The following is a 54,791-nucleotide window of genomic DNA, read 5'->3' on the forward strand; positions in this document are numbered from 1 at the left end:
GCGCTCGCGGACCTCGGAGGAAAACTTGTTCGATTTAGTCATGGCTCAATCCTCTCAGAGTATTGCGCCTCCACCAAATGCAGGGCGATTCACTGGGCCCTCGCATAATTCACACAGACGGATAATCGTTTGTCGCTAATTTATATAGTATAAAGCTACCTAAATAGCATACAGACTAAAACGATGAGCTCTCTCCCAAAAAACACCCCCGAAGCCTCCCCACTCGGCAAGGCCGTCGCCTATTGCAGCCACTACGCGCCTGGGCTGCTGCACCCGATCCCGCGCCAGGGCAAGCGTGACGAGATCGGCATCGCGGAAGGCGTACTGCCCTTCGTCGGCGAGGATCTGTGGAACGCCTACGAGCTGTCGTGGCTCAATGCGCGCGGCAAGCCGGTGGTGGCGATCGGCAGCCTTCGCGTGCCGGTGGATTCGCCGAACCTGATCGAGTCGAAATCGCTCAAGCTCTACCTGAACTCGTTCAACCAGACGCGCTTTGCCGACATCGAGGCGGTGCGCGCCACCATCGCACAGGATCTGGGCGCGGCGGCCGGTGCGCCGGTCACGGTGGCGATCGAATCGCTCGATCGGCGGCCGGCGCGCGAGGTCGGCTACCCGGCCGGCGAGCTGCTCGATACGCTCGATATCGACATCGACTGCTACCAGCCCACGCCGGGGCTGCTGCGTGCCGACATGCAGGCGGCGCCGGTCAGCGAGACGCTGGTATCGCACCTGCTCAAGTCCAACTGCCTGGTCACCGGCCAGCCGGACTGGGGCACCGTGGTGATCCGCTACGAAGGGGCCCCGATCGCGCGTGAGGGGCTGCTACGCTATATCGTGTCGTTCCGCGAGCACAATGAGTTCCACGAGCAGTGCGTGGAACGCATCTACACCGACATCCAGCGCCAGTGTGCGCCGGTGCGGCTCGCGGTGTGGGCGCGCTACACGCGCCGTGGCGGGCTCGACATCAACCCGTTCCGCACGAGCGAGGCGGGCTTCGCCGCCCCCGGCAATCTCGGCGAAGTGCGGCAGTAGGCGGACGCCGGCTCATCCGGGCCACGCCATTCCCGTTCGCACGGCACGGCCCCTCGCCGCTCGCGGCAAGGCGCCGTCTACGCCGGCAGTGGCGGGAGCGCTCGCCGTTTCTCGCGGCGACGGGCAACTGGTCGGCCTGAGGCCCAATCCCGGCGCGGCTCGCAGGCCAGCTGGAAGGCGCGCCGGGACTGGCCCCGCAGCCTACGGCCTGCGCCAGCCGGGCTTTGCCGGTACGCGGCGATTGCTTTACGCTAGGCGGCAGCCGGCGCACCCCTGCCGCCATCCCGCTACATCGCTCAGGAGAGCCCCATGCGCCTGCTTCTCGCCGCCCTGCTGTTGCCCGCGCTGGCCACGGCCCGCCCGCTGACCGTGTGCACCGACGCGAGCCCCGAGGGCTTCGACGTGGTGCAGTACAACTCGCTGGTCACCACCTCGGCCGCGGCCGACCCGCTGATGAGCCGGCTGGTCGAGTTCGATGCCGCCGCCGGGCGCGTGGTGCCGGGCCTGGCCGAGCGCTGGACGGTCAGCGACGACGGCCTGGCCGTCACCTTCACGCTGCGCCGCAATGTGGCCTTCCACCGCACCGACTATTTCAAGCCGACGCGCCCGCTCAACGCCGACGATGTGCTGTGGAGCTTCGAGCGCATGCTGAACCCCGACCACCCGTGGCGCAAGCTGGCGCCGAACGGCTTTCCGCACGCGCGCTCGATGCAGTTCGACAAGCTGATCAAGGCGGTGAAAAAGGTCGATGACGCCACGGTGCGCTTCGAGCTCAACTACCCCGAGGCAACCTTCGTCCCCGCGCTGACCATGGGTTTCGCCTCGATCTATTCGGCCGAATACGCGAGCCAGCTGCTCGCCGCCGGCACGCCCGAGCAGTTGAACCAGAAGCCGATCGGCACCGGCCCCTTCGTCTTCCGCAGTTACCAGAAGGATGCCGTGGTGCGCTACGACGCCAACCCGGCCTATTTCGGCGCCAGGGCGCGCGCCGACAGGCTGATCTACGCGATCACGCCCGATGCCGCGGTGCGGCTGCAGAAGGTGAAGGCCAATGAGTGCCAGATCGCGCTCTCGCCGAAGCCGCAGGATGTCGAGGCGGCGCGCGCCGACAAGTCGCTCGCGGTGGTCGAGGCGCCGGCCTTCATGACGGCCTTCGTCGCGCTCAACACCCAGCACCCGCCGCTGGACAAGCGCGCGGTGCGCCAGGCCATCAACCTCGCCTTCGACCGCAAGGCCTATCTGCAGGCCGTGTTCGGCAGCAGCGCGATCGGCGCCGACCGGCCCTACCCACCCAATACCTGGAGCTACACCCGCTCGCCCGGGCAATATGGCCACGACCCGGCCAGGGCGAAGCAACTGCTGGCCGACGCGGGCCTCGCCAACGGCTTCGACACGACCATCTGGGTGCGCCCCTCGGGCAGCGTGCTGAACCCGAACCCCAAGGCCGGCGCCGAGCTGCTGCAGGCCGACCTGGCCCGCGTCGGCATCCGCGCGCAGATCAAGACCATCGAATGGGGCGAGCTGATCAAGCGAGGCAAGGCCGGTGAGCACGACCTGCTGTTCATGGGCTGGGCCGGCGACAACGGCGACCCGGACAATTTCCTGACGCCGCAATTCAGCTGCGCGGCGGTCGAGTCAGGCACCAATTTCGCGCGCTATTGCGACGCCCGGCTCGACAGGCTGATCAGCGACGGCAAGCGCAGTGCCGACGTGAAGCTGCGGACCAAGCGCTACGCGGCGGCGCAGCAGATCATCCACGACGAAGCGCTGTGGCTGCCGCTGGCCTACCCGGTGGCTGCCGCGATCACGCGTGCCAATGTCGCCGGCTACCGCGTGAACCCGTTCGGCCGGCAGGATTTCTCGGGCGTCAGCGTGAAATAGCGCGAACGACCGCCTGTCACCGGCGCGGCATCAATCGAGATATATTCCGTGTGCATAATGCGTTTGTGATGCAGACCGTCTAGAATCCGGGGCTCTCATTCGCCACCGCGCCGACCCGATGCCCTACGAAGCCGTGATGCTGCACAAACTGCTGATCTCGATCGCGCTGCTGCCGCTGAACCTGTACCTGGCGTCGCAGCTGTTCGACCTGGTCGAGGCACGCCTGCTGCGCTTTGGCCATAGATACGAGCTGGCCGGCTTTGCGCTGCTCAATCTGCTGGTATTCGCGCTGATCTGGCAGGCACTGCCGGCAGGCGCTGAGGCCGACCCGCAGCAATCGCTGGTGGCGCTGGAGAAGGCTGCGCAGCCCGAGCGCCAGCAGGCAGGCAGCCGCTGGCGCGGCAGCGCCTCAATGACGGCCGGCATCCCGCAAATCGAGATCCGTTAGGCGCCGCCGGGGGGTCAGAAGAACTGCAGCAGCGCCCCGTCGCGGTCGAAGGCGAGAAAGCGGCTCAGATTCCCCTGGCGGATCGACTCGATCATCATGTTGAACGGCTGGTCCGCCGCGGCGCTGTCGGGCGCCACACCGCCCTTGCCCGACAGGCTGGCGGCAAACACCACGTCCCAGTGCTTGCCCATGTGCTGCGACTCGGCCACCAGCTCGGCAAAACCACCCAGCTCGCCGGGCAGCTTGTCGACGCACATCACCGGCGCCAGCGACCCGCCCTGGCCTGATGCGAAGCCGGCCTGCTGATCCGCATTGGCGTTTTCCGGCAGCTCGGCAGCGGCGAACACGAACAGCAGGCGCTGCGGCTCGGGCTGCTGGCGGGCGGCGTCGATAAAGTCGGTGTAGCTGGTGATGTCCACGAATGGCTCCAAATGAGTAAGAGGGCTGATAGGGCGTGACTGTAGCCGATTGGCGCCGCCACCGCCTTATTTCATATCCAGATTCGCCATTTTTTCAGCGGCACGACCTGCTCACGCCACCCCCGCCTCGCGCCAGGCCGCGCCGATGGCCCGGGCGGCGGCAAGCACCTGCTCGCGCGCGACATCGGGGCGCTTGCCCGGACGGTAGGCCATCATGACTTCCCAATGGGACGGCGGCAGGTCGACGATATCGAGCCGCTTGAGGCGGCCGGCCTGCAGCTCGCGCATCACCGCGACGGCCGGCATGAAGGTGAGGAAGCCATAGGCCAGCGCCAGCTCGCGCGCCGCGGCAGCGGGCTGGATGGCATGCAGTGGCTGCGCAACGGTGCGCCGGCTATGGATCATGCGGATCAGCTCGTCGCAATCGTCACCCCAGCCCTGCGGCGCCAGCCGGTAGTCGGCCACGTTGGCCAGCGTGAGCCGGCCGGCCTGGGCCAGCTCGTGCTCGGCAGCGACCACCGCGATGATCGGCGAGCGCCCCAGCTGCTCCATCTGGATGCCGGCCATAGGCGGGCATTTGAGCACGAAGCCGAGCTGCAGCCGCGCGGTCAGCAAACTCTCCATGAGCGCCGGCGAATGGTCGGTGTCGCAGCGGATCTCCAGCACGGCATCGGCCAGGGCGGCGATCAGCGGGCCGAAGATGGTCGAGGCCAGCGACGGCATGCAGCCCAGGCGCACCAGCGGCAGCGCCGGCGCCCCCTGCAGGCGGCGCTGGCCGTCGCGCAGAGCGGATAGCGCCTGCCGCACCGAGACGAGATAGTCTTCGCAGGCCGGTGTCGGGCTGGCGCCGCGCCGGTGGCGCTTGAACAGCACGACACCGAGCTCGGTCTCCATCAGTGCGACGCGGTTGCTGACCTGCGGCTGCGACCAGCCACGCAAGGCGGCTGCCTGGCTGAAGCTGCCGCGCTCGGCCACGTCGAGCAGCAGTTCGAGATCACTGAGTGCAAGAGACATAAGCAATCCGAATATGAAATATAGGCTGGAATCGGCTTCCATAATACCAAGCACGCCCCGAAAATGTGCATTCCAACAAGGAGATGCATATGAGCTCCGCGTCAAAAGCGCGCCGTCTCGGCAAATATTTCATCCTGCTCGACAACCTGCTGGTGATCTTCGGCTTCTTCGTCGTGTTCCCGCTGATCAGCATCCATTTCGTCGATCAGCTCGGCTGGGCTGCCAGCCTGGTGGGCGCGGCACTGGCCTTGCGCCAGCTGTCGCAGCAGGGGCTCGGCCTGTTCGGCGGGGCACTGGCCGACCACCTCGGCGCGCGGCCGATGATCGTCACCGGCATGCTGCTGCGCGCGGCGGGCTTCTTCGCCATGGCGGCCGCGCACACGCCCTGGCTGCTGTTTGCGTCGTGCGTGCTGTCCGGGCTTGGCGGCTCGCTGTTCGACCCGCCGCGCGCGGCGCTGATCGCCAAGCTCACCCGCCCGCGCGAGCGCAGCCGCTTCTATTCGATCCTGATGATGCAGGACAGCGCGGGCGCCGTGCTGGCCGCGCTGCTCGGCAGCTGGCTGCTGCGCTTCGACTTCCGCTGGGTGGGCTGGGTCGGCGGCACGATCTTCGTGGTCGCGGCGCTGATGAACCGCCTGCTGCTGCCGCCCTACCGCATTTCGACACGGCGCGCGCCGGTGTTCGAGGGCATCCGCCAGGTGCTCGCCGACAAGCCCTACCGCACGCTGATGCTGACGTTCAGCGGTTATCACGCGCTGGTGGTGCAGATCATGCTGATGCTGCCGATCGCCATCAAGCAGATGGCAAACGACCCACGCGCCGTGGGCTGGATGTACATGCTCGAATCCGCGCTATCGCTTGGCCTGCTTTATCCACTGGCGCGCTTTTGCGACCGGCGCTACACGCTGCAGGGGAGATTCATGGCCGGGCTCGCGCTGATGACGCTGAGCCTGGCGGCCATGGCGCTGGCCCACCATCTGGCGACGATGTTCCTGCTGCTGGCGAGCTTCTACCTCGGCAGCATTCTGGCCGAGCCCGCGCGCGAGAACCTGGTCGCCAACCTGGCCGATCCGGCCCGGCGCGGCAGCTACATGGGCTTTGGCCGCATCGGGCTGGCGCTCGGCGGAGCGGTCGGCTATCTCGCCGGCGGCTCCTTGTATGACCTGGGCCAGGCGCTGCACCGGCCGGCGCTGCCGTGGCTCGCGCTGGGCTGCATCGGCGCCGGCACGCTGTACTCGCTGCGGCGCCAGTTCTCCGCGCCGCACGGCCTGCGGCACGCAGCCTATGCCGTGGCCGACTGACGCGACACGCGCGCCGCGATCAGCAAGGCAGCGAACAGCAGCACGGCTGCCAGCAAAAAGGGCGCGCCGGGCTGGTGCCAGCGCTGCCACGGGCCAATGAAGGCGGCAAAGGTTTGGGTGAACAGCAACGGTGCCACCAGGCCGGCCAGCGCCATGATGCTGGCGTTAGCGCCCTGCAGCCGGCCCTGCTCATGCGGGCCGACACGGTGCGTCATCAGCCCCTGCAGCGAGGGGCCGAAAAAGCCCGACACCGCGAACACCGGCACCGCCAGCCAGAACCAGCCGCCCGTGGGCGCAAGCCCATACCACACCATGCCGACGACGGCGAAACCGAGGCTCGCCACCAGCATGCGGCGTTCGCCGAAGCGCGCCACGGTCGGCCGCACCAGGCCGGCCTGCACCGTGACATTGCAGATGCCGACCAGGGCCAGCGTAAGCCCCGTGGTCTGCGCATTCCAGCCGAAGCGGTAACCGCTGTAGAGCACGAACACGCTCGGGAACACATAGTGCGCGAGCTGGAACAACGCATTGACGCTGGCCAGCCCGGCGAGCTCGGGGTGCGAGCGCAGCAGCCGCAGCGAGCCGAGCGGATTGGCACGGCGCCAGTCAAACGCGGCCCGCTTGTCGCGCGGTAAGGACTCGGGCAGCACGAAATAGCCGTAAGCGGCATTGGCGAGCGCGAGCAGGCCCGCCACCCAGAATGGCAGGCGCGGCTCGACATGGCCGAGCAGCCCACCCAGCGCCGGCCCGAGCACGAAACCCACGCCCCACGCGGCACCGATCAGGCCGTAGCTGGCCGCGCGCCGCTCGGGCGGGGTGACATCGGCAATGTAGGCGCTCGCCGTCGAAAAGCTCGCGGCGGTGATGCCCGAAATCACACGGCCGACGAACAGCCAGGCCAGGTTCGGCGCCAGCGCCATCAGCAGGTAATCGAGCCCGAGCCCGAAACAGGACAGCAGGATCACCGGCCGCCGGCCAAAGCGGTCGGACAGTGCGCCGAGCACCGGCGAGAACACGAACTGCATCAACGCCCAGGCCGTGCCGAAGCCGCCGTAGATCTGCGCCGCGTGCGCCGTGTCGCCGGCCATGAACTGCTCGACCAAGCGCGGCAGCACCGGGATGATGATGCCGAGCGCCACCACGTCGAACAGCACGGTGATGAAGATGAAGACGACGGCGGCTTTGGGTGGGGAACCGGGCATGGTGGGTGTCGGCTACGGCGGGAACCGGCATCGTGCGATGGCCGGCAGCGGCGGTCAAGCCTGCAGGGGAGACCCATCCGCCCTGGCTTGGCGGCTGTCCGCGCAAGCGATGCGGGATACCGCCTGCACAACAGGTGGTCGATGCGTCCCACGCCGGTCACGTTCTGGCGGCGCGCGCCCGCTCGCAGCGGATGCGCAGCCAACCGCCGCGCCGAGTCAGACGTCGGGCCCCGCCGGCAGCAGATGCCCGCGCACCGATGAACTCAGGTCGAGCCGGGCCGGTTGCAGATGCAGGCGCAGCGCCTCGACCGCCCGCTCGGGCTCGGCCTCGCCGCACATGAACACGTCGATGGCGGCAAAGCCATGCTCGGGCCAGGTATGGATCGTCATGTGCGACTCGCACAGCAGCAGTACACCCGTCACGCCGAGCCCCTCGCCGAAATGGTGGAAATGCCCCGCCAGCGGCGTCGCACCGGCCTCTGCAGCCGCTTCGCGCAGCCGGGATTCGATCCATGCCGGGTCGCTCAGACGATGCGGCGCAACGCCATGCAGATCGGCCAGCAGATGGCGTCCCAGCCCCATTATTTGTGCCCCCCGCCGTAAGACCAGCCGCTGCCACCCGAGGAGTAGCCGCTGCCGCCCCAGCTGCGCGATGAGCCGCCGGACCCCGAGCTCATCGACAGGTTGATCATGGTGCTGGCTGCCAGCACCACCAGCGCGTACACGATATAGGTGAAGCGGTTCATCAGTCGTCGTCTCCGCCGTCGCCGCTACCGGCCTTGCCGTAGTTCCACACGGGCCACCACAGCGCGAGCAGCGCCAGGCCGAGCAGCACCAGCCCGCCCAGCCCCGAGCCGAAGATCATCGGCAGGTTGAGGATCAGCAATAGCCAGGTGAAGGCCTTGGCTGTGCCCTTGAGCGGCACGATGTCGGCCGCCGCGTCGGTGAAGTCCTGCCGGGCCGGCGGCGGCGTCTTGCCGAACCACTGGGCGATCTGCGCCGGCGTCACCTTGCCGGCACGCGACCAGGTGATCTCGTGCTCGTCGCGGCCCTGCGACAGCTTGACCTCGCCCTGGCGGTAATCGACGATCATCGTCCTGTCGCCGATCGACACGCGCCAGTTGAACGCACCGGCCGCGTAGACCACCTCCGAGCCGTATTCCCACAGCTTGGTGTAGCCGGCGCCATCGAAGCGCACGCCGGTCTGCGAGATCTCGTCAGGCCAGCTGTTGAGCACCTCGACGCGCTCCCAGCCCTCGTCACTCTCCACCAGCCAGAGAAAGCCCGCCTGCGTATTGAACAGCAGGTATTCGGTCCAGCTCGAATTGCCGTCGCTGGCGAACTCGCGGCAGCGCATCAGGCCGATCAGCGTCCATGCGCTGCCGTCGATCTTGGCCTCGTCGCCGAGCGCCAGCGTGGTCTTCACGGCTTCGAGCTCGTCGTGCTTCTTGAGCACGGTCGCGCGGTCCTCGCCGCAATCGACCTCGGCATGGCAGGACGGGCACAGCAGGTGCGTGGCCATGCCGGCCTGGTAGTTGAGCGGGCTGCCGCAGCTCGGGCAGTCGAGCGCCTGCGTCTTGCCACGGTAGCGGCCCGCCGTCTGCACGATCTGCTCGGGGCTGCGCAGTAGCTGGCATTGCAGGCCGACCAGCGTGACCGCCTCGCCGGCATAGACGATAGGCGTCTCGCTATCCGAATAATCGAGCGTCAGGAAGCGCTGCTGCGCCCGGAAATCGGCCACCCTGGCGGTATAGCCATCACCGACGCGGAACGGCAGCTCGCCTTCGCCCGCCACGCACCGGGCGCTGCGCACGTCGGCGGCGGTGAAGCGGGTGTTGTCGTAATTGAGCGTGGCGCCGGGCTTGATCTGCTCGAAGGCCGGCGCCTGTGGCGGGCTGCCGGCCGGCACGGTGAACACGTACTGGCCGGAGGCATCGGACAGCCAGCCCGCGCTGCCGTCGTCGAACAGCAGATACCATTCGTTCCACAGCCCCGCGTCGTAGCGCAGCTGGATACGGCCGACCACGCCGAAACGCTTGCCCTGCCAGCTGCCCGAGCTGGTGATCTGGATCGGCGAGAAGTCCTCGATGACCGATGACATCTTGCCGATGTCCTTCACCGAGTCGGCGTCCTTCAGCAGCGTGGAGCGGCAGTACTCGCACACCGCCATGACCGAGGCGGCCGAGCGGAACGCGACCTGCGCGCCGCAGGATGGGCAGGCTACCTGGTACATGCCTCACCCAGCTGCCGCAGCGCTGCCAGCATGGCCGCCGTTTCCGCCTGCTGGCCGGCGTCGAGCCGCTCATGGCAGGACTGGGCCTCGGCGACGGCAGCACGCAGCCCGGCGGCATCGCCAGCCTGTGCGCTGACCAGTGCCTGCACTTCCTGGGCGAAGAAGCATTCATATGCATCGGCGCCGTTTTCCCGGCAAATCGCCAGGCATTCCTCGGTGTGCCAGCGCGCCTGCTCGGTGTTGCCAACACGAAGCTGGACACGCGCCAGCCGGTATTCGGCGCGCTCGGCCTCGAGCCAGCCGCCGGCCAGCGCCCAGAACTGGCGCGCCGCCCCCGCTGCCGCGAGCATCGCGTCGCGCTCGGCGGCGGCAAGCCGGGGCCGGCTTTCCAGCGCGCAGGCGAGATTGTTGCTGGTCACCGCCAGCGTGCGCAGCGCCGGGTCGCCGGCCTCGAAGCCAAGCTGGGCCAGCGACAGCGCCTCGTCGAAACACGGCATGGCGGCCTCGATCAGCCCCTGCGCGGCCAGCGCCGAGGCGGCCCCGCACCAGGCGCGGGCTTGGTCCGACAGGCTCAGCTCGCCGACCTCGCGGCGCAGGCCTGCTGCCAGTTCGAGCGCCGCGCGCGAGCGTTGCAGCTCGGCCCCGGCCTGCCCCGCCGGCTGGGCGCGCAGCCTGTCCAGGCGCTCGATACCGGCCAGCCACTGGCCCAGGTGCTCGCCGTAGACGTGGGTGATCAGCCGCGCCAGCGCAGCGCCATCGTCGGCGCCGCCGAGCAGCGCGAAGCCCAGCTCGTCGATGCGCCGCGCGACGGCGAGCGGCGCCTCGGCGTGCTCGGCCCAGGCCTGCCGCACGAAATGGTCGAAATCCAGTACGGCGCCTTGTCCAGCCATGTCCTTACCAGTCTGCGATGCCATAGTTGTCCGTGATTTTCTTGAGTTCGCCCGACTGCCTGAGCTGCCGGATGCCTTGGTCGAGAATGACTGCAAGCCGCTTCGAGCGCTCCGGGTTCGCCTGCGACAGCCCGACGGCCAGCCTCTCGGCGCCGAGACAGCCGGCCTGGCGGAAGTTGTTGGCGATGATCCCGCTCTTGAGATTGAAGTGATAGACATCGGACGTGATGATCACGACATCGGTGCGCTTGCGCGCCAGAAACGTGAAGATACGCGAGGTGTAGCCCTTGCCGTCGGAAAACTGCTGGGTCGGGGTGCGCCGGGCGTTGCGCTCGAAGAAGGCTTCCAGCTCGCCCAGCCCCGAATCCTTGAGGAAGGCCACGCGCCGGCCGAGCAGGTCTTCCGGCCTGGCGTATTTCCATGGGTCGTCCTTGCGCACATACAGGCAGTATTCCTGGTAGCCGACCGCCTCGCGCGGGAACAGGAATTGCGGATACTCGGCGACCGTCGGCGTCAGCAGGCCATCGAACGAGCCCTGCTGCGTCTCCGCCAGCGCCCGCCCCCATGGGCGATATTCGATCACATAGGGGACTTTTTCGAGGCGCAGCGCACGCTCGACGATGTCGACGATGTAGCCCTTGTGCGGGGTGCCGCTTTCGCAATGCTGCGGGCACCAGTCATCGGCCACCAGCCGCACCGGCCGCTCGGAGAACGGCTCGCCGCCATCCAGGCCCGACGCGGCCTGACTCGCCAGCAGCAGGAATACCAGCGCCGCTGCCAGGCGCAACGGCCTCTTCTCAGCGCCGGGCATGGCATGCAACCGTTGTGTTGTACCCGCCACGCGCGCTGGCGGCGCCACGGGGAGGTCGGAAAAACAAGGCGAGGGAAAACGTTACCGGCATCGGCTCACCCGATCAGCTTCTTGAGGATCTCCGCCTTGGCCGTGTCGTAATCGGCCTGCGAGATCAGGCCCTTGTCGAGCATGCCCTTGAGCTTTTCCAGTCGCGCCTCCGGCGCATCGGCCGCCGGGGCCGCGCCCGTGGCGGCTTGCGGCGCTGCTGCGGCCGGTGCTGCGGCAGCCGGTGCTGCGGCTTGTGCCTGGCCCATCGCGTTGCCCATGGCCTGCGTCATCGCCTGGCCGATGTTGAGGCCGGCGCCCAAGCCCGCGCCGATGCCGGCCAGGCCGCCTTCGTTCTGCGCGGCGAGCGGGATGGCGTTGGCGGTCTGGTACTGGGTGTAGGTGCCCATATTGCCGATCATGCCCATCGAGATGCGCGTGTCGATCGCCTTCTGCAGCTCTTCGGGCAGCGAGATGTTCTCGACGGCGAAGTTGTCGAGCGCGAGGCCGTACTTGGTGAAGACGGGCGCCATCGCCTCCTTCATCTTGTCGCCGAGCAGCATCTGGTTGCCGGCCATGTCGAGGAAGGGCACACCACCGCCGCCGAGCGTGGCGGTCATCGTCGACACGACGAGGTTGCGCAGCTGCTCTTCGAGCTGGTCGCGGGTATAGCTGTCACGCGTGCCGCTGATCTCGGTGTAGAACAGCTTCGGGTCGACCAGCTTGTACGAGTACATGCCGAAGGCGCGCAGGCGCACCATGCCGAAATCCTGGTCACGGATCGTGATCGGCTGCGGCGTGCCCCATTTGCGGCTCAGCTGCACGCGCGTGCTGAAGAAGTAGAGGTCGCTCTTGAACGGGGATTCGAACAGCTTGTCCCAGTTTTTCAGGTAGGTCAGCACCGGCAACGTCTGCGTGGTGAGCTTGTACATGCCGGGGCCGAACACGTCGGCGATCTTGCCCTCGTTGACGAACACCGCCATCTGCGACTCGCGCACGGTCAGGCTGGCGCCGTTCTGGATCTCCATCTCCTGCATCGGAAAGCGCCAGGCCAGCACGCCGTCTTCGTCCTCGGTCCACTGCAGGATGTCGATAAACTGTTTCTTGATGAATGAGCCGAGTCCCATGGCGGCGCTCCTGGTCAGAGTTGGATTGGGTGGATTGGGGTCGGGCAGCTAGCCGCCCACGGCTAGCTGCGGTCGGTCAGGCGCCAGATCTTGCCATCCTGGATGCAGAATTCCGACTGGCCGCTGAACTTGATGTGGCTGCCGGCCTTGTGGCCATGCGGCATGTCGTGGCGCAGCACGCCTTCGTATTCGAGGTCGAGCACCAGCGTGACCTCGTCGATGGTCCAACGCAGGATTTTCTGGTGGCGCGACTCGAACATGTCGCGCGCCTGCTCGGCCAGCTCGCGGAAGGCCTCGATGCCGTCGGCCTCGGCCCCGACCTGCTGGCCGCTCATGTGGCAAAAGCGCACGCCTTCGTGCATCAGGGCCAGCATCGATTCGACATCGAAGTGGTTGTAGGCGTCGATGTACTGCTCCACGACCGCGACGCACAGGCTGGTTCTCATGTGTCCTCCATCAAGACAGGCAGGCGGCGTTGATCACGCCCACCGCAAGCGAAATGCCGCCGAGCAGTCCGCCGACGGCGACATTGTTGTCGTTCAACGCTTGCGGCAGATTCGGCAACACCCGCGCGATCAGCGCATACACCGCCAGTTGCACCACGGCGGCACTACCCGCCCAGGCGGCGAACAGGACGAAACTGTCGTTGTGCAGGATGCTGGAGGCCAGGGTCAGCGAGAAACCGAGCATCGCGCCGCTGAAGCTCAGCGTAGCGGCGACGACACCCTTGCGGATCAGCCCGAGTTCGTCGATCGGCGTGATCCACGAATACAGCGCGGAAAACACGGCGAGCAGCGCGAATGCGGAGAGCAGATAAGCCAGATAGTTGTACAGTTGTATCATGCGGAGTCCGGTGAGCAGAGGCATGTGCCAAAGTTAGCTACATTGTAGAACAGCCGCGAAACCGTTGCCGTTTGCTGCCAATGGCCTCCACAAACGCCGTATGGAGATAGCCTGCTCAATTGCTAGCGCGCTCGACGTATGATCGTGACGCCGGATGCGAATTCTTTGCCATCATCGTCGATTGGGATGCTCGAAAATGTAGTACTGATCGTTAGCTGCTGCAGCTTGTCAATGGCTTGGTGGTGATCATGCAATCGATCCGCTAATTCCTGTTGGCGCTCGCGCATTTGACCATTTGTTGCGTCCGTGAGGAAGGCGAGCATAGCAAACTTGAGCCTGTTGCTTTCGCCGCCGTACAACATTGCCTTGGATAATCGCCGGATATCCTTCGCCGCACCGGTGCTGTCTGCACCGTAGCGTACCCTGCGTTTCACCTCTACCACCGCCTCCGGGACTTTTCCCATGGAGTCTAGGATAGTAATATCGGCCCGACCGTCGATCCTGAGGTCCTTGGAGACCGGACCTCGCTGGATAGCTCCGGCCCCGCCCATTAGTTCGGCTACTGGGAATTCCATCCGGATGACGCGATTCTTCGCCAACTCACCGGACATCGCTTCAGCTAGGCGCACGGTGAAGAAGTATTCCGGGATCGAATTAAGGTTGGAAATCCTGGACATTACGAAGACTGACTGAACAGCGGCGTTCAGAGTCACATGGGTCAATGAGGAAAGCCCTGAAACAGTGAGTGAACTCATTTAGGATTTATTCCTCTTCTTCTCGCAAACACATGGCTCCGCAGGTGGCGGTCGAAAACAGAAGGCTACGTACGCTTTTGCGCTTCGTTCAGGGCCGCCGTGTCATAGAAGGTGGCGTAATAGATGTTGAAACCGTCGTACAGGCGCTCCAGTCCTTGGAAGAAAGGTAGGCAGGATGCTCTGAGCGGGTTTTCTTTCGGTTGCCACCGAGGGCACTCCAGGAGAAGCAGAGCAAAATCAATGCGCATGATTTCTAGCCTCCCTGGATGTGGCCCTACACATAAATTAGTATGTTAGAACATGCCGTATAACATTGTTTAGTTGGTTGGCGTAGTGGTCAAATGTCGGGCCGTCAAATCTATTTGCGATAGGCAATATAGGCCGCCGAGGAGATGACGGCGAAGAGAAGCAACTTACTGTGCGTCTGTTAAGAGCAGTGACATGCGTTTGGCGGCGAGACTGCTCTGGCACTACGCTATCTCAACAATTGCAGCACCTGCTGAGGCAACTGATTTGCCTGCGACAACATCGCCATGCCAGCTTGCTGCAGAATCTGGGCACGACTGAGATTGGCCGTTTCCGTGGCGAAATCGGCATCTCGGATTCGAGAGCGGGCCGCGTAAAGGTTTTCGGACGAGACCGACAGATTGTTAGTCGCAGCTTCGAATCGGCTCTGCAGCGCGCCCAGGTTGGCTCGCTGGCTATTTACGGCGGCCAACGCACTGTCGATGATCTCCAGCGCTTTGGCCCCACCGGCCGCGGTGCGGACATCTAGTGACGATACGGACTGAAGGGTAGAAGTGGACTGAGTGCCTTGCCACATAATGCCCGTTGCAGAAATCGAATCACCACCGAAAATATAAAAATCCGCCGTCAGGCTGGTATTGGCAATCGTGTATGCCTTGTCGGAGTCGAGGGCAACCTGACCAACCATGACCACCGTGTTCCCCAATGCGGATATATGGTCCAACACCGGCCCTGACGGCGTGGCACCAAATCCGTCGAGCAGCGTAACATCTCCGGCAATGGCGCCACTGGTATTCGACAAGACGATGTTGTCGCCCGATTCCGAAGTTAAATAGATGCCCGTGCCGGTGTTGTTCAATGACGCAGTGATACCCGTCTTGGAAGACTGACTGTTGAACTGCGTTATCGCATCAGACAATCCGGCACTGGTATTGGGGTTGGTGATGTTGAACGACACTGCTTGTGCGGTGGCATTGCTGCCATAAACCTGCAAGGCATAACTGCCGGATGCGCCGAAGGTGAACTGAAGATTGGTACGCGCCTTCGCCCTGACGCCGGTTTGGGGTTGTTGGTTGATTTTGTCGGCAACCAGTTTTGCTGAATCGGTAGAGAGAACGGTAACTTGACCGGTACCCGACCCACCTTGAATTGCAAACGTACCGCTAATCGCGCCGTTGGTGATGTGACCGCTCAGTGTGGCAGCACTTGTTACGGTATTGGTACCTGCGGACCCACCGCAATAACTGGTGGAGGTGTCACCAACTTGGTGCGTTCCCACTGCGGTCGAGCGGAAATTCGCCATCGTTGCCGTAATGGTCTGATTCGCGTTGGCGCCCACCTGGAACACGGATGTAGGGTTTGACCCGTCCAGTAGTCGGAGGCCGTTAAATTCAGTGGTTTGTGTAAATCGATCCAGTTCCGATGTCAACTGGCCGACTTCAGCGTTGATTGCCAGACGGTCCGAGGCGGAGTTGGTGCCATTCGCTGATTGCACGGCCAGTTCGCGGACGCGCTGCAGAATGTCGCTCATCTTTGACAGCGCGCCTTCTGCCGTTTGCGCCATCGATACGCCGTCATTGGCATTTCGCCGTGCCTGCTCCATGCCGCGTATCTGGGCCGTGAAGCGTTCTGAGATCGCCAATCCGGCAGCGTCGTCCTTCGCGGCGTTGATGCGCAAACCGGACGACAGTCGTTGCAGAGAGGTATTCAGGCTGGCGCTTGACTCGGAAAGGTTGCGCTGAGCGTTGAGTGAGGGGAGGTTGGTGTTGATGACTTGCATGTGGCGATTATTTTTTCGCAGCCTACTGCTGAACTTTTTCTGAATGGCAATAAGTAAATCGGGTCAACATGTCAAAACTTGAGATGGTCAGACACTTAAATTCGGGTGGCTGATGCTAGCCTACGTGTACGCGAGACAATCACTCCCCCACAGCCCATGCTCGACCGCATACTCATCCTCTCCGTCTTCGTCGTCGCTTCCTGCGGGCTCGCCTACGAGCTGATCGCCGGCGCGCTGTCGAGCTACCTGCTCGGCGACTCGGTGCTGCAGTTCTCAAGCATCATCGGCTGCTACCTGTTCGCCATGGGTGTGGGCTCGCACCTGGCGCAATACGTGAAGGACGAAGACGCGCTGGCACGCTTCATCGACATCGAGCTGCTGGTCGGCCTGGTCGGCGGGGTGTCGGCGGCCGTGCTGTTCCTGGTCTTCGGCTGGCTCGCGGCGCCGTTCCGCACCGTGCTGTACGCGCTGGTGTTCGTCGTCGGCGTGCTGGTGGGCATGGAGATCCCGCTGGTGATGCGCGTGCTCAATGCGCGCCAGGCCGAGTTCAAGGAGCTGGTGAGCCGCGTGCTGACTTTCGACTACCTCGGCGCGCTGGCCGTGTCGCTGTTGTTCCCGCTCGTGCTGGCGCCCAAGCTGGGGCTGGCGCGTACCGGCTTTCTGTTCGGCATGCTCAATGCCGCCGTGGCGCTGTGGACGGCCTATGTATTCCGCCGTGAGCTGACGCGGCTGTCGGCCAAGGTGCTGCGTGCGAGCATCGTCATCTGCCTGCTGGCCGGCGGCTTTCTGGCCTCAGACCGGATGATCCACTGGTCCGAGCGCGGCCTGTTCGGCGACGAGATCGTGCACGCCGAGACCACGCCCTACCAGCGTCTGGTGCTGACGCGCTGGCACGACGACCTGCGCCTGTACATCAACGGCAACCTGCAGTTCAGCTCGCGCGACGAGCACCGCTACCACGAGGCGCTGGTGCACCCGGTGCTGACGCCGCTGCCGTGGGCGCGCTCGGTGCTGGTACTCGGCGGCGGTGACGGGCTGGCGGTGCGCGAGATACTCAAGTACCCGAATATCGAGCGCATCACGCTGGTCGACCTCGATCCGGCCATGACCGGCCTGTTCTCGACCGCCGAGCCGCTCGTCAGGCTCAACGGCGGCTCGCTCAAGAACCCGCGCGTGCATGTCGTCAACGAGGATGCCGGGCGCTGGCTCGAGAGTGCCGACGCGGTGTTCGACGCCGTCATCGTCGATTTTCCCGACCCCGGCAACTTCGGCATCGGCAAGCTCTACTCGGTACCCTTCTACCGGCTGCTGGCCAAGCACCTGAGCGAGAACGGCCTGGCCGTGGTGCAATCCACCTCGCCGTATTTCGCGCCGCACGCCTACTGGTGCGTCGATGCCACGCTGCGCGAGGCCGGGCTCCATACCTGGCCCTACCACGCCTATGTGCCGAGCTTCGGTGAATGGGGCTTCATCGTTGCCGGCAAGACGCCGCGCTACGCCCCGCCGACGCAATACCGCTTCCCGATGCGCTTTCTCAATGCCGAATCGACACGGCTGATGTTCGCCTTCCCGCCCGATATGCAACGCATCGCGGTCGAGCCAAACCGGCTCAACAACCAGTCGCTGGTGCATTATTTCGAGCAGGACTGGGCCGAGGTGCTACGCTGATGCAGCGCCGGCGCTTCCTGCAGCTTGCCGCCGGCAGCACGCTGCTGGCCGGCTGCAAGCGCATCCAGCACATGAGCATTCCCGTGACGCTGCACCTGCCCGGCCAGCGCGAGGGCCACTGGCTGCGCGACCTCAAGTCGCTGCCCGCGAGCAGCGGCGAGCTGCGCACCGGCACGGTGATCCTCGGCAGCGGCGTAGCCGGCCTGACCGCCGCCTGGAAGCTCGCGCGCGAGGGCTACCGCGACTTCGTGCTGCTGGCCGGGCCCGAGCCCTACGGCAATGCGGCGGCCGGCGAGATGGCCGGGCTGCGCTACCCGCGCGGCGCGCACTACCTGCCGCTGCCCTCGCTGGAATCGGTACACGTGCGCGAAATGCTCGCCGACTTCGGCGTGATCGAAAGCGGGGCCGCTACGGCGCGCCCGCATTTCGACGAACGCGTGCTGGTGCATGCCCCCGAGTCGCGCGTGCTGTACCAGGGCCGCTGGCAGGAGGGCACGCTGCCGAGCAAGGGCATCCCCGCCGACGAGGCGGCGCAGCAGCAGCGCTTCTTCCGTCACATCGACGCGCTCAAGGTGGCACGCGGCGCCGATGGCCGCCGCGTATTCTGCATCCCGCTCGCACAATCGTCGCAAGACCCGCGCTGGACGGCGCTCGACCGCCTCAGCTTCGCGGCCTGGCTCACGCGCGAGGGCTACAGCGCGCCTACGCTGCGTTGGTATCTCGACTATGCCTGCCGCGACGACTACGGCGCCGGCCTGGGCCAGGTCTCGGCCTGGGCCGGCCTGCACTATTTCGCCAGCCGCGCGGGCCAGGCCGCCAATGCCGACGACGGTGCGGTGCTGACCTGGCCAGACGGCCTCAACCCGCTCACGCGCCGCCTGCAGCAGGCCGCCACCGGCGCCACGGGCGGGCGCTGGCAACCCGGCTTCGCGCTGCAGCTGAGCGATGGCGGGCACGGCGTCGACATCCTGTGTGCCGAGTCGGCCGCCGCGGATGCTCGCGTCTTCACCGTGCGCGCCGAGCGCGCGATCTGCGCCATGCCGCTGCAGCTGGCGCAGCGCGTGGTGCCCGCGCTCGGCGTGCCGGGCGACGCGGCAGTCCCGCACGTGCCGTGGCTGGTGTCGAATTTCCTGCTGCGCGGCTTTCCGCCCGAGCTGGCGGGCGAGGCGCTGAGCTGGGACAACGTCGTCTACGGCAGCCAGAGCCTCGGCTACGTGGTGTCGACGCACCAGCTGATCCGCCAGGCACGGCCCGAGCAGACCGTGTTCAGCGCCTACCACGCGCTCGCGCACGACACCCCGGCCAATATCCGGCGCTGGCTCATGCAGGCCGGCACCGATGAGCTGTACGAGCTCGCCAACAGCGACCTGCGCGCAGCCTATGGCCACCACCTGTGGCTCAACACGCAGTCGGTTGAGATCACCGTGCGCGGCCACGCCATGGTCAGCCCCGCACCCGGTTTCCTGTCCCGGCCCGGCATCGCCGCACTGCGAGGCGCTGACCAGCGCCTGCTGTTCGCGCACAGCGACCTGTCGGGCATCTCGGTATTCGAGGAGGCCGCCTGGTGGGGCTGGCGCGCGGCGCTGGCGGTGCTCGGTGGCGTGGGCTGACATGGCCCGGGCTGATGCGGCCCGACCTGCGCGGCCCGACCTGCGCGGCCCGACCTATACTGAAAGCGCGGCCACGGCAGCCGCCATCTTCACGGAGGGACGCACCATGGCTGGCGCCAGCATTCCCGGCCCCTTGGGCAGCAGCAGCAACAATCCACCGATCGACGCCGGCACGCTCGCGTTGACGGCGACGCCATCCCCAGCCAGCGCGCCGGCGACAGCAGGCAACACGGCACCGGCCGCCGCCAAGAAGAAGTACAGCATCGACGATGCCGTGAAGCACCTCGATGCCAATGTCCACGACAAGAGCCAGGGGCAGTGCGCCAAGTATGTGCGCCAGGCGATCGAGGCCGGCGGCGTCACCATCTCACTGCCGCGCCCGCTGTATGCGAAGGACTACGGCGCCAAGCTGGCCGAGCTCGGCTTCGGTAAGATAGTGGCCGAAGGCTACACACCGCAGAAGGGCGACATCATCGTGCTGCAGCCGCCCACCGGCCAGAGTGCCGGCCATATCCAGATGTACAACGGCAGCACCTGGGAATCTGACTTCGTGCAGGGCACGGGTATCTACCCCGGCCCGGCCTATCGCAAGGATGAAGTGGCGTATGAAATCTATCGTCCGTAGTCTGCTATTCGGCCTGCTGGCGCTGTGTGCACTGGCGGCCAGGGCAGGTGAGCCGCAGATGGCCGACCCGCTGCTCGGCCTGAGTTTCGACCCCAGGCTCGTGCATTTCGACGCGTTGCCACGCTCGGCGGCGGTGTACCGCGCGCTGGGCCCGACGGCGCAATGGGTATTCGCGAGCCGGCGTGAAGCCGGCGGGGCCGTCTACATCGTGGCCGGCCTGCATACGGTCCAGGCGGATGAGCAGGGGCCAGCCGTCAGCGAGCCCGATTTCGGCGCGGTGATCCGGGCCTATGGCAAGCAGCTCAAGGTGCTCGGTGTACCGGACAGGTTGTTCGACCCCACGCCGCTGCTGCCCGCCGATGAGCTCGACGCGCTGATGCGGGATGCCGCGCAGCGCTATGTCAGGGCCTTTGGCGGCACGCGCCGGCTCGAAGCGGAAATGGCGCGCCAGCGTGTCGTGACGCACAAGATTCCACAGCCGCTACGCGACGCGCTGGCGCGGGAAGGCGTGCGCCCCGGCGACGGGCTGAAGGCGATTCCGGCGCAGCCGGAACGGGCTCGCGCCCAGTAAGCCGCCCCCACCACCGCGCGGGATGGTGCAATAGGCCTCGCCAGGCGCATTCCGGCACAGCCCCGGATAGCCCCAACAGGCGCTAGCGCCGTGCCGTGGCCAGCGCCGCCGTCATCGCCTGCACCACGCACTCGACCTCGGCCGCGCCGACCTGCCAGTGCGTCACCAGCCGCATCGCGCCGTCCTCGGGCGGATTGGCGAGAATGCCGTGCGCCGCCAGCACCACCATCATGCCCGCCACGTCGAAGTCGCCATCGAGATCGAACCAGACCATATTGATGTCGAGCTGGTCCTCCCGGATGCGGACGCCGGGCAAGCCGCGCAGGCCCTGGGCGAGCCGTTTGGCGTTGGCATGGTCGTCGCCGAGGCGCAGCGTCATCTCGCGCAGCGCGATCAGCCCTGGCGCGGCCAGCACGCCGGCCTGGCGCAGGCCACCGCCCATCAGCTTGCGTTTCTTGCGCGCGCGCTCGATGAAGCCGGCCTCTCCGACCAGCATAGAGCCGACCGGCGCAGCCAGCCCTTTCGACAGGCAGAACATCACGCTGTCGGCCTGGGCGGCGATCTCGCCTGCGTCGACCGCGAGCGCCGCGGCGGCGTTGAACACGCGCGCGCCGTCGAGATGCACCGGCAAGCCGTGCGCCCGCGCCACCTCGCGCACCGCACGCATGGCGTCGAGCGACACCACGCGGCCGCTGCCATGGGCGTTCTCAAGGCAGATCAGGCCGGTTTTCGGCAGGTGGATGTCGCCGCCGGGGCGGATGCGCCGCGCCACCTCGGCGGCATCCAGCGCGCCTTGCGGGTTGGCGATGGGCCGCAGGTTGACGCCGGCGATCACTGCCGCCGCACCGACCTCGTGCCAGACGATATGGCTGTCCTCGCCGACGATGACCTCGTCGCCGCGCTCGCAGTGCGTGAACAGCGCGAGCTGGTTGCCGAAGGTGCCGGACGGCACGAACAGCGCGGCCTCCTTGCCCAGCATGGCGGCGGCCAGTTGTTCGAGCTCGCGCACCGTCGGATCGTCGCCATAACAGTCGTCGCCGACGGCGGCAGTGGCCATGGCCGTGCGCATGGCGGGGGTCGGATGGGTGACGGTATCACTGCGGACGTCGATAGGCATGATCGCTCGGTAATGGGGTGGACAGGGCGCCAGTGTCGCACTCCCGGATACGGCGGTGCCAGTGGCGCCTTGCTGTAATGAATATATTATCTGCCGATTATGCCCACCAGCGCTGTATCTGTAGAATGCGAACGCTTGGGCAAGCCGCGCCGGAGCATCGCGGCAACCGGTTTGTGCTATCAATTAGACAGAGTTATACGAGTATCCAGAGCATGACCGACGGTCAAGACCTGTTCATCGATGTCGCTCGCCTGCGCGTAGGCATGTATATCCATCTTGATCTCGGCTGGATGGACCACCCTTTCTCGCTCAACAGCTTCAAGATACGCTCGCAGGACCAGATCGACACGCTGCGTTCGCTGGGCCTCGCCACGATCCGCTATTCGCCCGACAAGAGCGACGCCACGCCCGCCGCGACCAACGGCACGGAGGCCGCCGCCAAGCCCCAGGAAATCCAGGAAACACCGGCCCAGCTCGCCGCCAGACAGCGCAACGCAATGCTCGCCCAGCAGCGCGCCAGTCTGCAGGCTTGCGAACGCAAGTTCGCCGAAGGCGCGAAGCTGTACAAGCAGGTCATGAAGACCGTGCATGCCAAGCCGGTCCAGTCGCGCGAGCAGAGCGAAGCGCTGATCAAGGGTTTCGTCGACGAACTGCTGGGCGACCACGAGGCCACCATCCGCCTGCTTTCCGAAAAATCGGGCGAGGAAAGCTCGCTGCACGCACTCAACGTCACCATCCTGTCGCTGCTGCTGGGCAAGGCTGCCGGCCTGCCCGCCGCCGCCATGCAGGACCTCGGCGTGGCCGCCCTGCTGCACGACATCGGCAAGATCGAATTGCCCGACCGGCTACGCTGCCGCGACGACAGCTTTACCTCGGCCGAGCGCGAACTGTTCCAGATGCACGTGATGCACGGCATCGAGATCGGCCGCAAGATGGGCCTCAACGCCGCCGTGCTGCTCGCCGTCGCCCAGCACCACGAACACGCCGACGGCACGGGTTTCCCGCGCCGCCTGGGTGGCGACAAGCTGAGCCCGGCCAGCCGCATCGTGGCCATCACCAACCGTTACGACAATCTGTGCAACCCGGCCAACCCGGCCCATTCGATCACGCCGCACGAGGCGCTATCGCTGATGTTCGCGCAGATGAAACCGCACTTCGACGCGGCCACCATGTCGCTGTTCATCCGCATGATGGGCGTCTATCCGCCGGGCTCGGTGGTGCAGCTCACCGATGAGCGCTACGCGCTGGTGGTGTCGGTCAACTCCTCGCGCCCGCTCAAGCCTCAGGTGATCATCCACGACCCGCGCCAGCCGCGCGAGGAAGCGATCGTGGTCGATCTCGAGGACTGCGCCGAGCTCGGCATCCGCCGCAGCCTCAAGCCCCTGCAACTGCCCAAGCCGGTGTACGACTACCTGTCGCCACGCAAGCGCATGTGCTACTTCTTCGAACGCGGCCGGGAAACCAAGGCGCAGCCATGAAGGCCAATCTCCTCGCCCCCCTGCTCGAAGGCCTGCTCGACGCGGTGTGGCTGGTCGATCCGCTCGAACTGCGCATCCTCATGGCCAACCAGGCCGCCGAATCCATGCTCGGCGTGGCGCGCGGCGGGCTCGCGGGCAAGGCGGTGATCGACCTAGTGTCCACGCCCGAAGATGTGTTTTTCTGGGAGGACGTGGCTGCCGGCCGCTCGGACCAGATCCTGTCCGAGACCATGCTCAACCGCCCCGACGGCGCGACGCTACGGGTCGAGCGCCGGGTCAGCCGCATGCAGGTCGACCATGAATCGATGTACGTGGTGGCGATACGCGACTACTCCGACCAGCGCCGCGTCGAAAACGAGCTCGAACACCTGATCGCCGAGCTGCGCGCCACGCTAGAATCGACCGCCGACGGCATCCTGGTGATCGACCCGGCCGGCAATGTGCGCGGCTTCAACCAGCGCTTCGCCGAGCTGTGGGACCTGCCCGAACACCTGCTCACACGCCGAGACGATACCGCCGTGTTCGCCTGGATGAGCACCTGCGTGCTCGATGCCGACCGCTATGTCGAACGCCTGGCGGTGATCGCCCGCTCGCCGCTGATCGAATCCACCGACGTGCTGATGCTCAAGACCGGCAAGGTGCTGGAACGCGTCACCCTGCCGCAGTACGCGCGCAGCCGGCCGATCGGGCGCGTCTACTCGTTCCGCGACATCACCCAGCGCCTGGCCGACGAGCAGCGCCTGCAGCTCGCCGCCAAGGTATTCGAATCGAGCCTCGACGCCATCTTCGTCACCGACCCCGAACGCCACATCATCGCCGTCAACCCGCGCTGCGAGGTGCTGACCGGCTACACGCGGGACGAGATGGGCGGGCGCTCGCCGACCGATTTCATGGCCAGCGCCACCGACGTGACGCTGGTCGACCAGATCAAGCACGGCCTCGACCACGACGGCTTCTGGGAAGGCGAGGTATGGTGCCGGCGCAAGACCGGCGAGAGCTACCCCTCGCTGATGTCGCTGGTGCGCGTGCTCGATGCCGACGGCAAGCCGGTCAACTGCGTCGGCTTCTTCAAGGACCTGACCGAATCGCTCGAAGCCAAGCGCCGCATCGAGGAGCTGGCCTACAACGACTCGCTGACCGGCCTGCCCAACCGCCTGCTGCTCAACGAGCGCATGGCGCAGGCGATGCACCTGTGCGAGCGCAACGGCCTGCAGTTCGCCATCCTGTTCCTCGATCTCGACCGCTTCAAGCACATCAACGACTCGCTCGGCCACGTGTTCGGCGACCGCGTGCTGGTCGAAGTGGCGGAGCGCCTGAAGATCTGCCTGCGCTCGGTGGATACCGCCGCGCGCCTGGGCGGTGACGAATTCGTCGTGCTGCTGAACCAGGTGGACCCGGCCACCACCGAGTTGATCGCCCGCCGCGTGCTGGAGACGCTGTCGCGCCCGATCACCTTCGACGAGCTGTCGTTCACCGTCACCTGCAGCATCGGCGTGGCGCTCTATCCATCGGACGGCAAGACGCTCGACGAGCTGATCAAGAATGCCGACAGCGCGATGTATTACGTCAAGGAGCGCGGTCGCTCCGATTTCCGCTTCTACCAGCGGCAGATGAATGTCGGCCTGCTGTCGCGCATGAAGCTCGACCACGCGATGCGGCTGGCGCTGGCCAACGACGGCTTCTCGCTGCACTACCAGCCGCAGATCGAGATACGCAGCGGCCAGGTGATCGGCGTCGAGGCACTACTGCGCTGGACCGACCCCGAGCTCGGCGTGGTGCCGCCAGGCCAGTTCATCCCGATCGCAGAGGAAACCGGCGTCATCGTGCCGATCGGCAACTGGGTGCTGGAAGAGGCCATCCACCAGGCGGCGCGCTGGCACGACGGCGGGCGCACGCTGCCGGTGGCCGTCAACGTGTCGGCGCTGCAGTTCCAGCAGGTCGATTTCGTCGCCCGCGTCGGCGACCTGCTGCAGCAATACGGCCTGCCGCCGCGGCTGCTCGAACTCGAACTGACCGAGTCCATCCTGATCCGCGATGCCAACGATGCGCTGAAGCGGCTCGAAGGCCTGGCGGCACTCGGCGTGCGGCTGTCGATCGACGATTTCGGCACCGGCTATTCAAGCCTGGCCTATCTCAAGCGCTTTCCGATCAGCAAGCTCAAGATCGACCGCTCCTTCGTCAAGGACGTGCCGGGCGACGAGGGCGACGAGGGCATCGTCGAAGCCATCATCCAGATGGCCCGCGCGCTGCGGCTCAAGGTCGTCGCCGAGGGCGTGGAGCAGCAGCACCAGGCCGATTATCTCATGGAGCTCGGCTGCGACCATTACCAGGGCTACCTGTTCTCCCCCGCCCAACCGCCCGGCGCGCTGGAACAGCTGCTGCAGGAATACACCCCGGGCTGATCGCCCCCGGCCCGCCCTGCTTGCAGCCAGGCGGGTTCGCCTTCCCTCCCATGTGAACGCTGGCAGCGGGCAGCCAGGCCGTCACCGCCGACTGTGGGTTTACTTCAGGTCGGACATCGAGGCGCCGTGGTTGATGTGGAACACATCGCCATCGGGCTCGACCACAGCAGAAAATCCTGCGCCGCCAACCCCCACGAAGCCAGCGCACGGCATGGCGGCGAGCAGCAATGCACCAGGCTCGAGCCAGGGCATTCATCACCGGCTATCGTCGGCAATCGCGCCATGTTAGCAGCCATGCACCACAGGCAGTCATAGCGGATGACGCGATCACGCCAGGCATTTTCAACGTCACTAGACGACCGGTCTAATCAGTGCTAGATTACCACCATGCGCAACGACTTCAGCGATACCCGCGAGCATATTCTCGACGTGGGCGAATCCATCATCCTCGGCAAGGGCTATGCCGCCGTCGGGCTGTCCGAGATTCTCGCCACCGCCGAAGTGCCGAAGGGGTCGTTCTATCACTATTTCAAGTCGAAGGAGCAGTTCGGTGTCGACCTGCTCGGCCGTTATTTCAGCGACTACGCAGCGCGTATCGACGAACGCTTCCAGAACACCGCGCTGCCCGCGCGCGCGCGGCTGATGGGCTACTGGCGCCAGTGGTACGACAACCAGGCGGCCTGCAGCTGCCACCAGCAGTGTCTGGCGGTGAAGCTGTCGGGCGAGGTGTCGGACCTGTCCGACGCCATGCGCGAAACGCTGAAGGCCGGCATGAATGCGGTGATCGAGCGCATCGCGCGCTGCATCGCCGCCGGCATCGCCGATGGCTCGCTGCCGATGCACCTGAACCCGCAGCAGACGGCGCAGACGCTCTACCAGCTGTGGCTGGGCGCGAGCCTGCTGACCAAGGTGCGCAAGGAGCCCAGCGCGCTCGATGCCACCATGGCCTCGACCTACGCGCTACTGGGCATCGCGCCGGGGCAGACGAATTGAGGTAACGCCGGCCGACCACGGCTGGCGGCAGTAATGGCACTTGCAGCAACAGATGTCCCGGCAGCGATGCCGACGATCCGGCGGGTGCCGCCGGGTGTCGGGATGGCTTCCTGGCCGAGCGGCCGGGCCACTGTGCAGTACCGGAAATACAAACTGGCGTCCCACGCCATTTTTTTGATACCCACACTAGACGACTGGTCTATTAATAATCACGGAGCTCGATCATGGCTTACCCAACGCTGCTGTCCCCGATTACCGTCGGTGCCGTCACTCTCGCCAACCGCACCGTCATGGCCCCGCTCACGCGTTCGCGCGCGGGCCAGGGCGAAGTGCCGACCGCACTCAACGCCGAATACTACGTACAGCGCGCCAGCGCCGGCCTGATCGTCACCGAGGCCACGCAGGTCTCGCAACAGGGCCAGGGTTATGCCTGGACACCAGGCATCTTCACCGATGCGCAGCAGGCCGGCTGGCAGCAGGTGGTGGCAGGCGTGCACGCGGCCGGCGGCAAGATCGCGCTGCAGCTGTGGCACGTGGGCCGCATCTCGCACCGCCTGCTGCAACCCAACGGCGAGGCGCCCGTCGCGCCGTCTGCGATCCGTGCCAACTCGCAATCCTTCGTCGTACACCCAGATGGCACGCCGGCCAACGAGCCGTGTGACGAGCCGCGCGCGCTGACGCAGGCCGAGATCCACGCCATCGCCGCCGACTTTGCCGCCGGCGCGCGTCGCGCCAAGGCGGCCGGCTTCGATCTGGTCGAGGTCCATGCCGCCAACGGCTACCTGCTCAACCAGTTCCTCGCCACCGGCCCGAACCAGCGCAGAGATGAATACGGCGGCTCGGTCGAGAACCGCGCGCGCTTCCTGCTCGAAGTGGTCGACGCCACCATCGCCGAGATCGGCGCCGGCCACGTCGGCGTGCGTCTGTCGCCGTGGGGCACATTCAACGACATCCAGGACGACGAGGCGCAGGAAACCGCGCTGCATGTCGCCCGTGAACTCAGCAAGCGCAACATCGCCTACCTGCATCTGGCCGAGCCGGGCTGGGCCGGCGGCCCGGACTATCCGCAGGGCTTTCGCGAGGCGCTGCGTACGGCCTTCACCGGCACACTGATCTACTGTGGCGGCTATACCGCCGACACGGCCAACAGCCGCATCGAGCAGGGGCTGGCGGATGCCATTGCCTTCGGCAAGCCTTTCATCGCCAACCCTGACCTGGTCGAGCGCTTCCGCCGCCAGGCACCGCTCAATGCGCCCAACCCGGCCACCTTCTACGGTGGCGCCGCCGAGGGTTACACCGACTACCCGACGCTGGCCCAGCTCGAAACCCAGTCGGCTTAATCGGCAGCGGGCGCCGCGCCGCGCCGCGCCCGTCCGACATCGATCAACACATTCCGGAGCCCCCATGGCACACCTGTTCGAACCCTTGACGCTGCGTGGCGTCACCTTCCCCAACCGCATCGGCGTGTCGCCGATGTGCCAGTATTCGGCCGAGGATGGTCTGGCCAACGACTGGCACCTGGTCCACCTCGGCGGCCGTGCCGTCGGTGGCGCCGGCCTGATCATCGCCGAGGCGGCCGCGGTGGCGCCCGAGGGCCGCATCACGCCGGCCGACCTCGGTTTGTGGAACGACGAGCAGATCGACCCGCTCGCGCGCATCAACGCCTTCATCCACAGCCAGGGCTCGGTAGCGGGCATTCAGCTGGCGCACGCCGGGCGCAAGGCGGCCACGGCCCTGCCGTGGATCACGCAGACCGGCACGCTGAGCGAGGCGGACGGCGGCTGGCAGCCGGTTGCGCCGTCGCCGCTGGCGTTTGCCGACGGCTATGCCACCCCGGCCGAGCTCGACGAGGCCGCCATCACGTCGCTCGTGCGGTCCTTTGCCGATGCGGCGCAGCGCGCGCTGGAAGCCGGTTTCAAGACCATCGAGATCCACGCGGCGCACGGCTACCTGCTGCACGAATTCCTGTCGCCGATCTCGAACCAGCGCACCGATCGCTACGGCGGCAGCTTCGACAACCGTACGCGTCTGCTGAAGGAAGTGGTCGGCGCGGTGCGCAGCGTGTGGCCCGAGCGCCTGCCGCTGCTGACCCGTGTCTCGGCGACCGACTGGGTGGCCGATGGCTGGCATGCCGAAGAGACGGTATTGCTGGCGCGCGAGCTCAAGGCGCTCGGCGTCGACCTGCTCGACTGCTCGTCCGGCGGCAACCTCGCCAGCGCGCAGATTCCGGTCGGCCCCGGTTACCAGACCCCGTTCGCTGAGCAGGTGAGACGTGGCAGCGGCCTGGCCAGCGCCGCCGTCGGCCTGATCACCGACCCGGCACAGGCGGACCAGATCGTGCGCAACGGCCAGGCCGACATGGTGCTGCTCGCCCGCGAACTGCTGCGCGACCCCTACTGGCCCATGCACGCAGCCCAGGCGCTGGGCCGGGCCACGAGCTGGCCCGTGCAGTATCTGCGCGCGGCGCCTCACGGCAGCACTGTCCGCCAACCGCTGGCGGACTGAGACAGGTCCGCTGCATCAGGCGCATGGCGGGCCGCACGCTGCCATGCGCCTGATGCCATATCCATGGCAGCGCGCGACGCCATGCATGCCGCCCGTCGGCTGATGGGGAACCATTCCCTCCTTGCCTTGCTCTATGCGTTACGCTACGCATATATAGGCAGCCCCACGTCGAGAGCGGCTGCCATGACCCGGCGCATCCCCGCTGTGTGATTCCCGATGCACGGCTGGGCGTCTTTGAGCAAGGGCATCGACATGAACGACATCGACGAGCAGCAACCCCAATCATCCGACGGGCGCCAGGTCTATGCCGTGCGCAGCCGCCGCCAGCGCAGTCGTACCAACTGGGTGGTGGCCAGCGTCATCGTTGGCCTGCTGCTCGGGGCGATGGGGCTGATGTTCAGCTCCGCCGTCCACGCCGCAGTCGAACAGCCACACTTGCCGCAACCGCACTAGCGCCGCTCGGGCAGGATACGCCCATACCCCGTTTCAGGCCGCGTACACCGCCGCGCTGACGCTGGGCGCCAGCGCGGCCACCATCTCTGCCACCAGCCCCCTGTCCACGTCCGGCTTCAAGTCTTCGGCAGAGCCCAGCCGCCCGGTCGGCGCCACCGACACACCTTCGCCCGTGCGCGTCAGCATGGTCTCCGCGCCGCAAGTCCGGCAATACACATGATCACCGCTGTGCTGATCGCGCCGCACCACGATGGTCGGCCCGCACATCGGGCATATCTGCAGCGGGATGCCGGGCTCGCTGTGGCCGACGATGTGATGCAGCAGGCCAGCCTCGCCGAGCGCGATGAAACGCTTGCCCAGTGCGGTGTCGAACTGGCGCCCCAGCTCGTTGCCGATGATGTCGAGCGCGGCGCCCACCGGCATGCCGCGCCGGTAAGGCCGGGTGCTGGTCAGCGCATCGAAGGTATCGGCAATCGCCACGATGCGCGCATCGAGCGGGATATCGTCGCCCTTGCTGCCGAGCGGGTAGCCACGCCCGTCGTGGGTTTCGTGGTGTTGCAGGATGGCGGTGCGCACCAGCCTGGCCAGCGGGTGGCCCTGCATCAGCCGCTCGCCGATGCCGGGATGGGTCTTGATCACCGCGTATTCGTCCTCGGTCAGCTTGGCCGGTTTCTTCAGCACCGCGTCGGGCACGCCGACCTTGCCCAGGTCATGCAGAAAGCCGCCCAGCGAGATGCGCGCCACCTCGGCGCGCGGCAGGTTGAGGTCTTCCGCCAGCAGCGCGGTGAACTGCGATACCCGCCACAGGTGGCCGCCAGTGTACGGGTCGCGCGCCTCGACCATGGCTGCCATCGTGTAAAGGCTGTTGATGAACTGTTCGACGACCTGCATGGTGGCCTCCTTCCGCCTGCGTGGCGCGGCATGCCGGCTCGGGCAATGCCATGCTTCAGTGTAGGCGGGCACCGCCCGATTACCAGAGGCGGCCTTGCGTGAGCCGCGCGATGGACTCGCGCCAGCCTTCCGCCTCGCGCTGGCGCCTGCCTTCCTGCTGGCCGGCCCGGTGGGCGGCGTCCTCCGGGCCGTAATAGCGCTCCCCGGCAAGCCCGAGGGTGTAGGCATGCTGCGGCTCCCGGCTGATGCAGTCGTCAATGCCGTCTGGTTTCATGATGAGGCTCCTGTAGTCGATGGAAACAGGCTCTCATGGCAGCAGGTGCAATAGAACGGCTGGCGATTTGATCAGATTGAGCGGTTATAAGAGGAGCGATGCAATTCCTGCAAGCGGTGGGTCATGCAATTGCATGGCTGCGCCTGGGCGTATCCCCACGGCTGGGCTATGGTTCATAGCGTCGGGCCGATTACCCTGCAGGAGCCGGCATGCCACAACGGAAGATAGCGAGAACCATCGCCTGCCTCGCACTGGCAAGCCACCCGGCCAGCCTGCTGGCCGAGGACATCGTGCTGGCCGCGCCGGATTACTGGTGCCCGGTCAGCTGCAAGGCGGGCGGGGCGGAAGAAGGCTTTGCCGTCGAGCTGCTGCGCACCGTGTTCGAGCGGCAGGGCTACACCGTGCGCTACCGCAACCTCAACTACTCGCGGGCACTCGCCGAGGCGCGCTCCAACCGGGTGACGGCGATTACCGCCGCCTACAAGCGCGAGGCGCCCGGCTTCGTGTTCCCCGCCGAGCCGAGCCTGGTCGGCCACTACTGCTTCTTCACGCGGCCGGGCGGCAGCTGGCGCTACACCGGCACGGCATCGATACCGGGGCGGGTGGTCGGCGTGATCCAGAGCTATTCCTACGGCCAGGCGCTCGATGGCTACATCCAGCGCCATCACGCCAACTTCGACATCCACACCGGCGACGGCGCGCTGCAGCGGATGATAGGCAAGCTGCAGATAGGTCGGCTCGATGCCTTCGTCGAGGACGAAACGCTGGTGCGCTACATGCAGATCAAAGACCCGAGGCTGGCCTTGCGCCAGGCCGGCTGCACCGAAGCGGTGTATGCCTACCCGGCCTTCTCGCCCAGCAATACGCACGCGCAGCAATACGCGGCGCTCTACTCGGCCGGCGTGGCTGCGCTGCGCAAATCCGGGGAGCTGGGGCGGATTCTGGCCAGGTATGGCGCCACGGAGTGGAACGAGGCCAAGCCGGGCAAGTAGGCCACTTAGCCCAGCCCCGGCTGGCGGTGCGCTTCAACAACGGTTGAGTGATTCATGTGCCGATCGCCCGCCACGGGTGGGCGGGCGGCGCCAGGCTAGAACTCGGGATGCTGAAACTCCGTCAGCGCCGCGCTCTCGGCCAGCCTGAGGCGCACGAATTCGGGCACCGCCGCGGCATCGACGATGTCCATCGCCTGGTACAGCGGCTCATGGGCCAACTCGGCCTCGAAACCGGGCTGCGGCCAGCCCTCCTCGTCGAGCCGGGTGTCGATGGCCCGCTGCAGCGCAGCCGACACAGCGCCCTGGCGCACCAGCACGACAGGCCGGCAGAACAGGCCACGCTGGCCGATGAGGCCGACACACAGGCCGCTCATCGCCTTGATCTGCCTGTCCTGCTGCAGCAGGCTCGCGAACACGGTGATCTGGAAGGCCCGCGTTTCGCGCTCGAAGGCATGCACGACGAGCTGGCTCGATTTCTTGACAATATAGCCGCGCAGGATTTCGGTGATCGCCGGCGTCTCGACCAGCCCGTGGCTCTCGCTCGCCGCACCGTTCATGCGATGGATTTCGAGCGTGCGCATGGCGCCGGTGCTGGCGTTGAAGTAAATGACCAGCATGCCGAGCACGTAACGCCCCGGCCACACCACCGAGGGGCGCCATACCTGGTAGACGCCGGGTGCGGCATCCTTGAGCTTCTGGCGCGTGGTACGCACCGATTCCAGCTCGTGCACCAGGCTCCAGAAATACTGGTCGGGCACACGGGCGACGGCGAGCTGGTCGCGCACCTCATCCCAAAACCCCTCTTCCACCAGATAGTTAAGAAGACGTTCAGCGTCGTCGCCTTCTAATTCAGACTTGCCGCTACACCACCGGCTGAAGGTGAATTGCGACGCGCTGCGGACTACCTCGGCGCGGCACAGCACCTTGTAGTGCAGCATCTCCTTCTCGTCGGGGCGGGCGGCCTTGCGGATCTGGCGAAAACGCTCGCGCAGGAAGTCCTGCCCCTCGCGGGCGAGGCGGCCTTGCAGGCGCTCGATTTCGGTGGCATCGGCAGGTGGGTTCAGGGTGTCCATGGCGGGTCGGATAGGCGGCTAAAATGGCAGTGTGCCATGGCGCCGTCCGGACGCAAAAGCCGGCGGGGCGCGCAAGCGCGTCTCCCGGCATCGAGAGGAGCAATACCATGTTGAATATACCGATGATCGGCGCCACCGCGCTGCTGATGCTGGCAGGCTGCGCCATGGCCGACGACGAGCAGTGGGACGGCGCGCCGCGCCGGGGCTCGGGCGCCTACCAGGAGGGCTACCGCGACGGCTATCGCGAGGGCTACCGTGCCGCCCTGCGCGAGGCGGCACGCGGTGGCGACAGCAATTTCCCGTCGAACAGCGGCATCCGCATCCGCCGTGCGCTGTATGGCGACAGCGTGCACTACTGCGATTTCGGCCGGAAGCTGCAGGCAGAGGCCAACGGCAAGAGCAGCTACGAGTTCGAGGTGAACAACCGCCTGTGCGGCGACCCGGCGCGCGATACCCCGAAACGGGCACTGATCGAATACAGCTGCGGCAACCGCCCGGTACAACGGGTCGAGGTCGGCGAGGAACAGCGCGCACGCCTGTATTGCCCCTGGTAAGACAACTTGGCACCGCGCCAGACACCTTGTCCAGAGCGGCCTGCAGCCTTGCTGCAGGCCGCGTCCGTATTGGCTTCCAGCGGCATGGCATGGCGCCGCCGGGTGCCCATCCTGCATCGGATGCCATTCAGTTTCCGTTCACCGCGGCCGCTGCAAGATGGGTCCCGCAACAAGCCGACGTGCTCAAGCGCCGGACCTAACCCAACCATGCAAAGGATTGCCAGAATGAACAAGCTGCTCGCTACCCTGATCGCCTCCGCTGTTGCCGCCGTTTCCTTCAGCGCAGCCGCCGCTACCGCCGCAGCCCCTGCCACGCCTGCTACCCCCGCTGCGCATGCCCAGGCTGCCACGCCGGCAACACCCGCGGCACCGGCAGCAACGCCGGCCACTGCAGCCAAGCCTGCCGCTCAGGCGGTCGCCGTGACGCCCGCCAGCGCCGCGCAACCGGCACAGGCCGCTGCCGACAAGGCGGCAGAGAAGCCCGCCAAGGCGCACAAGGCGGTGAAGAAGGTGAAGGCCGAAAGCAAGAAGGCTGACGAGAAAAAGGCCGAAGAGAAGAAGTCGTAATCGCGGCTCGCTCAAGGCTCAAAAAAAGGACGGTTCGCCGTCCTTTTTTGCTTGCCAGCAACCGCGCCGGCGCCGCGCCCCGCCTGCTCCCGCGCTACAATGCGCCAACCCCCAGCCCACCCGGAGAACGCACTCCCATGACCGCCCCGCTGCTCGTCGCCAAGGCCGGCGATACCGACATCGAACTGCTGCCCGCGCTCGCCAACCGCCACGGCCTGATCGCCGGCGCCACCGGCACCGGCAAGACCGTCACGCTCGCCCGCATGGCCGAGGCCTTCTCGCGCGCCGGCGTGCCGGTGTTCATGGCCGACGTGAAAAGTGATCTGTCGGGCGTGGCCGCGGTCGGCAGCGAGACGCCCAAGCTCAAGGCACGCCTCGCCCAGCTCGGCATCGGCGACTTCGGCTACGCCCCCTGCCCTGCCGCGTTCTGGGACGTGTTCGGCGACGCCGGCCACCCGGTGCGCGCCACCATCTCCGACATGGGACCGCTGCTGCTCGCGCGCCTGCTCAATCTCAACGACACCCAGGCCGGCGTGCTGCAGATCATCTTCAAGGCTGCCGACGACAACGGCCTGTTGCTGCTCGACCTGAAGGACCTGCGCGCGATGGTGCAGTTCGTCGGCGACAACGCGAAGCAGTTCACCACGCAATACGGCAATGTCTCGGTCGCCTCGATCGGCGCGATCCAGCGCGGCCTCTTGAGCCTGGAGCAGGAAGGCGGCGAACGCTTCTTCGGCGAGCCGATGCTCGACATCAACGACCTGATGCAGACCGACGTCAACGGCCACGGCGTGATCAACGTGCTGGCGGCCGACAAGCTCTACCAATCGCCGCGTCTCTATTCGACCTTCCTGCTGTGGCTGCTGGCCGAGCTGTTCGAGCAACTGCCCGAGGTCGGCGACGTGGACAAGCCCAAGCTGGTGTTCTTCTTCGACGAGGCCCACCTGCTGTTCACCGACGCACCGAGCGCGCTGCTGCAGAAGATCGAGCAGGTGGTGCGGCTGATCCGCTCCAAGGGCGTGGGTGTGTATTTCGTCACGCAGAACCCGCTCGACGTGCCCGACACCGTGCTCGCCCAGCTCGGCAACCGCGTGCAGCACGCGCTGCGCGCCTTCACCCCGCGCGACCAGAAAGCCGTCGCCACCGCGGCCGAGACCATGCGCGCCAATCCTGCCTTCGATGCCGCGCAGGCGATCACCGAGCTGGCCGTGGGCGAGGCGCTGATCTCCTTCCTCGACGAGCAGGGCCGGCCGAACATGGTCGAGCGCGCACTGGTGATCCCGCCCGGCTGCCGCATCGGGCCCTTGAGCGGCGAGGAACGCACGGCCGTGATCCAGTCCTCACTGGTGTACGGCCATTACGAACAGGCGCTCGACCGCGAATCGGCCTATGAAAAGCTGCGGGGCGGCGCCACCAGCGCAACACCCGCCGAGCCGCAGGCCCCCGGCACAGTGCAGCCCACATCGATCCCGACCCCGCCGCCAGCCAGCCCGGCGCCGGCGCAAGCGCCATCCGGCGGCATGTTCGACGGCCTCGGCGGCAAGCTCGGCGACATCCTGTTCGGCTACACCGGCCCGCGCGGCGGCCAGCACGACGGCGTGGTCCAGGCCGCCGCCAAGAGCATGGCGCGCTCGGTCGGCAGCGGCGTCGGCCGCGAGATCCTGCGCGGGGTGCTCGGGTCGATCATGGGTGGGAGAAAGTAGGCAAGCAGGCATCTCCGTGAACATGCGCTATAACGGCAGGGTAGCCAATGCCTGCGGAGAATAGCCATGGCCGACGACAGCAAGCCCAGCGGCAGTTGGTGGGCCACCCTGCCCGGCATCATCACCGCCTGTGGCGGGCTGATCGGTGCCGCGACGGCGATGATCGTCGCCTTGAACCAGGCGGGCCTGATCGGCAAGCAGGCCAGCAAGGAAGCCGCTCAGCAGCAGGTGGCGCCTGCGCCATCGCCGCAAGCCGGCACGGCTCCGGCGGAAGCTGCCCATGCGCCCGACCCCAAGCAGGCGGCGCTGCCTGCGTCCACCAGCACCACGGCGGACGGTGCGCCAGCGAGCGGCGCGCCGGCGGCGGCAGAGGCCACGCCCAGGCCGGCGGATACCGCCGAGTCCGCTGTCTCCAAGCCCACACCGGCCAATGGCCCGGTGGCGGGGCGCTACCTGGTGCGCATCGTGCTCAAGGGCGACCCCGCCACCTATTTCATCACGGCCGGGTACGACATCGTCAGCGTGGCGGCGAATGCCGAACCGGCCCGCGTCGGGCAACGCACGCCACCGACGCTGAGTGGTTACGTCGGACATTTCCATATCGGCAGCAACGATTACGAGGTCGACCGGCACGGCCAGATATGGCAGCTCACGGCGGCCGGTGAGCTGGCATCGGAAGCAGCCGGCCATGCCACGCGCCTGAAGCAAGCGTCCGGCGACTGATGCCAGCCGGGCTCGGCAAGCCGCTACGTGTGGTCACAGCGGGAGATCGGCCGCCATGTCAGTTGCCCGCCACCTGGCGCTTGTAATCGTCGAGCGCCATCGGCCGGAAGAAGTGGTAGCCCTGGAACTCATTGACGCCCAGCTCGGCTAGCATGTCATGCTGGCTTGCGGTTTCCACGCCTTCGGCCACGGTGCGCATATTGAGCGCATCGGCGAGGTAGATGATGCTCGACAGCAGCGCCTTGGGGCGCGGGTCCGGGCTATCGATGTCGCGTACAAAACTGCGGTCGATCTTGATCGTATGAAACGGCAGCTCGCGTAGATAGCTGAGCGAGGAATAGCCGGTGCCGAAGTCGTCCAGCGCGAGCCGGAAGCCGCGCCCCTCCAGCCTGCTCAACATGTGGCGCGCAACCGACAGGTTGCTCACCAGCGCCGATTCGGTCAGCTCGAGCTCGATCAGCCCGGCCGGCACGCCGTGGCGCTGGCAGGTGTCGACGAGATAGTCCTCGGTGGCGGGGTCGAGCACCTGTTTGGACGACAGGTTGACCGCCACGGGCAGCGGGATGCCCTGCTGATGCAGCCAGGCGGCGAGCTTCACGGCCTGGTCGATCGCATGGCGGCCGATGCTGCCGATCACGCCGATCTCCTCGGCCAGCGGGATGAAATAGGCCGGCGACACCATGCCGAAATCACTGGTGTTCCAGCGGATCAACAGTTCCGTGCTGACGATCTGGCCGCTGCCGTCGACCTTGGGCTGGGCGACGAAATAGAAGGCACCGTGCTCGGCATCGAGCCGCAGCTGATTGCTGATCTGCACGCGGCGCAGCGTGCCTTCCTCGAGCTCGCTGCTGTACAAGGCATAGCGATTGCGGCCGGCCGCCTTGGCGGCATACATGGCCGAATCGGCCCGGCGCAGCAGGGTGTTGGCATCCTTGCCGTCCGCCGGAGCGGTGGCGATGCCGATGCTGGTGGCGACGCGCAGCTGGTTGTGGCCAAGCTTGACCGGGATGGTCATGGTGTCGATGATGCGCCGCGCAGCGGCTATGGCCAGTGCCGCATCGCTGCCAGGCGCCAGCATGACCACGAACTCGTCGCCCCCCCAGCGGGCCAGCAGGTCTTCAGGCTGCAGCGCGGCCAGCAGCTTCCACGATACCTGGCGCAGGATGTCGTCGCCGGCATCGTGGCCAAAACTGTCGTTGACCTCCTTGAAGCCGTCGAGATCAAGGAACAGCAAGGCGAATGGCGTCTGCTCGTCCGCCTGTGCCAGACGCTGCTCCAGGCTTTGCTGGAAGCTCGCACGATTGGGCAGCTGCGTCAGCACGTCGACCTTGGCCAGGCGTTCGAGCTGGCGTGCCGCCACCTTGCGCTCGGTGACGTCGCGGATGGTCACGATGAGCTGCGGCGGCGCGCTGTCAGACTGGCGGAATGGCGACACCGCGACTTCAACCGGTATCTGCTCGCCCCTCGCATTGGTAAGCCGCGTTTCTCCGGCCCAGCCCGTTTGCTGCGCCAGCCGGGTGCCGAACTCACCCAGCGGCAGGAAGCGATCAAGCCGCACATGCTCGCCCTCGAGTTGAGAGATCGGGCGGCCAATCAGCCCGGCAAAGGCGGCGTTTGCCTCGACGATGCACCAGTCGGAGGCGGCGATGACCATTGCCTCGCGGGTGCTGGAAAAGGCATGGGCCATGAGCCGCAACGAGGCTTCGGAGCTGCGCTGGCGGCTGATGTCCTTGACCGTGCCGATGACACGCGTCGCCCAGCCGTCGTGATTGCGCTCCACGGCGCGTCCGCGCATGCGTATCCAGCGTGTCTTGTCGAGGTCGAGAAAGCGGAAGGCCGCGTCGAAATCGGGGGTATCGCCGCTCAGATGCAGACGCCAGGCCAGCAGCAAGGCGCCCTGGTCGTCGGCATGGACATGCTCGAGAGAGGACGCGAACGGCATGACCGGTATCGTCGACACCGAGGCATCGGACTGAAAGCGCTTGACCTCCAGCACGTCGCGCTCGGCAGACCATTCCCATATCCCCTCGCCGCTCGCCCACATCGCCAACTCAAGGCGGCGCTGCGACTCCGACGAGGTCTGCACGGCCTGGAACAACGCCAGGCTCTTGCTGTTGAGCAGGCTCTCGGCCTGCTTGCGTGCCTCGCGCTCACGTTGCAGCCGGCGCTCCAGCAGCGCGACGCGGGCTTCGAGGTCGTCTGGCTGACTCATGCGGCGATGCGCCTATTCTCGATGGACATCGAACACGATTCCCGGCTGCCCCTCGTGCATGCCCGCGCGCCGTGTCAACCGGTGCGGCACGCCGAAATGCCGGATGGCCCCCAGCATCAGCCCCTCGGCCAGCGCATCCATCTCCCGCGGTGATTGGTAGAACAGCGCGATATGATCGGGCGAGCGGCTCAGGATGGAGAAACGCGGCAGCTGGGCGTCCGGATAAAGCTTGCGCACCTCGACATGGATCTCGCCATCGATGCTGGCCAGGAAATCGAGCAGATTGGTGTGCCGCGAAAACATCTGCGGATACAACACGGTGAAACGCCCCAGCAGGTGCTCGCCGAAGGCCCGCACCAGATCGACCGCAGGCATCTGCGTCTGCGCCGACAACAGGCCGACCAGGCGCACGATCTCTTCGTGCGGGTAGTAGCCAACGGCCGTGTAGGCGCCGCCATGCGGCAGCTCGGCGGCAGACAGGATGGCGTCGGCCACCTCGGGGGAAAAACGGTCTTCGACCATTTCGATGAATTCGGTAAAAACCATGCCCAGCATAGGTTTATTGCTCCGTCATGGGCTCCAACCGGGATCATAGACCATTCTCTTTCGAGGCGGGATACAGGGTATCCGCAGGTCGGCCGCCATCGCACGCCCATGCTCGAATCGCACGGTATAGGCCGGCGCCAAGCAGCGCGGTTTTGCAACTGGTGGTTTCAGCGACTGCCGCCTTGCCATCCCGCTGCTACACTGCCAGCCTCCCCTCTATCATCCACCGCCATGACCGACCACAAGCACGCACGCTCAGGCCTGCTCTATGCCTTCGGCGCCTACTTCTGCTGGGGCCTGTTCCCGCTGTACTGGAAGCCGATCCACCAGGTGCCGGCGCTGGAGATCCTGTCGCACCGCATCGCCTGGTCGCTTGTCTTCCTGGCCGGCGTGCTGCTCTGGAAGCGGCACGGAGACTGGCTGCCGGCGGCGCTCAGGCAGCCGCGCCTGGTGGCGGGCTTTGCCTTGTCGGCGGCGCTGCTGTCGGTGAACTGGTTTGTCTATATCTGGGCGGTGAACGCGGGGCACGTGATCGAATCGAGCCTCGGCTATTTCATCAACCCGCTGGTCAGCGTGCTGCTCGGCGGCCTCGTGCTGAAGGAAAGGCTGCGCCCGGTACAGAAGTTCGCCATCGGCCTCGCCACCGCCGGCGTGGCCTGGCTCACCTGGTCGGTCGGCGCGCTGCCGTGGATCGCGCTGGCACTGGCCTTCTCCTTCGGCGCCTACGGCTTGCTGCGCAAGATGGCACCGCTCGGCTCGCTCGAAGGCCTGACGCTGGAAACGCTCTTGATGGCCGCCCCCGCCATCGGCTACCTGCTCTGGCTCGAAAGCCACGGCAGCGGCCACTTCGGCCACGACACCACGCTCACCAACACGATGCTGGCCGGTGCCGGCGTGGTCACCGCCATCCCGCTGCTGCTGTTCGGCGCCGGCGCCCGCCGCCTGTCGCTGACCACGCTCGGCCTGATGCAGTACATCGCCCCGACGCTGCAGTTCCTCATCGGCGTGTTCCTCTACCACGAGCCCTTCGCCGCCAGCAAACTGCTCGGCTTCGGCCTGATCTGGCTGGCGCTGCTCGTGTTCAGCGGCGAGGGCCTGTACCGCGCGCGGCAGCTGCCGCAGGGTTGACTGGTCGAAACTCAAGGCCGGATTGAAGCCTAATCCACCTTTCAGTCAAAGATGACTCACTCGGAGAGAAGGACAGGAGACGGCGCAGCCTTAGCTCCTTCAGCCGTCGTGGGCATTGCGGGTGGGTTGATGGCATTGCGGATGGCTTCGTCGTCGGGCAAGGTTTTCACATTCCAGCGAACGACATTGATTCCGGCTGACTGCAAAGCCTTGTCTTTCTTCGCATCCGCCTGTTGGCGCTCGGGTTTAAGGTGGCTCGCATCGTCCAGCTCAACAACGCAAAGCACACTCGCGTCACGCCGGCACACCACAAAATCAGCGCTCATGCGATTGATGCGGTTGTTCCACTCCATGGCCTTGTGCCCCTTCCTGACGCCAAGCAGGCGCGAGAGCTGCACCTGAGCAAGTACGATGTGGTCCGGCAGCGCTTCGGTAAGACGAAAATACAAGACCTGTTCCGGCCCACTCATCACCTTCTTGGCATAGAACGGCCAGACTTCAGGAAGCCTGTTCTTCTTCGCGGCCATGGCCTTGGTAATCACGACGGCAACGGCAATCAACAGGAGCAGGGCAATCAGCAGTTTCATATACGGCAAACCCATTACAAATACCGAATATTATCCGAGCACGTGGTGGCGCCATCGCTCCAACAAATTTATATTTTCTCTTTGCTCGAAGGAGAGGAGGCTCCACACGGCCCGCCATCAAAGCGAAGCAGCAATCGTGATTGCGGTATGGAAGTTGCGCGCAACGGAGACGGGTTTGCCGCTGCGGTGGATGATGAATTCGTCCGGTTTCTGGTTGACGTAGCGCACCGCCTCGATGCGTGCCTGGCGGCCACGATAGGCGATGCGCCATTCCGAGGGGCCGGTCTTGCTGACTTCGATGCCGGACAGGCCATCGCTATGGTAGATGGCGGTGTCGTTGAGCTTCATTCGGGCGGCGGCGTTACGGGCAGTGGAAAAGATAGGGTCGGCGCGCCAGGATTGGCCGTGGAGGCGGGGCCTGAGCATGCCTTGCCATTTTACCAAGCCCGGCGTAGCTTGAAATCCCCATATCCAGGCTTCATGCAATGTTTTCCGTTTTCGACCGGATTGCCGAGCAGCGCATCCAGGAGGCGATCGGGCGCGGCGAGCTCGATAATCTGCCGTGCGCGGGCAAGCCGCTCGATCTCGACGACGACCGCATGGTGCCGACCGAGATCGAGGTCAGGCGCGACATCGCTGCGCTGATCGAGGCCCTGCTCCGGCTCGACGGTGGCGAGCGCTCGGCGGCGCTGCGCAAGCTAGAGCTGCTGCGACTGCGCCTGTCTGAATCGCGGCGCGGGCCATTGAGCGTGGCCGACAGCGACACCGATCAGCTACTCGACAGGCTGTCGGGCTCGGGCTCCGCTTCGTCGACGGGCTGAAGCGTGCCATTGGCGAACTGCAGCGCCGCCAGCTCAGCGTAGAGCGGCGAGCGTTCGAGCAGCTCGCGGTGCGTGCCCTCGGCGACGATGCGGCCGGCGTCCATCACCACGATGCGGTCGGCCTGCTGCACGGTCGCCAGCCGGTGCGCGATCACCAGCGTGGTGCGGTCTTTCGCCGCATTGTCGAGCGCCTGCTGCACCAGCCGCTCGCTGGCCGCATCGAGCGCGCTGGTGGCCTCGTCGAGCAGCAGGATCGGCGGGTTCTTGAGAATGGCGCGCGCAATCGCGATGCGCTGGCGCTGGCCGCCCGAGAGCCGCACGCCGCGCTCGCCGAGAAAGGTGTGGTAGCCGTCCGGCAGCATCTCGATGAAGTCGGCCGCGGCCGCCATCTTCGCGGCGATCCTGACCTCCTCTTCGCTGGCGAACGGGTTGCCGTAGCGGATGTTGTCGAGCACGCTGCCGGCGAACACCACCGTATCCTGCAGCACGACGCCGACCTGGCGGCGCAGATCATGGAACGCCACCTGCGGCAGCGCCGTGCCGTTGAGCCGGATCTCGCCCGATTGCGGGTCGTAGAAACGCAGCAGCAGCTGGAACAGCGTGGTCTTGCCGGCGCCCGACGGGCCGACGATGGCCACATGCTCGCCGTGGCACACCGTCAGCGAGAAATCCTGCAGCGCCGGGCTATTGGGCCGCGACGGGTAATGGAAACCGACGCGGTCGAAGACGATGCCGGCGCCCTCGGCCGGGATGGGCCGGGTCGGCTGCGCTTCGGCCACCGGCGAGGCCACCGCGAGCAGCTGCATCAGCCGCTCGGTGGCGCCGGCCGCGCGCTGCAGGTCGCCCCACACCTCGGCGATGGCGCCGATCGCGCCGGCCGTGACCACGGCGTAGAGGATGAACTGCGACAGCTCGCCGGCCGTCATGCGGCCCGCCAGCACCGCCTGCGCGCCGAGCCACAGCACAAAGACGATGGCGGCGAATACCAGCACGATCACCACCACGGTGAGCCAGGCACGCGCACGGATGCGCGCCAGCGCGGTGCCAAAAGCGCTCTCCACCGAGGCGCCGAAACGCCGCATCTCGTGCGGCTCCTGCGTGAAGGCCTGCACCGTCGGCATGGCGTTGAGAATCTCGCCGGCCATGGCTGAGGCATCCGCCACGCGGTCCTGGCTGGCTTTCGACAGCTTGCGCACGCGCCGGCCGAAGATCAGGATCGGCGCGATCACCACCACCAGCGTGGCGAGGATGTAGCCAGTCAGTACGGGGCTGGTGACGGCCAGCATGACGATGCCGCCGGCGAGCAGGAAGAAGTTGCGCAGCCCCATCGACAGGCTGGTGCCGACCACGGTCTGGATCAGCGTGGTATCGGTGGTCAGCCGCGACAGCACTTCGCCGGTCTGCGTGGTTTCGAAGAACTGCGGGCTCATGCCGAGCACGTGGTCGTACACCGCGCGGCGGATGTCGGCAGTGACGCGTTCGCCGAGCCAGGACACGAGGTAGAAGCGCATCGCCGTGGCAAACGCGAGCACCAGCGAAACGCCGAACAGCGCGATGAAATACTGGTCGATATGGCCGCTCCGGCTGGTGGCGAAGCCCTTGTCAATGAGGAAGCGGAACGCCACCGGCAGCGCCAGCGTGGCGCCGGCCGCGACGCTGAGTGCCGCGAAGGCCAGCAGCCAGCGGCCCAGGTAGGGCCGGAGAAAGGGCCCGAGGCCGAGCAGGGGCGAGAAGCGGCGTGTCGGTGCGGTCGAAGGGCTCATGGGGCGGCGGGTACGGTGGATGGCAAGGAAGACGCCATCATACCGCGCGCGTCACGGCGCCAGCATGTCGAGCGTCGCCACAATGGCGCAGCCGCCGTCCTCGCACACGAGCTCGCAGGTTTCGCCGGCCGCCAGCACCAGCAGGCTACCGGACTGCGGCGCGGCCTGCTCGCCGCGCCAGCTTCCACGATGCAGATAGGCCAGCACCGCCGATGTGCCGCCGAGTGCCAGGCGTCCGCCGGCAGCGACATCGACAGCGTGCAGCGCCAGCCGCCCCCAGTCGCGCGCCACCATGGCGTTGAAGTCGCGCACCGGCCCGCCGAGCAGGCGGCACGCCACCGGTATCTCGCCGGCGAACTCGACGGGCTGCAACAGGCGATCGAGCCGCGTCTCGGGGCCATCGGCGAAACGCAGCGCAACGCCGTCGCCATCGAGCAGCAGCAAGGTGCGGTCAATGCCGGGGAAGGCCGAGAACGGCCCGCCCTGCTCGACACGGGCGATCGACAGGCGCAGCGCGAAGCCAGCCGGGTCGCTCGGGTACGGCAAGCGGTACAGCTCGCGGGTGGTGCCGCCGCCGTTTTTCCAGGGCATGTCGCGGTAGTCGGCGGGGGTCAGCAGTTGCATGGCGGCCTCGGTGGGTGCGGGCTCAGGCGGGTGCCACTGGCCCGGCACCATCGAGGCCGGGAGCGGGAAAGCGCACGGTGACCGTCAGCCCGCCGCCAGGCGTGTCGCCGAGCTCGACCGTCGCGCCATGGACGCGGGCGATCTCGCGCACGATGGGCAGGCCGAGCCCGCTGCCCTCGGTCTGCGTGCCGGAAACGCGGTAGAAGCGCAGGAATACCTTGTCGCGCTCGTCCGCCGGCACGCCGGGGCCAGTGTCGGCCACCTGCAGCACGGGGCTGGCGTCATCGGCGACGCGCACCGTCACGCTGTGACCGGTGCCGGCGTAGCGGATCGCGTTGTCGACGAGGTTGCCGACCAGCTCGTGCAGCAGCTCGGGCTGGCCCAGGATGGCCGGCTGCCCGGCCTGCTCGAAACCCAGGTCCACCCCCTGCCCGCGCGCGACAACGGCCCAGTCGAGCGCTGCATCGCGCGCCACGGTGGCGAGATCGACCGGCGCCAGGCTCACGGCATGGCCGCTGTCCGGCTCCAGGCGCGACATCGACAGCAGCTGCTTGACCCCTTTCGAGGCGTTGCGCACGTTACCCAGCATCAGCTCCAGCTGCTGCTGCTTGGCGGCCGCATCGGCCTCGCGCACGGCCAGCTCGGCCTGCGCCTGCAGCACGGCGAGCGGTGTTTTGAGCTGGTGCGCGGCATCGGCAAAAAAGCGGCGGCGCGCGACCAGCATGCGCTGGATGCGGGCGATGTACTGGTTGATGGCCTCGACCAGCGGCTTCAGCTCGGCCGGCAGGCCGCCGGCGGCGGCCTCGTCCTCGCGCAGCGGCGCCAGGTCGTCCTCGGAGCGCCCCGCCACGACCTCGGACAGGCGCTGCAAGGGCCGCAGCCCGCGGCTCACCGCCGTCCACACGATGCCCAGCGCCAGCGCGACCAGCACGATTTCCTGCAGCAGCGCCCCGCGCAGGATCTCGCGCGCCAGCTCGCGCCGCGACTCGGGCGTCTCGCCGACGAGCACCCACACCACGCGCGTGCGCGCCGTCGCGACATCGTGCACCGGCTGGCGCAGCGCGACGAGGCGGATGCTGTTGCCACGGTAGTCGCGCTCGTAATAGGCGGGCCGGTAATAGGCCTGGCCGGACTTGGCCGGCAGCGGCAGGTCGTCGTAGCCGGTGAGCGAGGCGCCGCCCTCTTCGGCCACGCGGTAGTAGACCTTGCCCTCGGCGTTGGCCTCGAACATTTCCAGCGACAGGTAGGGGATGTCGACGACGATGCCGCCGTTCTCCATGCGGATACCCTCGGCCATGGCCTTGGCCGAGGTGAACAGCGTGCGGTCGAAGGCGGCGTTGGCGGCCTGCAGCGCGCGGTGGTAGGTGAGCCAGGCATCGAGCCCGAGCAGCAGCAGCAGGGGCGCCAGCAGCCATAGCGTGAGCTGCAGACGCAGGCTACGCCGCGGCATCCTTGGCTTCCAGCAGATAGCCCAGGCCACGCAGCGTGACGATCGCCACCCCGCGCCCTTCGAGCTTCTTGCGCAGGCGGTGGACGTAGATCTCGATCGCGTCGGGGCTGCTCGTCTGGTCCAGCGTGAAGATCTTCTCGCTCAGCGCCTCCTTGCTGACGGCCTTGCCGCCGCGCAGCATCAGCACTTCGAGCACCGCGTGCTCGCGCGGCGTCAGGCTCAGCATCTCGCCGCCGAGCGTGAACACGCGCCCCACGCTGTCGTAGCACAGCGGGCCGCAGGCCAGCTCGGCGCTGTCGTGGCCGTGGCTGCGGCGAATCAGCGCGCGGGCGCGCGCCTCCAGCTCGGTCAGCTCGAATGGCTTGGCCAGGTAGTCGTCGGCGCCGAGATTGAGCCCCTTCACGCGGTCCTCGACCGAGCCGTGCGCGGTCAGGATCAGCACCGGCACCTGGTTGCGCCGCCCGCGCAGCCGCTTCAGCACCTCCCAGCCGTCGAGCTTGGGCAGACCCAGGTCGAGGATCACCAGCGCGTAGTCCTGCGTGCGCAACACATGGTCGGCATCGGCGCCGTTGTGCATGGTGTCGACCGCGAAGCCGGCCTGCGTCAGCGCGCGGGTGAGCGAGTCGGCGAGTTGCAGATTGTCTTCGACGAGTAGGATGCGCATGAGGCAAGCGAGGGTGGAGGCCTGGCCTCATTGTAGGCGCTATCGACCTGGCATGCGCATTGGGGATAGCCATCAACGGCAGGACTGGCGCGGCCTGCCGGCGTGCCCGGCGCGCGTCGTCGATACCACCCGCGCCGGGCAGAACTGCAATGGCAGGCGGTGAAAGCGTTTTGAAAGGTTGACTCTAATACTATGGCATCCGCCATGAATCGCTTTGGATTCACGCGTGACACAACTCTAAGCTGGAGGATGACATGAATACGTTCAAGACACTGCTGATCGCCGCTTCACTGTTTGCCGTGGGCACGGCTTGCGCCGAGGTGCCGGCCGGTTATCCGGCCGCCTATGCCGGCGTAGTGGCGGCAGCGCAGAAGGAAGGCAAGCTGATCGTCTACTCGACCACCGATTCGGCGCTGGTCAAGCCGCTGATCAAGGATTTCGAAGCGCTCTACCCGGGCGTGAAGGTCGAATACAACGACATGAACAGCACCGAGCTCTACAACCGCTTCATCAGCGAGGCGGCGGCCAACAGCACCAGCGCCGACGTACTGTGGAGCTCGGCGATGGATCTGCAGGTGAAGCTGGTCAACGACGGCTTCTCCGCCACCTATGCCTCGCCCGAGGTGCCCAACATCCCGGGCTGGGCGCATTTCCAGAACCAGGCCTACGGCACCACTTTCGAGCCGCTCGCCATCGTCTACAACAAACGCCTGCTGAAGCCCGAGGAAGTGCCGCAGACGCGCGCCGACCTGATCAAGCTGCTGAAGGCCGAGCCAGCCAAGTTCGCCGGCAAGGTGACGACCTACGACATCGAGAAATCGGGGGTCGGCTTCAACTACCTGACGCAGGACTATCGCGTCGGCGGCAATGCGACCTGGGACCTGGTCAGGGCCATGGGTGCCACCGGGCTCAAGCTGCAATCATCGACGGGCGCGATGATGGAGCGCATCTCCTCGGGCGAGAACCTGATCGGCTACAACATCCTCGGCTCGTATGCCTTCGCCAAGGCGAAGAAGGACCCGTCGATCGGTTACATCTACCCGAAGGATTACACCCAGGTAGTAAGCCGGCTCGCGGTGATCTCGAAGGGCGCCAAGAGCCCGAACGCAGCCCGGCTGTGGATCGACTACCTGCTGTCGAAGCGCGGCCAGACCATTCTCGCCAACCAGTCCGACCTGTTCTCGATCCGCGCCGATGTCGAGGGCGAGACCTCGATGGCCGGCCTGACCAAGCAGCTGGGCGCGAGCGTGAAGCCGATCCAGGTCGGCACCGGCCTGCTGGTCTACCTCGATCAGGCCAAGCGCCTGGAATTCCTGAAACAGTGGCAGCAGTCGGCGAAGAAGTAAGCCGCAGCTGACGAGCCACACCGATCGGAGTCCCTCATGACCTCCCCGACCCTGTCTCCCTCCCACGGCATACCCGCCCTGGGGCCGGCCACCGGCGCGCCACTCAAGGCCCCCGGCTGGCGTGCCCTGCAGGCCTGGCCGCGCTGGCTGGTGATCGCCATCGTCAGCCTGGTGGTGTTCGTGCCGCTGTCGCTGATCGTCTACCAGAGCCTGCTCAGCGCGCCGTTCTTCATGCCCAACAAGGTGCTGAGCCTCGATGCCTTCCGTTTCATCTTCGACGATCCCGACTTCTGGGCGGCGCTGAAGAACTCGCTGGCCATCGCCTTCGGCATGGTGGCGATCGCGATCCCGCTGGGCGGCATCCTCGCCTTCCTGATGGTGCGCACCGACCTGCCCGGCCGGCGCTGGATGGAGCCCCTGCTGCTGACGCCGGTGTTCGTGTCGCCGATGGTGCTGGCCTTCGGCTACGTCGTCGCCGTCGGCCCGGTCGGCTTCTATTCGCTGTGGTTCAAGCAGCTGTTCGGCCTCGACAACGCGCCGTGGAACATCTACTCGCTGGTCAGCATCGCCGTGATCGCCGGGCTCACCCACGTGCCGCACGTCTACCTGTATGCCTCGGCCGCGCTGCGTAACCTGGGCTCCGACGTCGAGGAAGCGGCACGCATCTGCGGCGCCAGCCCCTTCCGCGTGGCGAAGGATGTGAGCCTGCCGATGGTGATGCCGTCGATGCTGTTCTCGGGCGTGCTGGTGCTGTTCCTCGGCTTCGAGATCTTCGGCCTGCCGCTGGTGCTGGGCGACCCCGAGGGGCATCTGGTGCTGGCGACCTATCTGTACAAGCTGACCAACAAGCTCGGCATCCCGTCCTATCACCTGATGGCGGCGGTGGCGATCTGCATCATCGGCTGCACGATTCCGCTGGTGCTGCTGCAGCGCCGGCTGCTGAAGCGCGCCAACAAGTTCGTCACGGTCAAGGGCAAGGCTGGCCGCCAGCATGCGCTGTCGCTCGGTGCCTGGCGCTGGGTGGCGCTGGCCATCGTGGCGCTGTGGCTGCTGTTGACCGTGGTGGTGCCGATCTCGGGCATCGTGCTGCGCTCGATCGTCAGCAACTGGGGTGAGGGCGTGGCGCTGTCCGAGGTGATCACCTTCGACCATTTCACCGAGCTGTTCGAGCAGGACAATATGGTGCGTGCGATGCTGAACACACTGGGTGTCGGCGTGATCGGCGGCGCGCTGGCGGTGGGCTTCTACACGCTGGTCGGTTTTGCCGGCCACCGCCGCAACGACTGGGGCGCCAAGCTGCTCGACTACATCGTGCTGCTGCCGCGCGCGGTGCCGGGTGTGCTCGCCGGTCTCGCCTTCCTGTGGGTATTCCTGTTCGTGCCGGGGCTGCAGGGCGTGAAGAACTCGATGTTCTCGATCTGGATCGCCTACACCGTGGTCTGGCTCGCCTACGGCATGCGCCTGATCCAAAGTGCACTGCTGCAGGTCGGGCCCGAGCTCGAAGAGGCCGCTCGCAGCGTCGGCGCCAGCCGCGCCCGCACCAGCCTCGATGTCACCCTGCCCTTGATCAGGTTCGGTCTGATGGCGAGCTGGCTGTTGATCTTCATGATCTTCGAGCGCGAGTACTCGACCGCCGTCTACCTGCTCTCGCCCGGCACCGAGGTCATCGGCTCGCTGCTGGTTTCGCTGTGGGCCACCGGCGCGGTCGACCAGGTTGCCGCGCTGTCCGTCATCAACATCGCCATGGTCGGCGCCGGCCTGGCTGTCGCCCTGCGTTTCGGAGTGAAACTTCATGACTAAGCTGACTGTAGACAATCTGCACCTGAGCTACGACACCACACCCATCCTCAAGGGGGTGTCGTTCAAACTGAAAGCGGGCGAGGTGGTATCGCTGCTCGGCGCCTCGGGCAGCGGCAAGACCACGCTGCTGCGCGCCGTGGCCGGGCTCGAACAACCCTCGTCGGGCAAGATCCTGCTCGATGGCCAGCCGCTCTACGACGGCGCGGCCGGCGTCGAGCTGCCGGTCGAGCAGCGCTCGCTCGGGCTGGTGTTCCAGTCCTACGCACTGTGGCCGCACCGCACCGTGGCCGAAAACGTCGGCTACGGCCTCAAGCTGCGCAAGGTTGGCAGCGCCGAGATCAAGCAACGCGTGCAGCAGGTGCTCGACAACCTGGGCTTGGGCCACCTCGCCGCGCGCTTTCCGTACCAGCTCTCGGGCGGCCAGCAGCAGCGCGTTGCGATTGCCCGCGCGCTGGTCTACAACCCGCCGGTGATCCTGCTCGACGAGCCGCTGTCCAACCTCGACGCCAAGCTGCGCGAAGAAGCCCGCGCCTGGTTGCGCGAGCTGATCGTGTCGCTGAACCTCTCCGCACTGTGCGTGACACACGACCAGACCGAGGCGATGGCGATGTCGGACCGCATCCTGCTCCTGAAAAACGGCAGGATCGAGCAGGAAGGCACGCCGGCCGAGCTCTACGGCTCGCCGCAGACGCTCTACACGGCCGAGTTCATGGGCGCCAACAACAAGCTCAGCGCCCGCGTGGCCGCCATCGACGGCGAACAGGTGACGCTGGCCGGCAACGGCTGGCAACTGGCCGGCCGCGCCTGCGACAAGCTCACGGCCGGCCACGACGCCCAGGCCGTGATCCGCCTCGAACGCCTGAAAGTCGCCGACGGCCCCGGCCACAACCGCCTGCAGGCACGCCTGGTGACGGCCATGTACCTCGGCGACCGCTGGGAATACCTGTTCCACCAGGGCGACCTGCGCTTCCGTGCGTTCGGCCACGAGCCGCGCGCAGCCGGCGACTACTGGGTCGAGTTCCCGGCCAACGACACCTGGGTGTTCGCACAAGCCAGCGCCTGATGCGGTAATGATCGATCACGCCCACCCCTGCCGCAACGCGAGCGCATTGGCGGCAGGGGCGGGCCCCGGTGGTAAGCTCCCTGTCTTGCCCGGCCCCACGCCGGGCCTTTTTTTGTGCCTACGCGATTTGCCCCAGGCAAATCCGCAGAGCACTTATCTGGGCAGGCCGAAGGCATGGCGCAGGCACAGCCCAATTGCACTCGCGGACTTTCCACCTCGTACCGGCACCCACGCCGTACTATGGTGAAGTAGCCGGCACAGCGGCGCCCGGCCATGCGCGGCGTTGCCCCCCCTGCTGCCCTGCCGCACAGCCAGTGCTGGCGCGCCGCGCAGGCCGAGTATGGGCGGCGCGTTGGCGGCAGCAACGACTCTCGCACAAGGAAGGCCCGTAACCGTGAAGGATCTCAAGGAAATCTACGTCAGCACCGATATCGAGGCCGATGGCCCCATCCCCGGCCCCTACTCGATGCTGAGCCTGGGCTCGGCAGCCTATCTCGCCGACAAGACGCTGCTTGCCACCTACAGTGTCAACCTCGACTGCCTGCCCGGTGCCGAGGCCCATCCCGACACCATGGCCTGGTGGGCCACCCAGCCCGATGCCTGGGCCGCCGCGCGCAGCAACCCGCGCCCGCCGGCCGAGGCGATGGCCGACTACGTCGCCTGGCTCGACGCGCTACCGGGCAAGCCGATCTTTGTCGGCTACCCGGCGGCCTTCGATTTCCTGTTCGTCTACTGGTACCTGATCCGCTTCGTCGGGCGCAGCCCGTTCAGCTTTTCGGCGCTCGACATCAAGACCATGGCGATGGTGATGCTGGGCAAGGACTACTCGCGCAGCACCAAGCGCAACATGCCCGCACACTGGTTCGACCCGCTGCCGCACAACCACCTGGCGCTCGACGATGCGCTCGAACAGGGCGCGCTGTTCTGCAATATGCTGGCCGAGTGCCGGCGCCAGCCCTGAACGACAGGCATCCGGCAAGCCGCATCTGCCCCCGGGCGGGCTATAGTGGAAGGGAGCCAGAGAGAGTCATCTGCCAGCAAGGAGCGTTCCATGGCCATCACCCAAGACGAGCTTGCCGAGCTGCTGCGGGAGATCGAGCACCAGGACCCGATCGACTTCGGCGACCTGCCTTTCGATGAAGATGCGCTGCGCAGCCTCGTGCTGCAGGACCTGATCGAGCAGCAGGCGGCGCTGAGCGCCATGCAGGCGGACCAGGACGACCTGAACCTGGTCTACATGCTGTCCACCGCCAAGCTGGTGCTCGAAAACCTCGTGCTCAACGCGCGCCTGCTGATGCTGTCCGGCGGCAAGCCCGACATGGATGCGCTGTTCTCGCGCTACCGCCGGCATTGATCCGCGCGCCGCCGCCAGGCGCCCGCCCGGCCGGCTCGCGGCCCCCGCCGTGGCGCCGCCACTGGCTGCGGCAGTTGTAAATATCGGTAAAGTCGCGAGTGCGGCACCGAACAGATCATTTCATTTGCAATCATATTGGCTTATAACGTCGTTCAACTCCGCACCAAGCCAAACCAACAATGAAAACCAGCCAACTCATCGCCGTCACCGCATGTCTCGCCGTGGCCGGCGGCCTCGCCTATCGTTTCCAGGCCGGCCAGGGCAAGCCGCAGGACCCGCCCAAGCCAGCCGTCACCGCCGTCGAGCTCGCACCGGTATCGAGCGGCGCCGTCGCCTTGCTGATCGACGCCACCGGTAATGTCTCGCCGCTGCAGAGTGTGGACGTGAAGCCACAGGTCAACGGCGTGGTGCAGCAGGTGCTGATCAAGGAGGGGCAGGCGGTGAAGGCCGGCGAGCCGCTGTTCCGGCTCGAAGACGGTGCCGAGCAGGCGGCGCTTGCCAAGGCGCGCGCGCTCTTGCTGAAAGACCAGGCACAGCTCGCCGATGCGGTGCGCAACCTGAAGCGCAGTGAATCGCTCGCGCACGACAACTTCCTCTCGCCGAGCGCCGTCGATACCGCGCAGAGCACCGTCGATGCGCTACGCGCGACGGTCGCCTCGGATCAGGCTGCGATCACGGCGGCGCAGGTCGATCTAGGCTTCAAATCGATCCGCGCCGCGATTCCGGGGCGGGCCGGCGCCATCAACGTCTACCCGGGCAGCGTGGTGCAGCCGGCGATGGCCACCGCCATGGTCACCCTCGCCCAGATCGACCCGATCGCCGTCACCTTCACGCTGCCCGAGAACGCGCTGCCGCGCGTGTTTGCCGCGCGCACCGCCGGCACGCTCAAGGTCGGCGCCACGCTGCCTGGCTCGGACAAGCGCTTCGAGGGCCGCATCACGCTGATCGACAATCAGGTCGACAGCAAGAGCGGCACGCTCAAGCTCAAGGCCGAGTTCCCCAACCCGGATGCCGCGCTGTGGCCCGGCCTCTACGTCAACGTGAAACTCGATGCCGGTATCGAACAGGGCGTGCTGACGGTGCCCGCCACCGGCGTGCAGACCGGCCCCGAGAGCAAGTTCGCCTACGTGGTCGGGCAGGATATGGTGGCGCGCGCGCAGCCGATCGAGCTGATCGGCGTGCGCGATGGCCTCGCGCTGGTGCGTGGCCTCCAGCCGGGGCAACAGGTCGTGGTCAACGGCGCGCTCAACCTCAAGCCCGACGGCAAGGTGAAGCTGGCCAAGACTGACAAGGGCCAGCCATGAACCTGTCGGAACTGTGCATACGCCGTCCGGTGATGACGGTGCTGCTGTGCCTGTCGGTCGTCATTGCCGGCATCGCCGCCTATGGCAAGCTGCCGATCGCCGCGCTGCCGAGCTTCGATACGCCGACGATCAGCGTCAGCGCCACGCTGCCCGGCGCCAGCCCGGATACCATGGCCTCATCGGTGGCGAGCCCGCTCGAGAAGCAGTTCTCGACCATCGCCGGGCTCAACGTGATCAGCTCGACCAACACCCAGGGCAATACCTCGATCACGCTCGAATTCGCCAACGACCGCAATATCGACGCCGCCGCCGTCGATGTGCAGGCCGCGCTGCTGCGCGCGCAGCGCTCGCTGCCCGAGGAGATGACCTCGCTGCCGTCCTACCGCAAGGTCAACCCGGCCGATGCGCCGGTGCTGTTTCTGGCGATGACCTCGCCGTCGATGCCGCTGTCCACGCTCAACGACTACGCCGACAACTGGATTTCGCCCAACCTCGCCACCATCAACGGCGTGGCCCAGGTCAATGTGTACGGCCAGAAGCGCTACGCGGTGCGCGTGCGCGTGAACCCGGAGAAGCTCGCCGCGCGCAACCTGACGCTCGACGACGTGGCCACGGCCATCCGCGCGGCCAACGCCAACACGCCGGTCGGCATCCTCGAAGGCCGCGAGCAGGTGCTCACCATCGAGGCCAACCGTCAGCTCAGGAACGCGGCGCAGTTCGCCGGCCTGATCGTCGCCAGCCAGAACGGTGCGCCGATCCGCCTGTCCGACGTCGCCGACGTACAGGACAGCGTCGAGAACGTGCGTATCGGCAGCTGGATCAATGGCGAGCGCGCCATCGTGCTGGCCATCCAGCGCCAGCCCGACGCCAATACCGTGGCGGTGGTCGATGCCATCCGCAAGACCATGCCGCGGCTCGAAGCGCAGCTGCCGGACTCGATCCGCGTGCAGCTCGTGAACGACCGCTCGCAGTCGATCCGCGACGCGATTCACGATGTGCAGTTCACACTCGCGCTGACGGTGGCGCTGGTGATCATGGTCATCTTCCTGTTCCTGCGCCGCGCCACGGCGACGATCATCCCCACGCTGTCGCTGCCGGTGTCGCTGATCAGCACCGTGGCGCTGATGTACTGGCTCGGTTACAGCCTCGACAACATCTCGCTGCTCGGCATCACGCTGGCAGTGGGGCTGGTGGTCGACGATGCGATCGTGATGCTGGAAAACATCGTGCGCTACATCGAAGAGGGCATGAAGCCGTTCGAGGCAGCGCTCAAGGGCTCGCGCGAGATCGCCTTCACCATCATGTCGATCTCGCTGTCGCTGGTGGCGATCTTCATCCCGATCTTCTTCATGCAGGGCACCATCGGCCTGCTGTTCCACGAATTCGCCGTGGTGGTGTCGCTCGCCGTGCTGTCGTCGGCCGTGGTGTCGCTGACGCTGATCCCGATGCTGTGCGCGCGCTTTCTGAAGTCCGAACACGAACTCGGCCGCGAGAACGCCCTCACCGCGAGCTTCGAGCGCGGCTTCCAGGCCGTGCTCGGCGGCTACCGCAGGACGCTCGACTGGGCGCTGGGCCACCAGCGGCTGATGCTCGTCGTGGCGCTGGCGACCTTCGTGTTCACGGCGCTGCTGTTCTCGGCCATCCCCAAGGGCTTTTTCCCGACCGAGGACACGGGCCAGATCCAGGTCAGCACCGAGGCGCGCCAGGATATCTCGTATGAGGCGATGGTGGCGCTGCAGGCGCAGGCCGCCGCCATCGTGCGCCACAACCCGGCCGTCGCCGCCGTCACCTCGAGCATCGGCGGCGGCCCCAGCGCCGGCACCATCAACAACGGCCGTATGTTCGTCACGCTCAAGCCGCGCGGCCAACGCGGCACGCTCGACGAGGTGATGGAAAGCCTGCGCCAGGATACACGCAGGAT

Annotated in this window: 54 protein-coding genes (1 of these 54 running past the window's edge); 28 read left to right on the plus strand and 26 right to left on the minus strand. The window is 66.5% G+C overall.

Annotated elements, in window-relative coordinates; translation table 11 throughout:
* Positions 1-183 precede the first annotated feature (183 nt).
* The 3 genes from queF to ABWL39_RS19375 all read left to right on the plus strand — a co-directional run bounded on the left by queF (position 184) and on the right by ABWL39_RS19375 (position 3,361).
* Positions 184-1,032: an NADPH-dependent 7-cyano-7-deazaguanine reductase QueF gene (gene queF, locus ABWL39_RS19365; RefSeq protein ID WP_367795348.1), complete on the plus strand. Its 849-nt coding sequence runs from the start codon at positions 184-186 to the stop codon at positions 1,030-1,032.
* Between the two features lie 309 nt (positions 1,033-1,341).
* Entirely contained in the window at positions 1,342-2,913 is a 1,572-nt protein-coding gene (locus tag ABWL39_RS19370) for an ABC transporter substrate-binding protein (protein ID WP_367795351.1), read from the plus strand.
* Between the two features lie 118 nt (positions 2,914-3,031).
* A complete protein-coding gene (locus ABWL39_RS19375) occupies positions 3,032-3,361 on the plus strand; it encodes a hypothetical protein (RefSeq protein WP_367795354.1) in 330 nt (109 codons plus the stop codon).
* A gap of 14 nt (positions 3,362-3,375) precedes the next feature.
* Here ABWL39_RS19375 and ABWL39_RS19380 read toward each other — a convergent pair whose 3' ends face one another.
* Positions 3,376-3,780: a ribonucleotide reductase subunit alpha gene (locus tag ABWL39_RS19380; RefSeq protein WP_367795357.1), complete on the minus strand. Its 405-nt coding sequence runs from the start codon at positions 3,778-3,780 to the stop codon at positions 3,376-3,378.
* 111 nt (positions 3,781-3,891) lie between these two features.
* Positions 3,892-4,794, minus strand: coding sequence for a LysR family transcriptional regulator (locus tag ABWL39_RS19385; protein WP_367795360.1), 903 nt, complete (start codon positions 4,792-4,794; stop codon positions 3,892-3,894).
* 89 nt (positions 4,795-4,883) lie between these two features.
* Between ABWL39_RS19385 and mdtH the strand changes: the two genes are divergently transcribed.
* A complete protein-coding gene (mdtH, locus tag ABWL39_RS19390; protein ID WP_367795363.1) occupies positions 4,884-6,095 on the plus strand; it encodes a multidrug efflux MFS transporter MdtH in 1,212 nt (403 codons plus the stop codon).
* Here mdtH and ABWL39_RS19395 read toward each other — a convergent pair.
* The 11 genes from ABWL39_RS19395 to ABWL39_RS19445 all read right to left on the minus strand — a co-directional run bounded on the left by ABWL39_RS19395 (position 6,077) and on the right by ABWL39_RS19445 (position 16,009).
* Positions 6,077-7,297: a TCR/Tet family MFS transporter gene (locus tag ABWL39_RS19395; protein WP_367795366.1), complete on the minus strand. Its 1,221-nt coding sequence runs from the start codon at positions 7,295-7,297 to the stop codon at positions 6,077-6,079. The genes mdtH and ABWL39_RS19395 overlap by 19 nt on opposite strands.
* Before the next feature lie 216 nt (positions 7,298-7,513).
* Positions 7,514-7,879 (minus strand): adenosylmethionine decarboxylase, encoded by a 366-nt coding sequence (gene speD / locus ABWL39_RS19400; RefSeq protein WP_367795369.1) that lies wholly within the window; start codon positions 7,877-7,879, stop codon positions 7,514-7,516.
* Positions 7,879-8,043 carry a hypothetical protein gene (locus ABWL39_RS19405; RefSeq protein ID WP_367795372.1) on the minus strand — a complete coding sequence of 55 codons (165 nt, stop codon included), beginning with the start codon at positions 8,041-8,043 and terminating at the stop codon, positions 7,879-7,881. Before ABWL39_RS19405 ends, speD begins: the two co-directional genes overlap by 1 nt.
* Positions 8,043-9,530, minus strand: coding sequence for a DUF4178 domain-containing protein (locus ABWL39_RS19410; RefSeq protein WP_367795375.1), 1,488 nt, complete (start codon positions 9,528-9,530; stop codon positions 8,043-8,045). The genes ABWL39_RS19405 and ABWL39_RS19410 overlap by 1 nt, the downstream gene beginning before the upstream one ends.
* Positions 9,518-10,420: a hypothetical protein gene (locus tag ABWL39_RS19415; RefSeq protein ID WP_367795378.1), complete on the minus strand. Its 903-nt coding sequence runs from the start codon at positions 10,418-10,420 to the stop codon at positions 9,518-9,520. The genes ABWL39_RS19410 and ABWL39_RS19415 overlap by 13 nt, the downstream gene beginning before the upstream one ends.
* 4 nt (positions 10,421-10,424) lie before the next feature.
* Positions 10,425-11,231: a substrate-binding periplasmic protein gene (locus tag ABWL39_RS19420; RefSeq protein WP_367795381.1), complete on the minus strand. Its 807-nt coding sequence runs from the start codon at positions 11,229-11,231 to the stop codon at positions 10,425-10,427.
* Between the two features lie 95 nt (positions 11,232-11,326).
* The gene (locus tag ABWL39_RS19425; RefSeq protein ID WP_367795384.1) at positions 11,327-12,385 is read right to left on the minus strand and encodes an SPFH domain-containing protein; all 1,059 of its coding nucleotides are present in this window, start codon (positions 12,383-12,385) and stop codon (positions 11,327-11,329) included.
* Positions 12,386-12,447: 62 nt separating this feature from the next.
* Entirely contained in the window at positions 12,448-12,831 is a 384-nt protein-coding gene (locus ABWL39_RS19430; RefSeq protein WP_367795388.1) for a nuclear transport factor 2 family protein, read from the minus strand.
* A gap of 10 nt (positions 12,832-12,841) precedes the next feature.
* Positions 12,842-13,228 (minus strand): DUF350 domain-containing protein, encoded by a 387-nt coding sequence (locus ABWL39_RS19435; RefSeq protein WP_367795391.1) that lies wholly within the window; start codon positions 13,226-13,228, stop codon positions 12,842-12,844.
* 122 nt (positions 13,229-13,350) lie between these two features.
* Positions 13,351-13,983, minus strand: coding sequence for a hypothetical protein (locus ABWL39_RS19440; RefSeq protein ID WP_367795394.1), 633 nt, complete (start codon positions 13,981-13,983; stop codon positions 13,351-13,353).
* A gap of 475 nt (positions 13,984-14,458) precedes the next feature.
* Positions 14,459-16,009 carry a flagellin gene (locus ABWL39_RS19445; protein WP_367795397.1) on the minus strand — a complete coding sequence of 517 codons (1,551 nt, stop codon included), beginning with the start codon at positions 16,007-16,009 and terminating at the stop codon, positions 14,459-14,461.
* A gap of 156 nt (positions 16,010-16,165) precedes the next feature.
* Here ABWL39_RS19445 and ABWL39_RS19450 point away from each other — a divergent pair, with 156 nt between their 5' ends.
* The 4 genes from ABWL39_RS19450 (at position 16,166) to ABWL39_RS19465 (ending at position 20,483) form a co-directional block, all read left to right on the plus strand.
* The gene (locus ABWL39_RS19450) at positions 16,166-17,677 is read left to right on the plus strand and encodes a polyamine aminopropyltransferase (RefSeq protein ID WP_367795400.1); all 1,512 of its coding nucleotides are present in this window, start codon (positions 16,166-16,168) and stop codon (positions 17,675-17,677) included.
* On the plus strand, positions 17,677-19,287 hold the full coding sequence (locus tag ABWL39_RS19455) for an NAD(P)-binding protein (protein ID WP_367795403.1): 1,611 nt from the start codon (positions 17,677-17,679) through the stop codon (positions 19,285-19,287). The genes ABWL39_RS19450 and ABWL39_RS19455 overlap by 1 nt, the downstream gene beginning before the upstream one ends.
* Before the next feature lie 106 nt (positions 19,288-19,393).
* Positions 19,394-19,912 (plus strand): hypothetical protein, encoded by a 519-nt coding sequence (locus ABWL39_RS19460; RefSeq protein ID WP_367795406.1) that lies wholly within the window; start codon positions 19,394-19,396, stop codon positions 19,910-19,912.
* Entirely contained in the window at positions 19,893-20,483 is a 591-nt protein-coding gene (locus tag ABWL39_RS19465; RefSeq protein WP_367795409.1) for a hypothetical protein, read from the plus strand. Before ABWL39_RS19460 ends, ABWL39_RS19465 begins: the two co-directional genes overlap by 20 nt.
* Positions 20,484-20,565: 82 nt before the next feature.
* Here the strand turns inward: ABWL39_RS19465 and ltaE are convergent, their stop codons facing one another.
* The gene (gene ltaE, locus ABWL39_RS19470) at positions 20,566-21,603 is read right to left on the minus strand and encodes a low-specificity L-threonine aldolase (RefSeq protein WP_367795533.1); all 1,038 of its coding nucleotides are present in this window, start codon (positions 21,601-21,603) and stop codon (positions 20,566-20,568) included.
* Between the two features lie 209 nt (positions 21,604-21,812).
* On the opposite strand from ltaE, the gene ABWL39_RS19475 reads away from it, so the two are divergent.
* Together ABWL39_RS19475 and ABWL39_RS19480 are read left to right on the plus strand one after the other, a co-directional pair.
* Positions 21,813-23,078, plus strand: coding sequence for an HD-GYP domain-containing protein (locus ABWL39_RS19475; protein WP_367795412.1), 1,266 nt, complete (start codon positions 21,813-21,815; stop codon positions 23,076-23,078).
* On the plus strand, positions 23,075-25,480 hold the full coding sequence (locus tag ABWL39_RS19480) for an EAL domain-containing protein (RefSeq protein WP_367795415.1): 2,406 nt from the start codon (positions 23,075-23,077) through the stop codon (positions 25,478-25,480). The genes ABWL39_RS19475 and ABWL39_RS19480 overlap by 4 nt, the downstream gene beginning before the upstream one ends.
* Before the next feature lie 99 nt (positions 25,481-25,579).
* Here ABWL39_RS19480 and ABWL39_RS19485 read toward each other — a convergent pair whose 3' ends face one another.
* The gene (locus tag ABWL39_RS19485; RefSeq protein WP_367795418.1) at positions 25,580-25,732 is read right to left on the minus strand and encodes a hypothetical protein; all 153 of its coding nucleotides are present in this window, start codon (positions 25,730-25,732) and stop codon (positions 25,580-25,582) included.
* A 135-nt stretch (positions 25,733-25,867) separates the two neighbouring features.
* Here ABWL39_RS19485 and ABWL39_RS19490 point away from each other — a divergent pair, with 135 nt between their 5' ends.
* The 4 genes from ABWL39_RS19490 to ABWL39_RS19505 all read left to right on the plus strand — a co-directional run bounded on the left by ABWL39_RS19490 (position 25,868) and on the right by ABWL39_RS19505 (position 29,431).
* The gene (locus ABWL39_RS19490; protein ID WP_367795421.1) at positions 25,868-26,473 is read left to right on the plus strand and encodes a TetR/AcrR family transcriptional regulator; all 606 of its coding nucleotides are present in this window, start codon (positions 25,868-25,870) and stop codon (positions 26,471-26,473) included.
* Positions 26,474-26,697: 224 nt separating this feature from the next.
* Positions 26,698-27,813 (plus strand): alkene reductase, encoded by a 1,116-nt coding sequence (locus ABWL39_RS19495; protein ID WP_367795425.1) that lies wholly within the window; start codon positions 26,698-26,700, stop codon positions 27,811-27,813.
* A 64-nt stretch (positions 27,814-27,877) separates the two neighbouring features.
* Positions 27,878-28,978: an NADH:flavin oxidoreductase/NADH oxidase gene (locus ABWL39_RS19500; protein ID WP_367795428.1), complete on the plus strand. Its 1,101-nt coding sequence runs from the start codon at positions 27,878-27,880 to the stop codon at positions 28,976-28,978.
* 252 nt (positions 28,979-29,230) lie between these two features.
* The gene (locus ABWL39_RS19505) at positions 29,231-29,431 is read left to right on the plus strand and encodes a hypothetical protein (RefSeq protein ID WP_367795431.1); all 201 of its coding nucleotides are present in this window, start codon (positions 29,231-29,233) and stop codon (positions 29,429-29,431) included.
* Between the two features lie 33 nt (positions 29,432-29,464).
* On the opposite strand, the gene ABWL39_RS19510 is transcribed toward ABWL39_RS19505, so the two are convergent.
* Both ABWL39_RS19510 and ABWL39_RS19515 read right to left on the minus strand, forming a co-directional pair.
* Positions 29,465-30,322, minus strand: a complete 858-nt coding sequence (locus ABWL39_RS19510) for an HD domain-containing phosphohydrolase (protein WP_367795434.1) — start codon at positions 30,320-30,322, stop codon at positions 29,465-29,467.
* 79 nt (positions 30,323-30,401) lie between these two features.
* Positions 30,402-30,596: a hypothetical protein gene (locus ABWL39_RS19515; RefSeq protein WP_367795437.1), complete on the minus strand. Its 195-nt coding sequence runs from the start codon at positions 30,594-30,596 to the stop codon at positions 30,402-30,404.
* Between the two features lie 209 nt (positions 30,597-30,805).
* Here ABWL39_RS19515 and ABWL39_RS19520 point away from each other — a divergent pair, with 209 nt between their 5' ends.
* A complete protein-coding gene (locus ABWL39_RS19520) occupies positions 30,806-31,588 on the plus strand; it encodes a substrate-binding periplasmic protein (protein WP_367795440.1) in 783 nt (260 codons plus the stop codon).
* A gap of 95 nt (positions 31,589-31,683) precedes the next feature.
* Here the strand turns inward: ABWL39_RS19520 and ABWL39_RS19525 are convergent, their stop codons facing one another.
* A complete protein-coding gene (locus ABWL39_RS19525; protein WP_367795443.1) occupies positions 31,684-32,661 on the minus strand; it encodes a hypothetical protein in 978 nt (325 codons plus the stop codon).
* 107 nt (positions 32,662-32,768) lie between these two features.
* Between ABWL39_RS19525 and ABWL39_RS19530 the strand changes: the two genes are divergently transcribed.
* The 4 genes from ABWL39_RS19530 to ABWL39_RS19545 all read left to right on the plus strand — a co-directional run bounded on the left by ABWL39_RS19530 (position 32,769) and on the right by ABWL39_RS19545 (position 36,208).
* On the plus strand, positions 32,769-33,215 hold the full coding sequence (locus ABWL39_RS19530) for a hypothetical protein (RefSeq protein WP_367795446.1): 447 nt from the start codon (positions 32,769-32,771) through the stop codon (positions 33,213-33,215).
* A gap of 225 nt (positions 33,216-33,440) precedes the next feature.
* Positions 33,441-33,782, plus strand: coding sequence for a hypothetical protein (locus ABWL39_RS19535; protein WP_367795449.1), 342 nt, complete (start codon positions 33,441-33,443; stop codon positions 33,780-33,782).
* Positions 33,783-33,919: 137 nt separating this feature from the next.
* Positions 33,920-35,485 carry a helicase HerA-like domain-containing protein gene (locus ABWL39_RS19540; protein WP_367795452.1) on the plus strand — a complete coding sequence of 522 codons (1,566 nt, stop codon included), beginning with the start codon at positions 33,920-33,922 and terminating at the stop codon, positions 35,483-35,485.
* Between the two features lie 66 nt (positions 35,486-35,551).
* The gene (locus ABWL39_RS19545; protein ID WP_367795455.1) at positions 35,552-36,208 is read left to right on the plus strand and encodes a hypothetical protein; all 657 of its coding nucleotides are present in this window, start codon (positions 35,552-35,554) and stop codon (positions 36,206-36,208) included.
* Positions 36,209-36,266: 58 nt separating this feature from the next.
* On the opposite strand, the gene ABWL39_RS19550 is transcribed toward ABWL39_RS19545, so the two are convergent.
* Both ABWL39_RS19550 and ABWL39_RS19555 read right to left on the minus strand, forming a co-directional pair.
* Positions 36,267-38,420, minus strand: a complete 2,154-nt coding sequence (locus tag ABWL39_RS19550) for a putative bifunctional diguanylate cyclase/phosphodiesterase (protein WP_367795458.1) — start codon at positions 38,418-38,420, stop codon at positions 36,267-36,269.
* A 12-nt stretch (positions 38,421-38,432) separates the two neighbouring features.
* Positions 38,433-38,975 carry a heme NO-binding domain-containing protein gene (locus tag ABWL39_RS19555; protein WP_367795461.1) on the minus strand — a complete coding sequence of 181 codons (543 nt, stop codon included), beginning with the start codon at positions 38,973-38,975 and terminating at the stop codon, positions 38,433-38,435.
* Between the two features lie 222 nt (positions 38,976-39,197).
* On the opposite strand from ABWL39_RS19555, the gene rarD reads away from it, so the two are divergent.
* Positions 39,198-40,094, plus strand: coding sequence for an EamA family transporter RarD (gene rarD, locus ABWL39_RS19560; RefSeq protein ID WP_367795464.1), 897 nt, complete (start codon positions 39,198-39,200; stop codon positions 40,092-40,094).
* A gap of 56 nt (positions 40,095-40,150) precedes the next feature.
* On the opposite strand, the gene ABWL39_RS19565 is transcribed toward rarD, so the two are convergent.
* Complete coding sequence (locus ABWL39_RS19565; protein ID WP_367795467.1) at positions 40,151-40,681, minus strand: DUF2726 domain-containing protein; 531 nt, start codon at positions 40,679-40,681, stop codon at positions 40,151-40,153.
* Between the two features lie 117 nt (positions 40,682-40,798).
* Positions 40,799-41,029 (minus strand): hypothetical protein, encoded by a 231-nt coding sequence (locus ABWL39_RS19570; protein WP_367795470.1) that lies wholly within the window; start codon positions 41,027-41,029, stop codon positions 40,799-40,801.
* Between the two features lie 137 nt (positions 41,030-41,166).
* Here ABWL39_RS19570 and ABWL39_RS19575 point away from each other — a divergent pair, with 137 nt between their 5' ends.
* On the plus strand, positions 41,167-41,502 hold the full coding sequence (locus ABWL39_RS19575; RefSeq protein WP_367795473.1) for a DUF1992 domain-containing protein: 336 nt from the start codon (positions 41,167-41,169) through the stop codon (positions 41,500-41,502).
* On the opposite strand, the gene ABWL39_RS19580 is transcribed toward ABWL39_RS19575, so the two are convergent.
* Genes ABWL39_RS19580 through ABWL39_RS19595 form a run of 4 tightly spaced genes read right to left on the minus strand, consistent with a single transcriptional unit; the run spans position 41,451 to position 46,003 of the window.
* Positions 41,451-43,265, minus strand: a complete 1,815-nt coding sequence (locus ABWL39_RS19580) for an ABC transporter transmembrane domain-containing protein (RefSeq protein ID WP_367795476.1) — start codon at positions 43,263-43,265, stop codon at positions 41,451-41,453. The genes ABWL39_RS19575 and ABWL39_RS19580 overlap by 52 nt on opposite strands.
* A 51-nt stretch (positions 43,266-43,316) precedes the next feature.
* Positions 43,317-43,889, minus strand: a complete 573-nt coding sequence (locus tag ABWL39_RS19585) for a HutD family protein (protein WP_367795479.1) — start codon at positions 43,887-43,889, stop codon at positions 43,317-43,319.
* A 22-nt stretch (positions 43,890-43,911) separates the two neighbouring features.
* Positions 43,912-45,339 carry a sensor histidine kinase N-terminal domain-containing protein gene (locus ABWL39_RS19590; RefSeq protein ID WP_367795482.1) on the minus strand — a complete coding sequence of 476 codons (1,428 nt, stop codon included), beginning with the start codon at positions 45,337-45,339 and terminating at the stop codon, positions 43,912-43,914.
* Positions 45,326-46,003 (minus strand): response regulator, encoded by a 678-nt coding sequence (locus ABWL39_RS19595; RefSeq protein WP_367795485.1) that lies wholly within the window; start codon positions 46,001-46,003, stop codon positions 45,326-45,328. Before ABWL39_RS19595 ends, ABWL39_RS19590 begins: the two co-directional genes overlap by 14 nt.
* A gap of 254 nt (positions 46,004-46,257) precedes the next feature.
* Here ABWL39_RS19595 and ABWL39_RS19600 point away from each other — a divergent pair, with 254 nt between their 5' ends.
* The 7 genes from ABWL39_RS19600 to ABWL39_RS19630 form a co-directional block, all read left to right on the plus strand.
* Positions 46,258-47,349 (plus strand): ABC transporter substrate-binding protein, encoded by a 1,092-nt coding sequence (locus ABWL39_RS19600; protein ID WP_367795488.1) that lies wholly within the window; start codon positions 46,258-46,260, stop codon positions 47,347-47,349.
* A 36-nt stretch (positions 47,350-47,385) separates the two neighbouring features.
* Positions 47,386-49,149, plus strand: coding sequence for an ABC transporter permease (locus ABWL39_RS19605; RefSeq protein WP_367795491.1), 1,764 nt, complete (start codon positions 47,386-47,388; stop codon positions 49,147-49,149).
* The gene (locus ABWL39_RS19610; RefSeq protein ID WP_367795494.1) at positions 49,142-50,212 is read left to right on the plus strand and encodes an ABC transporter ATP-binding protein; all 1,071 of its coding nucleotides are present in this window, start codon (positions 49,142-49,144) and stop codon (positions 50,210-50,212) included. Before ABWL39_RS19605 ends, ABWL39_RS19610 begins: the two co-directional genes overlap by 8 nt.
* A 394-nt stretch (positions 50,213-50,606) precedes the next feature.
* Positions 50,607-51,173, plus strand: coding sequence for a 3'-5' exoribonuclease (locus tag ABWL39_RS19615; protein ID WP_367795497.1), 567 nt, complete (start codon positions 50,607-50,609; stop codon positions 51,171-51,173).
* A 90-nt stretch (positions 51,174-51,263) separates the two neighbouring features.
* Positions 51,264-51,566 carry a hypothetical protein gene (locus ABWL39_RS19620; RefSeq protein ID WP_367795500.1) on the plus strand — a complete coding sequence of 101 codons (303 nt, stop codon included), beginning with the start codon at positions 51,264-51,266 and terminating at the stop codon, positions 51,564-51,566.
* A gap of 179 nt (positions 51,567-51,745) precedes the next feature.
* The gene (locus ABWL39_RS19625) at positions 51,746-52,870 is read left to right on the plus strand and encodes an efflux RND transporter periplasmic adaptor subunit (RefSeq protein ID WP_367795503.1); all 1,125 of its coding nucleotides are present in this window, start codon (positions 51,746-51,748) and stop codon (positions 52,868-52,870) included.
* Positions 52,867-54,791, plus strand: the 5' portion of a protein-coding gene (locus tag ABWL39_RS19630; RefSeq protein ID WP_367795506.1) for an efflux RND transporter permease subunit. The gene runs 1,162 nt beyond the window's last position; only the first 1,925 of its 3,087 coding nucleotides appear in the window; it begins with the start codon at positions 52,867-52,869; the stop codon falls past the right edge of the window. The genes ABWL39_RS19625 and ABWL39_RS19630 overlap by 4 nt, the downstream gene beginning before the upstream one ends.

The organism is Chitinivorax sp. PXF-14, from assembly GCF_040812015.1.
GTDB lineage: Bacteria > Pseudomonadota > Gammaproteobacteria > Burkholderiales > SCOH01 > JBFNXJ01.

What these genes read in the sequence shown, in the direction of transcription:
- ABWL39_RS19385 (WP_367795360.1), bottom strand. Translation starts at nt 4,794, where the DNA reads ATGTCTCTTGCACTCAGTGATCTCGAACTGCTGCTCGACGTGGCCGAG.
- ABWL39_RS19465 (WP_367795409.1), top strand. Translation starts at nt 19,893, where the DNA reads ATGAAATCTATCGTCCGTAGTCTGCTATTCGGCCTGCTGGCGCTGTGT.
- ABWL39_RS19550 (WP_367795458.1), bottom strand. Translation starts at nt 38,420, where the DNA reads ATGAGTCAGCCAGACGACCTCGAAGCCCGCGTCGCGCTGCTGGAGCGC.
- ABWL39_RS19435 (WP_367795391.1), bottom strand. Translation starts at nt 13,228, where the DNA reads ATGATACAACTGTACAACTATCTGGCTTATCTGCTCTCCGCATTCGCG.
- ABWL39_RS19445 (WP_367795397.1), bottom strand. Translation starts at nt 16,009, where the DNA reads ATGCAAGTCATCAACACCAACCTCCCCTCACTCAACGCTCAGCGCAAC.
- ABWL39_RS19395 (WP_367795366.1), bottom strand. Translation starts at nt 7,297, where the DNA reads ATGCCCGGTTCCCCACCCAAAGCCGCCGTCGTCTTCATCTTCATCACC.
- ABWL39_RS19520 (WP_367795440.1), top strand. Translation starts at nt 30,806, where the DNA reads ATGCCACAACGGAAGATAGCGAGAACCATCGCCTGCCTCGCACTGGCA.
- mdtH (WP_367795363.1), top strand. Translation starts at nt 4,884, where the DNA reads ATGAGCTCCGCGTCAAAAGCGCGCCGTCTCGGCAAATATTTCATCCTG.
- ABWL39_RS19370 (WP_367795351.1), top strand. Translation starts at nt 1,342, where the DNA reads ATGCGCCTGCTTCTCGCCGCCCTGCTGTTGCCCGCGCTGGCCACGGCC.
- ABWL39_RS19410 (WP_367795375.1), bottom strand. Translation starts at nt 9,530, where the DNA reads ATGTACCAGGTAGCCTGCCCATCCTGCGGCGCGCAGGTCGCGTTCCGC.
- ABWL39_RS19605 (WP_367795491.1), top strand. Translation starts at nt 47,386, where the DNA reads ATGACCTCCCCGACCCTGTCTCCCTCCCACGGCATACCCGCCCTGGGG.
- ABWL39_RS19580 (WP_367795476.1), bottom strand. Translation starts at nt 43,265, where the DNA reads ATGAGCCCTTCGACCGCACCGACACGCCGCTTCTCGCCCCTGCTCGGC.
- speD (WP_367795369.1), bottom strand. Translation starts at nt 7,879, where the DNA reads ATGGGGCTGGGACGCCATCTGCTGGCCGATCTGCATGGCGTTGCGCCG.
- ABWL39_RS19570 (WP_367795470.1), bottom strand. Translation starts at nt 41,029, where the DNA reads ATGAAGCTCAACGACACCGCCATCTACCATAGCGATGGCCTGTCCGGC.
- ABWL39_RS19500 (WP_367795428.1), top strand. Translation starts at nt 27,878, where the DNA reads ATGGCACACCTGTTCGAACCCTTGACGCTGCGTGGCGTCACCTTCCCC.
- ABWL39_RS19595 (WP_367795485.1), bottom strand. Translation starts at nt 46,003, where the DNA reads ATGCGCATCCTACTCGTCGAAGACAATCTGCAACTCGCCGACTCGCTC.
- ABWL39_RS19425 (WP_367795384.1), bottom strand. Translation starts at nt 12,385, where the DNA reads ATGGGACTCGGCTCATTCATCAAGAAACAGTTTATCGACATCCTGCAG.
- ABWL39_RS19415 (WP_367795378.1), bottom strand. Translation starts at nt 10,420, where the DNA reads ATGGCTGGACAAGGCGCCGTACTGGATTTCGACCATTTCGTGCGGCAG.
- ABWL39_RS19405 (WP_367795372.1), bottom strand. Translation starts at nt 8,043, where the DNA reads ATGAACCGCTTCACCTATATCGTGTACGCGCTGGTGGTGCTGGCAGCC.
- ABWL39_RS19585 (WP_367795479.1), bottom strand. Translation starts at nt 43,889, where the DNA reads ATGCAACTGCTGACCCCCGCCGACTACCGCGACATGCCCTGGAAAAAC.
- ABWL39_RS19565 (WP_367795467.1), bottom strand. Translation starts at nt 40,681, where the DNA reads ATGAAACTGCTGATTGCCCTGCTCCTGTTGATTGCCGTTGCCGTCGTG.
- ABWL39_RS19610 (WP_367795494.1), top strand. Translation starts at nt 49,142, where the DNA reads ATGACTAAGCTGACTGTAGACAATCTGCACCTGAGCTACGACACCACA.
- ABWL39_RS19625 (WP_367795503.1), top strand. Translation starts at nt 51,746, where the DNA reads ATGAAAACCAGCCAACTCATCGCCGTCACCGCATGTCTCGCCGTGGCC.
- ABWL39_RS19455 (WP_367795403.1), top strand. Translation starts at nt 17,677, where the DNA reads ATGCAGCGCCGGCGCTTCCTGCAGCTTGCCGCCGGCAGCACGCTGCTG.
- ABWL39_RS19555 (WP_367795461.1), bottom strand. Translation starts at nt 38,975, where the DNA reads ATGCTGGGCATGGTTTTTACCGAATTCATCGAAATGGTCGAAGACCGT.
- ABWL39_RS19540 (WP_367795452.1), top strand. Translation starts at nt 33,920, where the DNA reads ATGACCGCCCCGCTGCTCGTCGCCAAGGCCGGCGATACCGACATCGAA.
- ABWL39_RS19495 (WP_367795425.1), top strand. Translation starts at nt 26,698, where the DNA reads ATGGCTTACCCAACGCTGCTGTCCCCGATTACCGTCGGTGCCGTCACT.
- ABWL39_RS19475 (WP_367795412.1), top strand. Translation starts at nt 21,813, where the DNA reads ATGACCGACGGTCAAGACCTGTTCATCGATGTCGCTCGCCTGCGCGTA.
- ABWL39_RS19490 (WP_367795421.1), top strand. Translation starts at nt 25,868, where the DNA reads ATGCGCAACGACTTCAGCGATACCCGCGAGCATATTCTCGACGTGGGC.
- queF (WP_367795348.1), top strand. Translation starts at nt 184, where the DNA reads ATGAGCTCTCTCCCAAAAAACACCCCCGAAGCCTCCCCACTCGGCAAG.
- ABWL39_RS19480 (WP_367795415.1), top strand. Translation starts at nt 23,075, where the DNA reads ATGAAGGCCAATCTCCTCGCCCCCCTGCTCGAAGGCCTGCTCGACGCG.
- ABWL39_RS19530 (WP_367795446.1), top strand. Translation starts at nt 32,769, where the DNA reads ATGTTGAATATACCGATGATCGGCGCCACCGCGCTGCTGATGCTGGCA.
- ABWL39_RS19590 (WP_367795482.1), bottom strand. Translation starts at nt 45,339, where the DNA reads ATGCCGCGGCGTAGCCTGCGTCTGCAGCTCACGCTATGGCTGCTGGCG.
- ABWL39_RS19600 (WP_367795488.1), top strand. Translation starts at nt 46,258, where the DNA reads ATGAATACGTTCAAGACACTGCTGATCGCCGCTTCACTGTTTGCCGTG.
- ABWL39_RS19545 (WP_367795455.1), top strand. Translation starts at nt 35,552, where the DNA reads ATGGCCGACGACAGCAAGCCCAGCGGCAGTTGGTGGGCCACCCTGCCC.
- ABWL39_RS19485 (WP_367795418.1), bottom strand. Translation starts at nt 25,732, where the DNA reads ATGCCCTGGCTCGAGCCTGGTGCATTGCTGCTCGCCGCCATGCCGTGC.
- ABWL39_RS19420 (WP_367795381.1), bottom strand. Translation starts at nt 11,231, where the DNA reads ATGCCCGGCGCTGAGAAGAGGCCGTTGCGCCTGGCAGCGGCGCTGGTA.
- ABWL39_RS19620 (WP_367795500.1), top strand. Translation starts at nt 51,264, where the DNA reads ATGGCCATCACCCAAGACGAGCTTGCCGAGCTGCTGCGGGAGATCGAG.
- ABWL39_RS19505 (WP_367795431.1), top strand. Translation starts at nt 29,231, where the DNA reads ATGAACGACATCGACGAGCAGCAACCCCAATCATCCGACGGGCGCCAG.
- rarD (WP_367795464.1), top strand. Translation starts at nt 39,198, where the DNA reads ATGACCGACCACAAGCACGCACGCTCAGGCCTGCTCTATGCCTTCGGC.
- ABWL39_RS19575 (WP_367795473.1), top strand. Translation starts at nt 41,167, where the DNA reads ATGTTTTCCGTTTTCGACCGGATTGCCGAGCAGCGCATCCAGGAGGCG.
- ABWL39_RS19430 (WP_367795388.1), bottom strand. Translation starts at nt 12,831, where the DNA reads ATGAGAACCAGCCTGTGCGTCGCGGTCGTGGAGCAGTACATCGACGCC.
- ABWL39_RS19440 (WP_367795394.1), bottom strand. Translation starts at nt 13,983, where the DNA reads ATGAGTTCACTCACTGTTTCAGGGCTTTCCTCATTGACCCATGTGACT.
- ABWL39_RS19515 (WP_367795437.1), bottom strand. Translation starts at nt 30,596, where the DNA reads ATGAAACCAGACGGCATTGACGACTGCATCAGCCGGGAGCCGCAGCAT.
- ABWL39_RS19460 (WP_367795406.1), top strand. Translation starts at nt 19,394, where the DNA reads ATGGCTGGCGCCAGCATTCCCGGCCCCTTGGGCAGCAGCAGCAACAAT.
- ABWL39_RS19535 (WP_367795449.1), top strand. Translation starts at nt 33,441, where the DNA reads ATGAACAAGCTGCTCGCTACCCTGATCGCCTCCGCTGTTGCCGCCGTT.
- ABWL39_RS19375 (WP_367795354.1), top strand. Translation starts at nt 3,032, where the DNA reads ATGCCCTACGAAGCCGTGATGCTGCACAAACTGCTGATCTCGATCGCG.
- ABWL39_RS19525 (WP_367795443.1), bottom strand. Translation starts at nt 32,661, where the DNA reads ATGGACACCCTGAACCCACCTGCCGATGCCACCGAAATCGAGCGCCTG.
- ABWL39_RS19510 (WP_367795434.1), bottom strand. Translation starts at nt 30,322, where the DNA reads ATGCAGGTCGTCGAACAGTTCATCAACAGCCTTTACACGATGGCAGCC.
- ABWL39_RS19450 (WP_367795400.1), top strand. Translation starts at nt 16,166, where the DNA reads ATGCTCGACCGCATACTCATCCTCTCCGTCTTCGTCGTCGCTTCCTGC.